This is a genomic window from Gillisella vitis (assembly GCF_021559775.1).
In the GTDB taxonomy this organism is placed as follows: Bacteria; Pseudomonadota; Alphaproteobacteria; order Rhizobiales; family Rhizobiaceae; genus Allorhizobium; species Allorhizobium ampelinum.
Genome location: NZ_CP056047.1, coordinates 2,405,179 through 2,462,849, shown reverse-complemented (window position 1 = coordinate 2,462,849; position 57,671 = coordinate 2,405,179). Strand labels below are relative to the sequence as shown.

50 protein-coding genes (2 of these 50 only partly in view) are annotated in these 57,671 nt (G+C 57.8%); 30 read left to right on the top strand and 20 right to left on the bottom strand.

What is annotated here, in order from left to right; genetic code table 11:
• From AVCG78_RS11625 to AVCG78_RS11600, 6 genes are all read left to right on the top strand, one after another.
• A protein-coding gene (locus AVCG78_RS11625; protein WP_070166572.1) for a branched-chain amino acid ABC transporter substrate-binding protein crosses the window boundary here: on the top strand, positions 1 to 215 show its final stretch. The gene continues 901 nt to the left of window position 1, outside the view; the window shows 215 of its 1,116 coding nt (coding positions 902-1,116); its start codon lies off the left edge, out of view; its stop codon occupies positions 213 to 215.
• A gap of 228 nt (positions 216 to 443) precedes the next feature.
• The gene (gene minC, locus AVCG78_RS11620; protein WP_015916931.1) at positions 444 to 1,244 is read left to right on the top strand and encodes a septum site-determining protein MinC; all 801 of its coding nucleotides are present in this window, start codon (positions 444 to 446) and stop codon (positions 1,242 to 1,244) included.
• Between the two features lie 132 nt (positions 1,245 to 1,376).
• On the top strand, positions 1,377 to 2,192 hold the full coding sequence (minD, locus tag AVCG78_RS11615) for a septum site-determining protein MinD (RefSeq protein WP_015916930.1): 816 nt from the start codon (positions 1,377 to 1,379) through the stop codon (positions 2,190 to 2,192).
• The gene (gene minE, locus AVCG78_RS11610) at positions 2,189 to 2,449 is read left to right on the top strand and encodes a cell division topological specificity factor MinE (RefSeq protein WP_015916929.1); all 261 of its coding nucleotides are present in this window, start codon (positions 2,189 to 2,191) and stop codon (positions 2,447 to 2,449) included. The genes minD and minE overlap by 4 nt, the downstream gene beginning before the upstream one ends.
• 196 nt (positions 2,450 to 2,645) lie before the next feature.
• Positions 2,646 to 4,052, top strand: a complete 1,407-nt coding sequence (locus tag AVCG78_RS11605) for a hypothetical protein (protein WP_071584753.1) — start codon at positions 2,646 to 2,648, stop codon at positions 4,050 to 4,052.
• A gap of 613 nt (positions 4,053 to 4,665) precedes the next feature.
• Positions 4,666 to 5,151 (top strand): hypothetical protein, encoded by a 486-nt coding sequence (locus AVCG78_RS11600; protein WP_071207379.1) that lies wholly within the window; start codon positions 4,666 to 4,668, stop codon positions 5,149 to 5,151.
• 413 nt (positions 5,152 to 5,564) lie between these two features.
• Here AVCG78_RS11600 and AVCG78_RS11595 read toward each other — a convergent pair whose 3' ends face one another.
• The 3 genes from AVCG78_RS11595 to AVCG78_RS11585 all read right to left on the bottom strand — a co-directional run bounded on the left by AVCG78_RS11595 (position 5,565) and on the right by AVCG78_RS11585 (position 10,730).
• Positions 5,565 to 6,098, bottom strand: coding sequence for an AAA family ATPase (locus AVCG78_RS11595; RefSeq protein ID WP_071207377.1), 534 nt, complete (start codon positions 6,096 to 6,098; stop codon positions 5,565 to 5,567).
• Between the two features lie 45 nt (positions 6,099 to 6,143).
• Positions 6,144 to 7,082: a response regulator gene (locus tag AVCG78_RS11590; protein ID WP_156582841.1), complete on the bottom strand. Its 939-nt coding sequence runs from the start codon at positions 7,080 to 7,082 to the stop codon at positions 6,144 to 6,146.
• A 270-nt stretch (positions 7,083 to 7,352) separates the two neighbouring features.
• Positions 7,353 to 10,730 (bottom strand): hybrid sensor histidine kinase/response regulator, encoded by a 3,378-nt coding sequence (locus tag AVCG78_RS11585; protein WP_071584756.1) that lies wholly within the window; start codon positions 10,728 to 10,730, stop codon positions 7,353 to 7,355.
• 296 nt (positions 10,731 to 11,026) lie between these two features.
• Here AVCG78_RS11585 and AVCG78_RS11580 point away from each other — a divergent pair, with 296 nt between their 5' ends.
• Positions 11,027 to 11,857 (top strand): ornithine lipid ester-linked acyl 2-hydroxylase OlsC, encoded by an 831-nt coding sequence (locus AVCG78_RS11580; protein ID WP_081355347.1) that lies wholly within the window; start codon positions 11,027 to 11,029, stop codon positions 11,855 to 11,857.
• A 93-nt stretch (positions 11,858 to 11,950) separates the two neighbouring features.
• Here AVCG78_RS11580 and AVCG78_RS11575 read toward each other — a convergent pair whose 3' ends face one another.
• Positions 11,951 to 14,509 carry an HWE histidine kinase domain-containing protein gene (locus AVCG78_RS11575; protein ID WP_071204956.1) on the bottom strand — a complete coding sequence of 853 codons (2,559 nt, stop codon included), beginning with the start codon at positions 14,507 to 14,509 and terminating at the stop codon, positions 11,951 to 11,953.
• Positions 14,487 to 15,068 (bottom strand): biliverdin-producing heme oxygenase, encoded by a 582-nt coding sequence (locus tag AVCG78_RS11570; RefSeq protein ID WP_071204954.1) that lies wholly within the window; start codon positions 15,066 to 15,068, stop codon positions 14,487 to 14,489. Before AVCG78_RS11570 ends, AVCG78_RS11575 begins: the two co-directional genes overlap by 23 nt.
• Before the next feature lie 280 nt (positions 15,069 to 15,348).
• Between AVCG78_RS11570 and urtA the strand changes: the two genes are divergently transcribed.
• From urtA to AVCG78_RS11495, 15 genes are all read left to right on the top strand, one after another.
• Positions 15,349 to 16,638, top strand: a complete 1,290-nt coding sequence (urtA, locus tag AVCG78_RS11565; RefSeq protein ID WP_071204952.1) for an urea ABC transporter substrate-binding protein — start codon at positions 15,349 to 15,351, stop codon at positions 16,636 to 16,638.
• 86 nt (positions 16,639 to 16,724) lie between these two features.
• Positions 16,725 to 18,353: an urea ABC transporter permease subunit UrtB gene (gene urtB, locus AVCG78_RS11560; RefSeq protein ID WP_071204950.1), complete on the top strand. Its 1,629-nt coding sequence runs from the start codon at positions 16,725 to 16,727 to the stop codon at positions 18,351 to 18,353.
• The gene (urtC, locus tag AVCG78_RS11555) at positions 18,350 to 19,510 is read left to right on the top strand and encodes an urea ABC transporter permease subunit UrtC (RefSeq protein ID WP_071204948.1); all 1,161 of its coding nucleotides are present in this window, start codon (positions 18,350 to 18,352) and stop codon (positions 19,508 to 19,510) included. The genes urtB and urtC overlap by 4 nt, the downstream gene beginning before the upstream one ends.
• Before the next feature lie 3 nt (positions 19,511 to 19,513).
• A complete protein-coding gene (gene urtD, locus AVCG78_RS11550) occupies positions 19,514 to 20,269 on the top strand; it encodes an urea ABC transporter ATP-binding protein UrtD (protein ID WP_015916915.1) in 756 nt (251 codons plus the stop codon).
• A gap of 10 nt (positions 20,270 to 20,279) precedes the next feature.
• Positions 20,280 to 20,975 (top strand): urea ABC transporter ATP-binding subunit UrtE, encoded by a 696-nt coding sequence (urtE, locus tag AVCG78_RS11545; protein WP_071204946.1) that lies wholly within the window; start codon positions 20,280 to 20,282, stop codon positions 20,973 to 20,975.
• A 201-nt stretch (positions 20,976 to 21,176) separates the two neighbouring features.
• Positions 21,177 to 22,520 (top strand): alpha/beta hydrolase family esterase, encoded by a 1,344-nt coding sequence (locus AVCG78_RS11540; RefSeq protein ID WP_071204944.1) that lies wholly within the window; start codon positions 21,177 to 21,179, stop codon positions 22,518 to 22,520.
• Positions 22,521 to 22,670: 150 nt separating this feature from the next.
• On the top strand, positions 22,671 to 23,669 hold the full coding sequence (locus AVCG78_RS11535; protein ID WP_174089702.1) for an alpha/beta hydrolase family esterase: 999 nt from the start codon (positions 22,671 to 22,673) through the stop codon (positions 23,667 to 23,669).
• A gap of 4 nt (positions 23,670 to 23,673) precedes the next feature.
• Positions 23,674 to 24,510: an urease accessory protein UreD gene (locus AVCG78_RS11530; RefSeq protein WP_071584757.1), complete on the top strand. Its 837-nt coding sequence runs from the start codon at positions 23,674 to 23,676 to the stop codon at positions 24,508 to 24,510.
• A 23-nt stretch (positions 24,511 to 24,533) separates the two neighbouring features.
• Positions 24,534 to 24,836 (top strand): urease subunit gamma, encoded by a 303-nt coding sequence (locus AVCG78_RS11525; protein WP_015916910.1) that lies wholly within the window; start codon positions 24,534 to 24,536, stop codon positions 24,834 to 24,836.
• Between the two features lie 4 nt (positions 24,837 to 24,840).
• Complete coding sequence (locus AVCG78_RS11520) at positions 24,841 to 25,095, top strand: DUF1272 domain-containing protein (protein ID WP_071204939.1); 255 nt, start codon at positions 24,841 to 24,843, stop codon at positions 25,093 to 25,095.
• A gap of 94 nt (positions 25,096 to 25,189) precedes the next feature.
• Positions 25,190 to 25,495 carry an urease subunit beta gene (locus AVCG78_RS11515; RefSeq protein WP_015916908.1) on the top strand — a complete coding sequence of 102 codons (306 nt, stop codon included), beginning with the start codon at positions 25,190 to 25,192 and terminating at the stop codon, positions 25,493 to 25,495.
• Entirely contained in the window at positions 25,492 to 25,902 is a 411-nt protein-coding gene (locus AVCG78_RS11510) for a lysozyme inhibitor LprI family protein (RefSeq protein ID WP_071204935.1), read from the top strand. Before AVCG78_RS11515 ends, AVCG78_RS11510 begins: the two co-directional genes overlap by 4 nt.
• A gap of 15 nt (positions 25,903 to 25,917) precedes the next feature.
• Positions 25,918 to 26,562 carry a Urease operon accessory protein gene (locus tag AVCG78_RS11505; RefSeq protein WP_071204933.1) on the top strand — a complete coding sequence of 215 codons (645 nt, stop codon included), beginning with the start codon at positions 25,918 to 25,920 and terminating at the stop codon, positions 26,560 to 26,562.
• Between the two features lie 2 nt (positions 26,563 to 26,564).
• The gene (gene ureC, locus AVCG78_RS11500) at positions 26,565 to 28,277 is read left to right on the top strand and encodes an urease subunit alpha (protein ID WP_071204931.1); all 1,713 of its coding nucleotides are present in this window, start codon (positions 26,565 to 26,567) and stop codon (positions 28,275 to 28,277) included.
• A 150-nt stretch (positions 28,278 to 28,427) separates the two neighbouring features.
• Positions 28,428 to 28,970, top strand: a complete 543-nt coding sequence (locus AVCG78_RS11495; protein ID WP_071204929.1) for a hypothetical protein — start codon at positions 28,428 to 28,430, stop codon at positions 28,968 to 28,970.
• Between the two features lie 113 nt (positions 28,971 to 29,083).
• Here AVCG78_RS11495 and AVCG78_RS11490 read toward each other — a convergent pair whose 3' ends face one another.
• Positions 29,084 to 30,367, bottom strand: coding sequence for a glycosyltransferase family 4 protein (locus AVCG78_RS11490; protein WP_071204927.1), 1,284 nt, complete (start codon positions 30,365 to 30,367; stop codon positions 29,084 to 29,086).
• 595 nt (positions 30,368 to 30,962) lie between these two features.
• Between AVCG78_RS11490 and AVCG78_RS11485 the strand changes: the two genes are divergently transcribed.
• The 6 genes from AVCG78_RS11485 (at position 30,963) to aidB (ending at position 35,503) form a co-directional block, all read left to right on the top strand.
• On the top strand, positions 30,963 to 31,502 hold the full coding sequence (locus AVCG78_RS11485; RefSeq protein WP_015916902.1) for a peroxiredoxin: 540 nt from the start codon (positions 30,963 to 30,965) through the stop codon (positions 31,500 to 31,502).
• 419 nt (positions 31,503 to 31,921) lie between these two features.
• Positions 31,922 to 32,659: a GGDEF domain-containing protein gene (locus tag AVCG78_RS11480; protein WP_049777229.1), complete on the top strand. Its 738-nt coding sequence runs from the start codon at positions 31,922 to 31,924 to the stop codon at positions 32,657 to 32,659.
• Between the two features lie 197 nt (positions 32,660 to 32,856).
• The gene (gene ureE / locus AVCG78_RS11475) at positions 32,857 to 33,318 is read left to right on the top strand and encodes an urease accessory protein UreE (RefSeq protein WP_071204924.1); all 462 of its coding nucleotides are present in this window, start codon (positions 32,857 to 32,859) and stop codon (positions 33,316 to 33,318) included.
• A 6-nt stretch (positions 33,319 to 33,324) separates the two neighbouring features.
• The gene (locus AVCG78_RS11470; RefSeq protein WP_071204923.1) at positions 33,325 to 34,017 is read left to right on the top strand and encodes an urease accessory protein UreF; all 693 of its coding nucleotides are present in this window, start codon (positions 33,325 to 33,327) and stop codon (positions 34,015 to 34,017) included.
• 54 nt (positions 34,018 to 34,071) lie between these two features.
• Complete coding sequence (gene ureG, locus AVCG78_RS11465; protein ID WP_070149734.1) at positions 34,072 to 34,683, top strand: urease accessory protein UreG; 612 nt, start codon at positions 34,072 to 34,074, stop codon at positions 34,681 to 34,683.
• A gap of 1 nt (position 34,684) precedes the next feature.
• The gene (gene aidB, locus AVCG78_RS11460) at positions 34,685 to 35,503 is read left to right on the top strand and encodes an AidB family quorum-quenching N-acyl homoserine lactonase (RefSeq protein ID WP_071204969.1); all 819 of its coding nucleotides are present in this window, start codon (positions 34,685 to 34,687) and stop codon (positions 35,501 to 35,503) included.
• A gap of 171 nt (positions 35,504 to 35,674) precedes the next feature.
• Here the strand turns inward: aidB and AVCG78_RS11455 are convergent, their stop codons facing one another.
• From AVCG78_RS11455 to AVCG78_RS11410, 10 genes are all read right to left on the bottom strand, one after another.
• On the bottom strand, positions 35,675 to 36,364 hold the full coding sequence (locus AVCG78_RS11455; RefSeq protein WP_041696996.1) for a Crp/Fnr family transcriptional regulator: 690 nt from the start codon (positions 36,362 to 36,364) through the stop codon (positions 35,675 to 35,677).
• A gap of 368 nt (positions 36,365 to 36,732) precedes the next feature.
• On the bottom strand, positions 36,733 to 40,038 hold the full coding sequence (locus AVCG78_RS11450) for an efflux RND transporter permease subunit (protein WP_156582843.1): 3,306 nt from the start codon (positions 40,036 to 40,038) through the stop codon (positions 36,733 to 36,735).
• A 12-nt stretch (positions 40,039 to 40,050) separates the two neighbouring features.
• Positions 40,051 to 41,406 carry an efflux RND transporter periplasmic adaptor subunit gene (locus AVCG78_RS11445; protein ID WP_234665059.1) on the bottom strand — a complete coding sequence of 452 codons (1,356 nt, stop codon included), beginning with the start codon at positions 41,404 to 41,406 and terminating at the stop codon, positions 40,051 to 40,053.
• 428 nt (positions 41,407 to 41,834) lie between these two features.
• Positions 41,835 to 42,827 carry an ABC transporter substrate-binding protein gene (locus AVCG78_RS11440; protein ID WP_071204920.1) on the bottom strand — a complete coding sequence of 331 codons (993 nt, stop codon included), beginning with the start codon at positions 42,825 to 42,827 and terminating at the stop codon, positions 41,835 to 41,837.
• A 32-nt stretch (positions 42,828 to 42,859) separates the two neighbouring features.
• Positions 42,860 to 43,726 carry an ABC transporter permease gene (locus AVCG78_RS11435; protein ID WP_071204919.1) on the bottom strand — a complete coding sequence of 289 codons (867 nt, stop codon included), beginning with the start codon at positions 43,724 to 43,726 and terminating at the stop codon, positions 42,860 to 42,862.
• Entirely contained in the window at positions 43,723 to 44,589 is an 867-nt protein-coding gene (locus AVCG78_RS11430) for an ABC transporter permease (RefSeq protein ID WP_071584761.1), read from the bottom strand. The genes AVCG78_RS11435 and AVCG78_RS11430 overlap by 4 nt, the downstream gene beginning before the upstream one ends.
• A complete protein-coding gene (locus AVCG78_RS11425; RefSeq protein WP_071204917.1) occupies positions 44,579 to 45,370 on the bottom strand; it encodes an ABC transporter ATP-binding protein in 792 nt (263 codons plus the stop codon). Before AVCG78_RS11425 ends, AVCG78_RS11430 begins: the two co-directional genes overlap by 11 nt.
• Entirely contained in the window at positions 45,367 to 45,933 is a 567-nt protein-coding gene (locus AVCG78_RS11420) for a hypothetical protein (protein ID WP_139191447.1), read from the bottom strand. The genes AVCG78_RS11425 and AVCG78_RS11420 overlap by 4 nt, the downstream gene beginning before the upstream one ends.
• A 1-nt stretch (position 45,934) precedes the next feature.
• Positions 45,935 to 47,389 (bottom strand): dihydropyrimidinase, encoded by a 1,455-nt coding sequence (hydA, locus tag AVCG78_RS11415; protein ID WP_071584762.1) that lies wholly within the window; start codon positions 47,387 to 47,389, stop codon positions 45,935 to 45,937.
• A gap of 236 nt (positions 47,390 to 47,625) precedes the next feature.
• Positions 47,626 to 48,879, bottom strand: coding sequence for a Zn-dependent hydrolase (locus AVCG78_RS11410; protein WP_071204965.1), 1,254 nt, complete (start codon positions 48,877 to 48,879; stop codon positions 47,626 to 47,628).
• Positions 48,880 to 49,178: 299 nt separating this feature from the next.
• Between AVCG78_RS11410 and AVCG78_RS11405 the strand changes: the two genes are divergently transcribed.
• Positions 49,179 to 49,820, top strand: a complete 642-nt coding sequence (locus AVCG78_RS11405) for a TetR family transcriptional regulator C-terminal domain-containing protein (protein WP_156582845.1) — start codon at positions 49,179 to 49,181, stop codon at positions 49,818 to 49,820.
• Positions 49,821 to 49,833: 13 nt separating this feature from the next.
• Here the strand turns inward: AVCG78_RS11405 and AVCG78_RS11400 are convergent, their stop codons facing one another.
• The 4 genes from AVCG78_RS11400 to AVCG78_RS11385 form a co-directional block, all read right to left on the bottom strand.
• Complete coding sequence (locus AVCG78_RS11400) at positions 49,834 to 50,799, bottom strand: DMT family transporter (protein WP_071204913.1); 966 nt, start codon at positions 50,797 to 50,799, stop codon at positions 49,834 to 49,836.
• Between the two features lie 126 nt (positions 50,800 to 50,925).
• Complete coding sequence (locus AVCG78_RS11395) at positions 50,926 to 53,658, bottom strand: putative bifunctional diguanylate cyclase/phosphodiesterase (RefSeq protein WP_156535425.1); 2,733 nt, start codon at positions 53,656 to 53,658, stop codon at positions 50,926 to 50,928.
• 957 nt (positions 53,659 to 54,615) lie between these two features.
• Positions 54,616 to 55,929, bottom strand: a complete 1,314-nt coding sequence (gene preA, locus AVCG78_RS11390) for an NAD-dependent dihydropyrimidine dehydrogenase subunit PreA (RefSeq protein WP_071204912.1) — start codon at positions 55,927 to 55,929, stop codon at positions 54,616 to 54,618.
• A gap of 17 nt (positions 55,930 to 55,946) precedes the next feature.
• Entirely contained in the window at positions 55,947 to 57,308 is a 1,362-nt protein-coding gene (locus AVCG78_RS11385) for an NAD(P)-dependent oxidoreductase (RefSeq protein WP_071204911.1), read from the bottom strand.
• Positions 57,309 to 57,597: 289 nt separating this feature from the next.
• Here AVCG78_RS11385 and AVCG78_RS11380 point away from each other — a divergent pair, with 289 nt between their 5' ends.
• On the top strand, positions 57,598 to 57,671 hold the start of the coding sequence (locus AVCG78_RS11380; RefSeq protein WP_015916881.1) for a DUF2325 domain-containing protein. Its footprint extends 331 nt past the window's final position; 74 of the gene's 405 nt are visible here — the first part of the coding sequence; the start codon lies at positions 57,598 to 57,600; its stop codon lies beyond the right edge, outside the window.

Genomic DNA, 57,671 nt, shown 5'->3' with positions numbered 1-57,671 from the left:
CCTACGCCGCCCTGCAGATCATTGCAGAGGCTGCCAAGGCTGCGGGTTCCACCGATGCGGAAAAGGTTGCTGAAACCATGAAGGCCAAGGGTCCGTTCACGACCGTTATCGGCTCGATCGGCTTTGACGCCAAGGGCGACATCACCCGTCCCGACTACGTGATGTACACTTGGAAGAAAGGCCCTGACGGCAAGTATTCCTACTTCGAAAACTGATTTCTGCTGGCATTGCCAGTGGAGACGAGAGCCCGGCCTTGCGCCGGGCTTTTTGCATTGCACGCTTCAGTGGTGTTTGCGCGCAACCGCAAAATTAATTTTCTAACGATTTGAATATTATAACCAATTAGCATCATCAATATCGTTTGTCTTAACGGATTGAAGAGCCGCGTTAACCTTTTGTTAACCAAATCAGCCGTAAACCAAGTCAACGATTTGTTCATAAAGATGACCGAAGTGCTAACAGAACCCCGCTCAATCCGCATCAAAGGCCGTTCGTTTCTGGCGGTGGTACTGTCGCCGGACCTGCCAGTCGATAACTGGCTGGAAAGGCTGGACGATCTGGCCTCGCGCTCGGCTGGGTTCTTCCTTGGCCGTCCGGTGGTTCTCGATGTGGCGGAACTGGCAATCAGCCGGGATGAGCTGAAGGCCCTGATCGCCGAACTGTCCAGCCGCAATGTCAGCATCATGGGTCTGGAGGGCGCGCGTCCTTCGATGGTGGAACGTGGTATGCCGCCGATCCTGAAGGGTGGCCGTCCGGTGTCCGATGTGGACGTGCCGAAGGTCGAGCCTGAATCACCACCAGCGGAAGAGAAAAAAAAGACTGGCAAAGCCACCAAAGCCTCCGGCAAGAGTGACGAGATTGGGGAGACTGACTCTCCCCAGGCGATGATAACTGCGCCGCAGGCCCGCTCCGTAGTGCAATCCTTGCTGCTGCGTGAGCCGGTGCGCTCTGGCCAGTCGGTGATTTTCACCGAAGGCGATGTCACAGTGATCGGTTCGGTTGCCTCAGGCGCCGAAATCATTGCCGGTGGGTCTATCCATATCTACGGAGCCTTGCGTGGCCGGGCGATGGCGGGATCGGTTGGCAATGCATCGGCGCGGATTTTCTGTCGCAAGATGGAGGCCGAGCTGCTGGCCATCGACGGGATCTACAAGATGGCGGAGGACATGCCGCCGGAATTGCTGGGCAAGCCCGTCCAGCTTTGGTTGGAAGACGATGTCATCAAGGCTGAAAAAATGGCCTGATGCTGGTTTGAACCGCGGGCAAGTCAGCTTGACGCCGACTCCGCTGGTTAAAGTTGACGTTTAATACGCTGGAAATTTGGTCCAGCGCGACCCGAAGCTTGTGCCGCGTGCGGCGAAAGACAGGAGAATGAAATGGGGAAGGTCATCGTTGTGACATCAGGCAAGGGCGGCGTCGGCAAGACGACCTCCACGGCTGCCCTTGGTGCGGCACTTGCCCAGCGCGGCGACAAGGTTGTCGTCATCGATTTTGATGTCGGTCTGCGCAATCTCGATCTGGTCATGGGTGCCGAGCGCCGGGTGGTCTACGATCTCGTCAATGTCATCCAGGGCGATGCCAAGCTGCCGCAGGCGCTGATCCGCGACAAGCGGGTCGATACACTCTACCTGCTACCGGCCTCGCAGACCCGCGACAAGGACAATCTGACGCCGGAAGGCGTGGAATGGGTGATTACCGAGCTGAAAAAGCACTTCGACTGGGTGATCTGCGATAGCCCGGCCGGGATTGAACGCGGTGCGACGCTGGCCATGCGCCACGCCGATGTCGCTGTTGTCGTCACCAATCCGGAAGTGTCTTCGGTACGCGATTCGGACCGGATCATTGGCCTGTTGGATTCAAAGACCCTGAAGGCCGAGCGTGGCGAGCGGATGGAAAAGCACCTGCTGCTGACCCGCTACGATGCCGTTCGCGCCCAGCGCGGCGATATGCTAAAGGTCGAGGACGTCTTGGAAATCCTCTCCATCCCGCTGCTCGGCATTATCCCGGAAAGCATGGACGTGCTGAAAGCCTCCAATATCGGTGCGCCGGTGACGCTGGCCGATGCCAAGAGCCTTCCTGCCCAGGCCTATTTCGAAGCCGCCCGCCGGCTGGCTGGTGAGGAAATTCCGGTCTCCATGCCCGAGGAAAAGCGCGGCCTGTTCGGCAAGATTTTCGCACGGAGGGCCGCATGAGCATCTTCAACCTGTTCCGCAGACCAACCTCGGCGCCGATGGCGCGGGAACGGCTGCAAGTCCTGCTCGCCCACGAACGCGCCGCCCAAGGCTCCGACCTCGTCGCCATCCTGCGCGAGGAAATCCTGGCCGTGATTTCCAAGCACGTCCAGGTTGATGCCGACAAGGTCCGCATCAAGGTGGACCGTGACGAGCATGTGTCGATTTTGGAGATCGACGTGGAAATTCCACGGGATGCGCAAGCGCTGGCGGCTTGATATTCAGACTATAGCTCGACCGACATTTTGGCGCAAAGGCATCGCTTTTGCGCCTTTTTGTATCCAGTTGTGAGTGCAGTACTTGTAAACGTGCTCCTTAAGTTGCTTTCTACTTTGATGTGCGTATTGTCGCTGGTACCATGAGCACATTGTTTTATTAGCAACGCGATACTGCGATCCACAACTCGGGGGGGAAATGGATTTAAATGAGTCGGTAGAGGCATTCTTCGCGTCAATCAAGGATTGGGGAGATGCCATTGAGCATCCCAGTTTTTGCTACGTGGCATTGGAAACGGCAACAGGATTTGAACTGCTACAAGCCAGACTTATTTTCGGCGCGACAACGCCGTTTGCTCCGCTCGGCTCGTTCTCTTTTAAACGGGTAATGGCAGGTCATTTCCGGTTGAGTGAAATTGATATCAGTCCTGAGGATTTCCTGGCGGGAGCACTAAGCGGTGTAGTCCGCACCCCCCAAGGCAATATCCAGTTTAGCAGTTCCTCAGGTCGATATGGCGGGTATTATCAGCCATTCCACACTGACGGAATGCCGAACCGGCGCATCGGAGTCCTGACGATCTTGGGAGGTAAAGCTGAACTCCAACAACTACAGCCAGAACTGGATTGGGAATTAAAGGGCGCGACCGTTCCATATGATGGTCTTCAAGAGCTGATGAACCATTATCGCGTGGGAACTTTGCGGTCAGACGTTATAGCAATTGAGGCCGTTGCTCTCGAAATTATAGCAGTAGACCTTTCGACTTTGGTAACAGGCACCGAGTGTGAAATCGCAGTGAGAATGTCGCCCGCCTGTGATCCTGCCAAGGCGGGTATAACCTACAGAGTTATGGGGGGAAATGTTGTAAAACGAGACGTTGTTTCTGGTGAGTCCATGAAATGGGAAGTTGGAACAGATGGTATGCGTCGGGGGAGTACAAAAATTCAGGTTCCGAGAGCTGCCGTCGTCCAAGCTTACGCATCATATTCCGGTATAGTCTATCATCAAGGGTGGATTGCGGATCCGAGTATGGCGCAAAACCCACGCCGTGCTTCATACGAAGCGTTCGATCGGGAATTAGCTAGTATTGCTGACTTTTTGGCGAAGCAGCCCGGAAAAGGTAATGCTCGTGATCTGGAATCAGGTGTGGCATGGCTACTGTGGATGTTGGGATTCAGCGTTACCAATCTAGGCCAAACCCCAAAATTGCAAGAGGCTCCGGACCTAATCGCGACGACGCCTCAAGGTCATTTTGCGGTCATCGAATGCACCACTGGCCCGCTGAAGACGGATAATAAACTTCCACTTTTGATTGAACGGTCCGAAATTGTCCGCAGCAGACTCGAGGCGTCAAACAATCAGCACTTAAAGGTCTTGCCGGTAATTGTAACATCCAAGAAACGATCAGAGATACGAGGAGATATCGAGCAGGCAGAGCGTCTTGGGGTGCTTATAATCACTGCTGAGACGCTAGCGGCCGCTCTCCCACGTACGCTTGAGCGTGGGGATGCGGACGTAATATTTTTGGAGGGTGAGCGAGAGGTGGCAACTGCGTTGGCAAAATACGAGGCGCAAAGAATCACGCCTCTGGATTTTCAAGGCGCGTAGCGGGCGGTCATCGCCGATTGCGGCTTTGAGGGCCGCGGCGACATCGGCCAGGTTGCGGTCGAAGAAAACCTAGCCAGAAAGGGACGCTGCTTGTTTCCAGTCTTCCGGGCCATGTTGATGGCGCGTTGGGCAAAGGCGGCCATGTTGATCCATGGGAGGAAATCACCACTTGCGCCACAATTGGGCGGCCGGGCTTATTGTCGGTAGGAAGCGCCAGAGCAGGGTGGATTTTCCGCTACAATAGCAGGAGGAACAATTCCCCCCCCTTCAAAATCACCCCAATTCCCTCTTTTCCTCCCCACTCGTTATGCGCTAAGACAAGGATGAGATCGGTTGTAACGAGCCGGTCTTGGGGCATCGTAACCCCTTAAGGAGCGGTCGGTGTCGATCGTCAAAAAGACACCCCTCAGCCATAGGTTTGTGGCTGAGGCGGTGAACTGTGTCTATACGGTTCGCTCTCTACCATTCTCTATGGTCGGGGAGGCCTCGGCGTATGTCCAGAGCTTCGGCTTAAAGGTCGGGGCGGTCGTTTTTTTACCGGCTTACGAACTCCCCGATCACCAGAGACAGTTCTCTGGTGATCGCTCGTTTTCCAGCGTGGGAGGAGTGGACAATGGCGGATTATAATGTCTGGGCTGATCTTTTTGATACGTGGCAATCGACATCTGACTGGGTGAAAGCTCTTGTTATCGTTGTGCCACCGGTTTTCGTGGCGACCGTGCTGGCGCTGCTGCTGCGCTACAGGCAGAAGATCCGGGAAGATGGTCCGGTCCATTCCGGGGTTTACCATGTTTCGCCACCGCAGCACCTCGAACTGAGACCTGAGGATATGCCGGAGCCGGGCGACACGATGGACCATATGCTGCTCGACGCCGCCACCAATCTTCAACACCGGCTGGAGGATGCCCGCCGGGCGCTCCATCCCCAAGAGCGTTCCGCGGCCGATCTGGGCAAAGCCGAGATCCGGCAACAGATCACCCAGATCATCCTTGAGGAATATCACCGTGGGTCCGATCCGGGGGTTGCCCTTCGGCGCGGGCGAGAGTTCCTCGCCAGCCAGCGAAACGCCCACAGCACCAATCCGGATGCGAAAGAATAATACGAAGACTCATTGAACATGACTCTTCGTAGTTTGTTGACAGGCCCCGATCTCGGCATTTCGTCACCCTCGGGCCTGTCCCGAGGGTCTGCTGTTGTTGAATAAGGCGCTGACATTATTGGATTAAATTAACGTGGTTAGATGCCCGGCACAAGGCCGAGCATGACGTCGAGGAAAAATGCGGGGTTTCTCAGCAGTCGGAGTCATTGAAAATGACTCTTCGTATTCCCTTTGAAAATATCTCAAGCCTCTGATGCATTTGAGATATTTTCAATTTTTCAAGTCGAGGATGCGTCAGCATGTCAGAGACTTGGTATAAGTCCAGTTGGGAGAAAAGGATCTTGGTTGTCAGCGAAAACCGGTTCTAATCTTTCAGCCCGGTACTCTTGCGTTTGTCAGGTTCAGCGGCCCCATCAACCCGCAAGCATTGCCAAGATAAATTCCACGCGCTCCACAACGCTCACCTTTGGCAACACAATCACCTCATATCCCAGCGCCGGATAGACTTCGAGCAGGCGCTGATATTCTTCCTCTGCCGCGGCCAGATCATGCTGACGCTCCGCATCTTGCTGGTAAATTTCCGGCCATGGCGGGGTGAGAAAAACGCGGGCGTGGTAGCGGTGCTGCTGCTTGAGCGCGTTTAATTGTCTCTCATCGCCGGTCGCAGCTTTCAGCGCGGCGGCGGCGTCGATCAGGCTGCGGTCGAAGAACACCCAGCCGGGGAGGGATGCCGCTCGTTCCCGGTCTTCCAGCGCCATGGCAATGGCACGGTGGGCGAAGGCTGCCAGGTCGATCCAGGGCAAGGCCTTTCCATCTCCGGCCTGTTCCTCTGCCACAATGCGGCGGCCGGGTTCTTCTATGGTGGCAAAGCCTTTTGCAGCCAAGGCTGAGAGCAAAGTGGATTTGCCGCCGCCAGAGCAACCGGAGAGGATGACGAAACGGTTCATGGGGAGGCTCTTGGTTTGGGATTTGGACCTTGGAGCAAGCGCCCTTCACTCCACCCGCAACACCGCCGCCGCCTTTACCGCCGCTGACGCCCGGTTCTCCACGCCAAGCTTCACATAAATCTGCTCCAGATGCTTGTTAACCGTGCGGGCGGCGAGGCCGAGGATTTCGCCGATGTCGCGGTTGGGTTTGCCGCGGGCGATCCAGAGAAGGACTTCGGATTCGCGCTGGGTGAGGCCAAAGGCCTGGCGCAGCCGTTCGTCTTCTCGGTGCCGGTTGGCAGCGCTGAGGCGGAACAGATATTCGTCGGCGGCCATGGCGCCGAGATAGGCGATTTGCAGGGCAGGGTGGTTTTCAAGCGGAAAGGTCAGGGAGGCGTCGCGGGAGGCGGGGCTTGCGGCAGGTGTTGAGGCTGCGCGGGCCTGCATCCAGTCGCCGATGGCCGTGATCACCGTGTCCAGTCCGTCTTCACGTCCGGTGGCGGTGGTGATCAGGCGGCTGGCCTGCGGCGTGGACCACAGCAGGCTGCCATCGGCGCGCAGGGCCAGCAGGTGGCGACCTGCGGCGTCCAGCGCGACACGGGCGCTTTGCGCTGACCGGGCATTGGCGAGATGTACACGGATACGGGCGCGCAGCTCATCGATATTGATCGGCTTGGTCAGGTAATCGACGCCGCCGACTTCCAACGCATGCACCACATGTTCGGTTTCGCTAAGGCCTGTCATGAAGATGACAGGCACCTGCGCCACTGCCGGATTGGCCTTGATCTGTCGGCAGGTCTCGAACCCGTCCATGCCGGGCATCACAGCATCCAGCAGGATCAGGTCCGGGCTGATCCGCTCGACAATGCCGAGCGCCCCTTGGCCGGACGTGGCAATCAGCACGGAAAAGCCTGACTGTTCCAGCGCATCGGTTAGAAAACCCAGCGCTTCCGGGCTGTCATCGACAAGGAGGATGATGTCGCGGGGGGAGGTCGGTTCAGCCATGGTCTGTGATGTCCAAGGGGCGGAGAAAAAGAAAGCGGACGGGAGGGTGGCGGCACTCCTCTTCTCCCCCTCGGGGAGAAGATCCCGGCAGGGAGATGAGGGGGGCGAAGCCAGACCACGGAGTGAGGCGTTGCATAAAACAAGCCTTTACACCAAGTCGCCCCCCTCTGACCTGCTGGCCATCTCCCCCTCGGGTGGGGAGATCGGCTGGTGGATGTCTCGGCGCAAGACCGGCAATGGATTGGCGGTTGGGCGATGGCCTCTGCACGCTCATGCCGCGCCCTCCTGATAGCGATCAAGACAGGCAATCAGCCCGGCCATGTCGAAAGCCTGGACGAAGGGGCGCAACTCCTCGGTGAAGGGCAGCATATCGGGTGTCTTGGCCAGTTCCTGCAATTTGTTTTCCAAGCCCCTGATATAGCCGATTTCGGCCAGTTTGCGCAGGTCCTCGCGGTGGGCAAGGCCGGGATCGCGTGGCGTGCCTGCGGGCAAGGCAGGGGCGGGCGGGGCCATGTCTTCGGCATAGAGCCAGCGCAGTTTCAGGTGGCGGGCCAGCTTGTCGCGCAGCATTTTCACGTCCACGGGCTTCGCGATAGCATCATTATGGCCGCCGGAGCCGGGTTCGCGCACCGCGCCATCGCCGATATTGGCCGACAGCATCAGGATCGGCGCGCTCTGGCCCGCATCGCGCAGCCGCTCGACCAATTGCCAGCCATTCATGCCGGGCATGGAAATATCGACCAGGAACAGGTCGGGTTTGACACCTTCAATCAGCGCCAGACAATCCGGCCCGCCAGTGGCGGTCAGCACGATGAAGTCCAGGGGCGCAAGCGCCTCGCGCATCAGTTCGCGGTGGTCCTCATTGTCATCGACGACGACGATGGTGCGGCGCGGGCCGTCATAGGAAAGGATCTTGCGTTCCGCCTTGGGCGCGGTGCTGGGCCGGTCAACGGAAGACAGCATCAGCCGCACCCGGAAGGTCGTGCCTTTGTCCGTTTCGCTCTCCACCGCAATTTCGCCGCCCAGCGTATTGGTCAGCAGCTTGGTGATGGTCAGCCCCAGCCCCAGCCCCGGCATCGGACGGATCGTGTCGGCCTCGCCGCGCTGGAAGGGTTCGTAGATCCGGCTCAGATCTTTCTCGGCAATGCCGCGCCCGGTATCGGTGACGGTGAAGCTGGCAACCTGGCTGCGATAGGCGATGTCGAATGTGACCGTTCCGGCATCGGTGAATTTGATGGCATTGGACAGCAGGTTGACGAGAATCTGGCGCAGCCGCTTCTCGTCGGCGCGCACATATTGCGGCAGGTTCTTGGCGCGGGTGTGCGTGAAAGTCAGGCCCTTGGCCTCTGCCTGCGGGCGCAGCATATCTATAATCTGGTCGAGGAAATCATGGATATTCAGCTCGGCGGAAAACACTTGCAGCCGTCCGGCCTCGATCTTGGAAATGTCCAGCAGCCCGTCGATCAGCCCGGAGAGATGGTCGGCGGAGCGGCGGATCACCCGGATGGCGGATTGGCGCGGAGCCGGAATGGTGTCGTCCTGCTCCAGCAATTGCGCATAGCCCATCACAGCGTTGAGCGGGGTGCGCAATTCATGGCTGAGGCCAACCACATAGCGGCTCTTGGCGCGGTTGGCGGCTTCTGCCGTTTCCTTGGCGGTCTGAAGCGCGGCGTCGGTTTTGCGGTGGGCAGCGATTTCCTTCAACAGCAGGCTGTTCTGGCGGTAGGATTCCTCTTCCGCCACCAATCGGCTGTCATGGGCCAGCACGTAGAACCAGGTGGCGATGCAGGCAATCACTGAAAACACGAAGAACACGATCAGCACCGTCGCATTGACCACCAGTTCGGTTTCGGGTGAGGCGGCGGAGACCTGATGGGCAATCAGCGCTAAGATCGCGCCCACCAGCGAAATCGCCCCGATGCTGGTCATCGCATAGCGGCCAAGCCGGGTCGTCAGCTTTTCAATCACCGTGCTGGGCAGGACTGTGCGGGCGACGGTGCCGACCTGGGTGTTCAGCCGCGCCTTCGGCTTGCACATGTCATGGCAGCGGCTATCCAGCGAACAGCACAGCGAACAAATCGGCGCGGCATAGGCCGGGCACCAGGCCATATCTTCAGGCTCGAACGGATGTTCGCAGATCGAACAGGTGATATGGCCAAGGTTTTTCCAGGCATGGCGCGGCTTGCGGGCCAGATAGAATTTGCCCTTGGTCCCCCAGGCGATCAGCGGCGAAATCAGGAAGGCGACCAGCGTCACGAAGGTGGAGAGCGAGGCCATTAACGGCCCGAACAGGCCGAAATGCGCCGCCAGCGCCAGGCTGGCCGAAATCAGCAGCGTGCCGCAGCCGACTGGGTTGATGTCATAGAGATGGGCACGTTTGAACTCGATACCCTCAGGCGCAAGGCCCAACCGCTTGTTGATGAACAGATCGGCGGAAATGGTGCAGAGCCAGGCCATGGCGATGATTGAGAAAATCCCGAGCGTCGCTTCCAGCAGCCGGTAGATGCCAAGCTCCATCAACAGCAGCGCGATGCCGACATTGAACACCAGCCAGACCACCCGGCCTGGATGGCTATGGGTGAGGCGGGAGAAGAAATTCGACCAGGCGAGCGACCCTGCATAGGCGTTCATCACGTTGATCTTCAACTGCGACACCACCACGAAGGCGACCATCAGCAGCATGGCCAGCGTCTGATTGGGCAGGATATAGCCGAAGGCGGCCAGATACATATGGGCGGGATCGGCGGCCTCGCTTAAGGTGACGCCGGTCGATAGCGTCAGCACCGCGAGGAAGGAACCGGCCAGCAGCTTTGGCACGCCCAGCACCACCCATCCGGCACCAGCCAGAAACACCATGAAGCGATGATGCAGCTTGCGCCCGCCCTCCGGTGGCAGGAAGCGCAGGAAATCCACCTGCTCACCAATCTGTGGCATCAACGCCAGGATGACGGCGGAGGCGGCACCGAAATCAGCGAGGCGAAACGGTGCGATACTTTGCGTTCCGGCATTGGACTGGTGAATGCCCGCAAAAGCGCGCCAGAGGTCGAATTTTTCCCAGTCCTGAAAGGCGATGAACACGAAGGGCGCGATATTCAGCACGATCCAGATCGGCTGGGTCAGAAGCTGGAATTTCGAGATCAGCTGGATGCCGTAGGTGACCAGCGGAATGACGACAACAGCCGAAATAATATAGCCGATTGAGGGCGGAATGCCGAAGGCCAGCGCCAAGGCCCCGGTCATGATCGAGGCTTCGATGGCAAACAGCATGAAGGTGAAGCTGGCATAGATCAGCGAGGTCAGTGTGGATCCGATATAACCGAAGCCAGCGCCACGGGTCAGAAGATCGATATCGACGCCTTCGCGGATCGCATAACGGCTGATCGGCAGGCCAACCAGCAGCATCAGAACGGCAGCGACCAGAATGGCGAAAAACGCATTGGTGGTGCCATAGGATAGCGTGATCGTGCCGCCAATCGCCTCTAGCGCCAGAAAGGAAATCGCGCCGATGGCAGTCTGGGAAATCCGGCTGGAGGAGAACCGGCGGGCACTTTTGGCGGTAAAGCGCAGCGCATAATCTTCCAGCGTCTGGTCGGCCACCCAGCGGTTATATTGGCGTCGGACTGGAATGATGCGTTGGCGTGCGGCCATGCCGGTATTCTGGCGCTTTCTGATGGGAAACAGGATGGATGGATACTGTCACGGCAAGCCGGGGGTTTTGCAAGGGCGCTTGGCGATGTTCGCGCCGCTTCCTGCTGTTTTTCCATTGCGCAGGAAACTGGAATTGTGACAGTGCTTCGAGAAGATGCGGGTGACAGGGGTGTGGCGGCTGGACGAAATCCGGTTTGCCTCTATTTTTCCATTTTTCGGGCGTTTGGGTTTTTCAACGCCTGCGCCGGTGTGATCGGCATCGCGGTACGGAATTGTTGCATCAGAAAGTGATACCGATGGATATGCCAGCCTCTCAGCCTTCGAACGGTGTGGACAATGAACAGACCTTCGGCACATCAGGCATTCAGCCTATGGACCGGCCAAGCCGCATTACCAGGTTTTTTATGGGTATCGTCGCCTGGGCGGAAAAGCTGAATTTCAAATATGCCAAGCTTGGCAATCCGCCGGTCTATGACAATGCCACCTTTCCCTGGGTGGCAGAGGTGGAAAAGGCCTATCCGGCCATTCGCGCCGAGCTGGACCAGATCCTGCTGCGCCAGAGCGAGCTGCCGAGCTTTCAGGATATTTCCACCGATGTGAAGACGATTTCCACGGATAATCGCTGGAAGACCTTCTTTCTTCTCGGTTTTGGCGTGAAGTCCGAGGCCAATATCAAGGCCTGCCCGCAAACCTGGAAGGCCATGCAGGCCATTCCCGGCCTGACCACGGTGATGTTTTCGATTTTCGAACCCGGCAAGCATCTGCCCGCCCATCGCGGTCCCTATAACGGCGTGCTGCGCCTGCATTTGGGGATGATCGTGCCGGAACCGCGCGACCAGATCGCCATCCGCGTCAAGGACCAGATCTGCCACTGGGAAGAGGGCAAGGTGCTGATCTTCGACGATGCCTACGAGCACGAAGCCTGGAACCACACCGACAAGACCCGCGTCGTGCTGTTCGTCGATTTCGCCAAACCGCTGAAATTCCCGGCCCGACTGGTCAATTGGGCGCTGATGAACATGGCGATCTTCACGCCTTTCATCCGCGAGGGGCTGGACAACCACAATGAGTGGGAAAAGAAATTCTACGCCGAAGCGGAAAAGCTGCGCAACAGCACGGCTGGCTGACAGGCATCGTTTCGATACGCACGATAGTCCGGGATATCCGCGAAAGCCTGTCAGGTTCTGATTGAACCAGACAGGCTTTCGCTTCTCTCTATTTTAGCTGGTGGTGGCGTCCGGTTGGCGCAACAGGCTCAGCACCGCATCGGCCAGCGCCTCTCCATCATAAGGCTTGTTGATGATCGTGACGTCGCCGAAGGCTTCCGGAATGATCGACCGCTCGGCATAGCCGGTGGCAAACAGAAAGGGAATGCCCCGCTGGTGCAGCTCCTGGGCCACCGGCACGGAGGTATGATTGCCGAGGTTGATGTCGAGCACGGCCAAGGCAGGGGCTGTGACCTTGATTTGCGCCAGAGCTTCCGGCACGGAGCCTGCTGTCATGACAGTGGTAAAGCCGGCATCGCCCAGCATCATTTCGGCATCCATCGCAATCAGCATCTGGTCTTCAACCAGCAGGATCGGCAGGGTTTTGTCGATATTGGCCATGGATCTGGTCTCTGTCTCCGGGGGCGGGGCGTGTGTGGTTTCCGGCTCGTGTCCGGAACCGGACAGGAAACGGGCAGGAAGCAAAAGATACGCATTCAGGCCGTGTGGGTTATAATTCACGGTGCTCTTACCACCGAGATCATAGGGAATGCTACGGTCTATCAAGGCGGAGCCAAAGCCCCGGCGTGTCGGCGCGGTCACCGTTGGCCCGCCGCTTTCCGTCCACAGAATTTCACAATCTCCCTCTCCCGTCCAGCGCCAAGTCAAGTCGAGCTTGCCTCCAGTGCGCGAGAGTGCTCCGTATTTCGCCGCATTGGTGGCAAGCTCGTGGATAACCAGGGCCGTGACGGCATAGGCGCGGCTGTCGAGCACGACCATCGGGCCACCAAGCGAGATTGTGGTGCCCTCAGTGCGGTAAGGACCAAGCTCGGCCTGTAGCAGTTCGCTCAACTGGCCGCTGCCGCTGCCACGAATCACCTGGTCATGGGCATGGGACAGGGCGTGGACGCGGCCCTTCAGCGAGGTGACATAGTCTCTCAACTGGTGTTCCGGCCGCGTCGGAACGCCGATCAGCGACTTGATCACCGCCAGAATATTCTTGACCCGGTGGTTCAATTCCTCATTCAGCACGCGTTGACGGATGTCGGCCTTGTTGCGCTCTTCCTGCATCAACTCGTTATGCCGGAGCACCACTTTGACGGTGACGGCGCGAATGGCTTCCGCGACCTCCCTGTCGTTTTCGCTCCAATGGTCCGATTGCTTTGTGACCGCTTCCTTCCAGATGGCGAAGCTCTTGCGTGGTGTCAGCCGGTCGCCCAGCGGCCCGATCTCATAGGATTTATCGGGATTGCCAGCCCAATTGAGGGTTTGCAGCCGTTCCTTGCGGAAAAACAACAGGTAATCTCGGGGAATTTCCGAGAGCGGCACGACCATGGCGCCGGACACCGTCTCATAATAGCTTTCGGCTCTGGGCAGAAATTGGGACAAGGCGTGACTGGCCCAGGTCTGTCCATCGGCAACGCTGTTGACGAAGCGTATCAGCGGTTCGATTTCGGCAGGCGGCGGACAGGTGCCAATGGCCGTCCAGGTCCCGTTCATCCAAAGGCCCGCACCATCGCAGGGCACGAGGCTGCTGAATTCCGGCAGGCATTCGCCAAACAGCGCCTCAAGATTTTCGTGGTGGGAGGCAAGGTGCAGAAAGCGGTCCAGCGATTGGCGTGTGCCAGTGGCCAGGTCAAGCTTGTGTTTCTGCTTCAGGGCAAGCAGTGTCAGGGAGAAAAACTCGCCAAACAATTCAGCGGCGACCCGTTGCGCCATGGACAGGGTCTTTGCGCGGTAATGATGACAGGCGATCAGGCCCCAAAGTTCGCCATTCAACAGGATCGAGATCGACATCGACGCGCCGACCCCCATATTGCGCAGATATTCCAGGTGAATGGGCGAAACGCTGCGCAAATGTGCAAAGGACAGGTCAAGCGGCTCACCGGAGGCATCCAGTTCCGGCTCGATTGCCACCTTGTGGCCGCTTGCATCGGAAATCACCCGGATTGAATTTTGCATATAGAGCTTGCGGGCCTGCTGGGGAATGTCGGATGCCGGGAAATATTGGCCAAGGAAGCTTTCCAGCTCCATCGACTTGGCCTCGCTCACCACCTTGCCGGAGCCGTCATTGTCGAAGCGGTAGATCATCACCCGGTCATAGCCGAGCACCGCTCGCACCAGCTTTGCGGAGGTGCGGATCAGTTTGTCGATATGGTCGACATCCTTGATCCGCCCGATCATTTCCCGCGCCAGCTGCAAGGGATCGCGTTCGCCCTTGGCTGGTTCCAGTTCAATGATCACAGTGGCGCGCTGGCGGTGGACACTCACGTTGAAAACCTGGCCGCAGCTGAGGCGCAGATTGGGAAGCAGGGCGGGGCGTGAGGCTTCAGGTGCCGTCGCCAGAGCATTGCGCAGGTCGTGGGTGGCGTCGTCACCTAAAAGCACATGCACCTGTTCACCATTCACCGCGCCTTTGACGCCGAGCATCTCTCCGGCATTGGCAGAATGGCGCAGAACAACGGCCATTTCCGCATCGCAGGCCAGCAGGCAACCATGCGGCTGGATACTGCCGGGAATATGGATCGGTTCGCGGTCGCAATTGGTGAGATCAACGGTCTGCGTAGCAGGCATGCATGGGGCTTTCGAAGGCAGCGTAGGCATAAGCAAAGGTTGCATTGGCAAAGGCCACGAGCTTCCCTTCATCGAGATCCCGCAGTTCCTCCATAAGATGTAAAAACGTGGGCCAGCTCGAAAAGTTCCCGGCCTGGGCAAAAAGATGCGCCCCGCCATGGGTGGGACCGTAACCAAGCAGGGCGGCCCGTTTTGCCAGAAGCTTTGCGCCAAGCGCGGAGCCTTCCAGCACATAGAATAGGCCCAGCCAGTCTTCGGTCTTTTGTGGCTGGGGAACCGATGCCTGGCAACGGTCGTCCTCCAGCTCAAGCGTCTGCAGGTCGGCACGCAGCCCGTTGCCGATCATGACCGGCTTCCAGGTGCCCGGCCAACTGACAAAGGGTGCCCGCTGGGCCTGTTGGGCAATCATCTCTTCCAATGGCAGCCGAAAACGGGCCATTCCGAGCAAATAAGCGCGGTAGGCGGCAGGAGAGGAAAAATCGCCGATCACTGCATCAAGTTCGGCATGAGCATCGGCGGTCGCTTCCTTCAGAAGCCGTCGCCGGGGTGAAAAAGGCATGGATGACTTTCGAAACAGATTGCCGCCGCTCTATTCTACATCAGCTATATGAGCGGTCTATGAGGATGCTCTCCATGAGATCCTTGTCAGGTATTAGGGTTCGTGTTTGATGAAAATCAAGTATAATAAACCTATGTCCGCAGTTTTAGGCGGACAATCCCCTATTTTGTAGGGAGATCGTGGCTTTGCCCCGTGACCTACGTCAATTGACGTATACGATTTTGCAGCGCAGCAGCCGATAGTCCCCTCACTCCAGAATTCAAAAAGAGGGGAACCTGAAATGAACTTCAAGTCCAAACTGGCGAGCGCACTTGTCGGCGCCATGCTGTCCACCACCGCCTTCCACGGTGCGTTTGCCGCTGAAGATACGATCAAGGTCGGCATTCTGCATTCTCTCTCCGGCACGATGGCGATTTCAGAAACGACGCTGAAGGACGCCATGTTGATGCTCATCGACGAGCAGAACAAGAAGGGTGGCGTTCTCGGCAAGAAGCTGGAGCCTGTCGTGGTCGATCCGGCCTCCAACTGGCCGCTGTTTGCCGAAAAGGCCCGCGAACTGATTTCCAAGGACAAGGTTTCGGCGGTATTCGGGTGCTGGACCTCGGTGTCGCGCAAGTCGGTTCTGCCGGTCTTCAAGGAGCTGGATTCGGTGCTGTTCTACCCCGTGCAGTTCGAGGGTGAGGAAAGCGAACGCAACGTCTTCTACACTGGTGCCGCTCCCAACCAGCAGGCCATTCCCGCCGTTGATTACCTGATGGAGAATGAAGGCGTGCAGCGCTGGGTGCTCGAAGGCACCGACTATGTCTATCCGCGCACGACCAACAAGATTCTCGAAGCCTATCTTCTGTCCAAGGGCGTGAAGAAGGAAGACATCCTGGTCAACTACACGCCGTTCGGCTTCTCCGACTGGCAGACCGAAGTCGCCGCCATCAAGAAATTCGGCTCGGCTGGCAAGAAGGCCGCTGTTATCTCCACCGTCAATGGCGATGCCAACGTGCCTTTCTACAAGGAACTCGGCAACCAGGGCGTCAAGGCTGAAGACATTCCAGTCATGGCCTTCTCGGTCGGTGAAGAAGAACTGGCTGGTATCGACACCAAGCCGCTGGTTGGCCATCTCGCCGCCTGGAACTACTTCCAGTCCGTCGATACCCCTGTGAATGCCGAGTTCATCAAGACCTGGCATGCCTTCACCAAGAACGACAAGCGCGTCACCAACGACCCGATGGAAGCCGCCTATATCGGCTTCAACATGTGGGTAAAGGCTGTCGAAAAGGCAGGCTCTGCTGAACCCGACAAGGTCATCGACGCGCTGGTTGGCGTTTCCGTGCCGAACCTCACCGGCGGCTATGCCACGATGATGCCAAGCCATTACATCACCAAGCCGGTGCTGATTGGCGAAGTCCAGGAAAATGGCCAGTTCGACATCGTTTCCCAGACACCGGAAGTCGTCGGCGATGAATGGTCGGATTTCCTCCCCGACAGCAAGGACCTGATCGCCGATTGGCGCCTGCCGATGAACTGCGGCAATTTCAACGTCAAGTCCGGCAAGTGCGGCGGCAAGGGCTCTTAATCTTCCCAGCCTGAAACTTGCTGCGGGTGCATAAAGCATCCGCAGCTTTTTCTCCCTTGTCGGGAGCAATCGTAAGAGGGGCCGGTATGATACGATCCTGTTTGAACCATCTGTCGCATGTGCTGGCTGCCGGGCTGTTGCTGATGGTGGCCTTGACCCTTTCGGCACGGGCCGAGGAAGACCCCGCTAGCCTGATCAAGGCGCTGGGCACGGCCAATTTCACCGATGCCGAAAAGATCGTCGGCGATCTCGGACGCACTGGCGATCTCAAAGTGGTTCCGACCCTGGAAGCCCTAAGCGGTGGCGATCTCTATCTGCGCAAGGCCGATGGCAATGTGTTCATCGCCAAGCCCGCCGGCAGCCAGCTGACGCTGATCGATCCGCTGACCGGTGCCGAGGTCGGCAAGGAAGCCAAGGGCGGGCTGGTGAAGATCAAGATCAATAACGGGTTGCGCCGCGCCATCCGCGCCGCACAAGGCGGGCTGACCCTGCTCAGTCCTGACCGCACGGTGCGGCTTGCCGCTGCCGATGCGCTGTTGAAGGCGCCCTCAGAAGACAATCTCGAATTGCTCGACACCGCCCTTGCCAAGGAGCAGGATGGCGCGGTGAAAACGCTGCTGGCCCAGGCCCGTGCTGTCTCGGTCATCACCTCCAATCATACGCTGGAGGAAAAACGCGCCGCCATTGCACTCATTCGCGCTGTGGGCGGCCAGGATGCGATTTCCATTCTCGGTAATGCTGCTGCGACCGTCGATCCGGCCCTGAAGGGTGATATCGATGCGGCCATCGCCAAGATCCAGAGCGATGTGGCGCTGTGGAATACCGCGCAGAACATCACCTATGGCATCTCGCTCGGCTCGGTGTTGCTGCTGGCGGCCATTGGCCTTGCCATCACCTTCGGGGTCATGGGCATTATCAATATGGCGCATGGCGAAATGGTCATGCTCGGTGCCTATTCAACTTTCATTGTCCAGCAGGCGATAAGGGCGAACGCGCCTGAGCTGTTTGACTGGTCGCTGGCCATTGCCCTGCCGGTCGCCTTCGCCGTCACCGGCATCTTCGGGTTGGTGATCGAACGCTGCGTCATCCGCTTTCTCTATGGCCGTCCACTGGAAACCCTGCTGGCCACCTGGGGCATTTCGCTGATGTTGCAGCAATTGGTGCGCACGCTGTTTGGCCCCACCAATCAGGAGGTTGCCAATCCATCCTGGATGTCCGGCTCGTTTGGGCTTGGCGGCTTGACCATCACCTGGAACCGGCTGTGGATATTGGTGTTTTCGCTGTCGGTCTTCTTCGCGCTGCTGATGCTGTTGAAGCGCTCCGCCTTTGGTTTGCAGATGCGCGCCGTCACCCAAAACCGCCGGATGGCGTCTTCGATGGGCATTCGCACGCCCTGGGTGGACGCCTTCACGTTTGCGCTTGGCTCCGGCATTGCTGGCATGGCGGGCGTGGCGCTGTCCCAGATCGACAATGTTTCGCCCAATCTCGGCCAGACCTACATTATCGACAGTTTCATGGTCGTGGTGTTCGGCGGAGTCGGCAATCTCTGGGGCACACTGGTCGGGGCGTTTTCGCTCGGGATCGTCAACAAGTTCCTTGAGCCCTATGCCGGTGCAGTATTGGGCAAGATCCTGGTTCTGGTTCTCATCATCCTGTTCATCCAGAAGCGGCCCCGTGGTCTCTTCGCACTCAAGGGAAGGGCGGTGGAAGCATGATCACGGCATTTCTTCTGCGCTCGCTGGACGCCAAGATCCTCGTCGCCATCGCCATTCTCATCGCGCTCGCCATTCTGGTGCCGATCCTCAGCCTTGCCACCGCGCCCGACAGCGCGCTGCATATGCCGACCTATCTGGTGGCGCTGTTTGGCAAATACCTGACCTATGCAATGCTGGCGCTGGCGCTCGATCTGGTCTGGGGCTTTTGCGGCATTCTTTCGCTCGGCCACGGGGCGTTCTTCGCGCTCGGCGGCTATGCGATGGGCATGTATCTGATGCGCCAGATCGGCCCACGCGGCACCTATGGCGATCCTGTATTGCCCGACTTCATGGTGTTCCTGAACTGGAAGGAACTGCCCTGGTTCTGGCACGGCTTCGACATGTTCTGGTTTGCAGCGCTGATGGTGCTGGTGGCACCCGGTCTGCTGGCTTTCGTATTCGGCTGGTTTGCGTTTCGCTCGCGGGTCAACGGCGTCTATCTGTCGATCATCACCCAGGCGATGACCTATGCGCTGCTGCTGGCCTTCTTCCGCAACGATATGGGTTTTGGCGGCAATAACGGCCTCACTGATTTCAAAGACATCCTCGGTTTCAACATCCAGGCGGATGGCACCCGTGCCGCGCTGTTTTCGCTCTCGGCGCTGTTTCTGGCGGGCTCGCTGCTGCTGGTCTCGGCCATCGTTCGCTCCAAATACGGCAAGGTGCTGGTTGGCATCCGCGATGCCGAAAGCCGCACCCGCTTTCTCGGCTACCGGGTGGAAAACATGAAGCTGTTTGCCTTCGTGGTCTCGGCAATGATGGCGGGCGTGGCGGGCGCGCTCTATGTGCCGCAGGTCGGCATCATCAATCCCGGCGAATTTTCGCCGGCCAATTCCATCGAGGTGGTGATCTGGACCGCCGTCGGCGGGCGCGCCACGCTGATCGGCCCGATCATTGGCGCGGTGCTGGTCAATGGCGGCAAGACGATCTTTACCGGCCTGTTTCCCAATGCCTGGCTGTTTGCGCTGGGCGGGCTGTTCGTGGCCGTCACACTGTTCCTGCCCAAGGGCATTGTCGGCACTGTCACCCAAAGCCTTCTCCGGCGCAGGCAGGACAAGGCTGCGGCGGAAGCCGAAGCGTCCAGAACCTCTCATGGCAACCCTCAGGCGGCGGAGTAAGTCATGTCCGAAAAGACCACCAACAGCCTCCTCTATCTCAACGGGGTCAGCGTCTCCTTCGACGGATTCCGGGCCTTGAACTCCCTGTCCTTCGTGGTCGAGCCGGGCGAGCTGCGCGCCATTATCGGCCCGAATGGCGCGGGCAAGACGACGATGATGGACATCATCACCGGCAAGACACGGCCTGACAGCGGCGAGGTGTTTTTCGACGGCGGCAAGGTGGATCTCACCAAGCGCGACGAGGCCGAAATCGCCCAGCTCGGCATTGGCCGCAAATTCCAGAAGCCGACGGTGTTTGAAAGCCATACGGTCTGGGACAATCTGGAACTGGCGCTGAACAAGCCGCGCGGGGTGTTTTCAACGCTGTTTTACCGGCTGACGCCCAAGGACCGCGAGCGGATCGACACCATTCTCGAAACCGTCCGGCTCACCGCCCGCAAAAACGACCTCGCCGCCAACCTGTCCCACGGCCAGAAGCAATGGCTGGAAATCGGCATGCTGTTGGCGCAGGAGCCGAAACTGCTGCTGGTCGATGAGCCGGTGGCGGGCATGACCGATGCCGAAACCGCCGAAACCGCCATTCTGCTGCGTGAAATTTCCAAGACCCGCTCGGTCGTGGTGGTGGAACACGACATGGGTTTCATCCGCGATCTCGGCGTCAAGGTGACATGTCTGGCCGAAGGCTCGGTGCTGGCCGAAGGTTCGATCGACTTTGTTTCGAACGATCCGCGGGTGATCGAAAACTATCTGGGGCGGTGAGGGTAAGAAGATGCTGACAGTTGAAAATCTCAATCTTCACTATGGTGCCGCCCAGGCCTTGCGTGGCGTGAATATCACCGCGCCGATGGGCAAGATCACCTGCGTGCTGGGTCGCAACGGGGTGGGTAAAAGCTCGCTTTTACGCGCCGTGACCGGCCAGCATCCGGTGTCCGGCGGCACGATTGCCTTTGAAGGCACGGTGTTGAACGGCATGGCGCCATTCAACCGGGCGCGGCACGGGGTCGGCTATGTGCCGCAGGGGCGCGAGATCTTTCCGCTGCTGTCGGTCAAGGAAAATCTGGAAACCGGGTTTGCGCCGCTGAAGCGCAAGGATCGGACGATCCCGGACGATATTTTCGCGCTGTTTCCGATTTTGCAGACCATGTTGTCGCGGCGCGGCGGTGATCTGTCCGGTGGCCAGCAGCAGCAGTTGGCGATTGGCCGGGCCATGGTAACCCGCCCGAAAATTCTGGTGCTGGACGAGCCGACCGAGGGCATCCAGCCATCGATCATCAAGGATATCGGCCGGGCAATCCGCTATCTCAGGGATTCAACCGGCATGGCGATCCTGCTGGTCGAGCAATATCTCGACTTCTGTCGGGAGCTGGCCGACCATGTCTACATCATGGATCGCGGCGAAATCGTCCATGAAGGCGGTGCAGAAACGCTGGATACGCTCGAGGCTCGCCGCCACCTTACGGTATAATGTCGCATTCAGGCATGGGATGCGGTGTCCGGGTTTGGAGTGTAATCTCTTGTTTTTACTGTGAAATTACCGGGTATATTCATAGTATATTCACGCTTTGTGTTTGACGCATGTCAGCCTTGATCATTTGCGATCAGGTTTCTGTTGAAGCCTGCGCAACATGTGGTATTTTCCGGCAAGTGCTAATAACAAGGCGACCTCATGACATTCGATGAACTGACTGGCCTGCGGCGGCCGGGTTTTTTCGCGCGCACATCTGCCCAGACTTTGTTGTGCCTGTTCACACTCGGCGTTTCCATGATGGTGCCGGGTGGCCTTGCTTACGCGGCGGGCGGCTGCGGCGTGACCGTCCGGGCCGGGTTACAGGACCTGACATTCACGTCCGGTGGAATTGAGCGGACGGCGGTCGCCTACATTCCCCAAGGCTATACCGGCAAGGCCAAGGTGCCTGTGGTGTTCGATCTGCACGGGTCCAACAGCTTTCCCCGCGATCAGCTGGGTCGTAGCCAATGGTCCGACGTGGCGCGGGAAAACGGCTTCATCGTCATTGCCCCACAGGGCGGTTTGAATGGCAAGGCGGAAGGCACCCATGCCTGGAACGTGCCGGGCGTGGTCCCCGTACCCGGCGTGACTGTACCGGATGCGACAGTTTCGCCAAATGCCACAATTTCGAATGGGACTGTAACCAACGCGAGCCTGACAAGCCCGACCGCGCCAAATGCGGCTGTTTCGACTGTAACCGAAGCCAAAGGGCCGGATGATGCCGCTTATCTCAGCGACACCGTGGCGCTGGTCAAGGCCAAGTTCTGTGTCGATCCCGATCGTATCTATGCGTCCGGCTATTCGGGTGGCGGGCGGATGCTGTCGCAATATATCTGCAACGGCAATACCGATTTCTCCGCTGCCGGTTTCGTTATGAGCCTGCGGGCTGGCACGCCGCGTCAGGGCGTTGGCCCCGATCAGGGAAAATGGCTGCCCGATCCGCAGAGCTGCCGTCCGGGCCGTCCGGTGTCGATCATCGCCTTCTGGGGGCTGAAGGACAATACCAATCCTTACGCGGGCGGCGGTAGGCCCTATTGGCAATATGGCGGCGAAGCGGCACTCAATCGCTGGGCCGAGCTGGATGGCTGCCAGGGCGAACGCAAGATCGTCAAGGGGACGAAAATTTCCTCGGCGGAATTCGAGCGCTGCAAGGGCGGTGCCCGCATCCTGTCCTATACGATTGCCGACCAGACGCATGACTGGCCCGCGCAGACTATCGGCTTCTCACTGGCTGCTGCCAATTCCAAGGCAAAGGCCTTTGATGGCAAGAGCGTCGATGGCAAGAGCCAGGAAGACATGTATGCGGCCAAGCGGATGTGGGCTTTCTTCGACAGTGGCGATGGCCGTCTGATCGCCGACAATATCGCCAAAAATGCCTGTGCCGATGGCGCAAAACCGGCTGCTGGCGCAACGGCCTCTGTAAACCCTGCCTGCTCGGTGACAATGAAGGCCAAGGTCAAGCCGCAGGCGGTGGAAAGCCCGATGTCGGCGGACGCGCTGTAGTGCTCTGATCCAGACAGATGCCTTAGTTTCTGTCTGTCAGGTTCGATCTGACCCTGACGGACACTCGTCTGCGCATCCAGCATGTGCCAGATTTTTTCATTTTGCATCGTATCGGTCTTTTGCTACCGTTGCCCCGCTGCGGAGGACTATATGCAAAATATTGAAAATCAATGCGAAAAGCCCGTTCTGCGAAGAGTTGGTACTCTGTCCGTTGTGGCGATTGCGACACTCGTTTCCCTTCTGACGCTTTCGACCGGCTCCGCATCGGCAGCTGGCTGCGGTCAGCCCAGGGATGTGGGCCGTTATGATATGACACTGACCTCTGGCGGACATGAGAGGGTGTTTTCCTATTTCATTCCCTCCAGCTATAGCGGCCAGGACAAGGTGCCGGTCGTGTTCGATTTCCACGGTTCCGACAGCAATGCCAATGAGCAACTGGACCGGAGCGAATGGGAGCGGGTGGCTGAGCGCGAAGGCTTTATCGCTGTCGCGCCGCAAGGGTCGATGCCCACCAAGCGGGCGGGCTATTTCGCCTGGAACGTGCCGGGCGTCGCCAAAGGCGAGGCCGATGAGGAAGCCTATATCCGCGATGTGATCAAGGCTGTCGAAGACAATTTATGTGTTGATCCGGCGCGCTTCTACGCCACCGGCTATTCCGGCGGCGGACGGATGGTGTCGCAATATCTTTGCGATGGAAACACCGATTTTGCCGCTGCCGGTCTGGTCGTCGGCCTGCGGGCGGGAACGCCGAAGCGTGAAGGCGATGGTTTCGTGCCGGATGCTGCGACCTGCAAACCGGCCAAACCGATGTCGCTGATCGCCTTTGCCGGGCTGGACGACAAGATCAACCCGATTGCCGGGCCGGGCCTGCCCTATTGGGGCTACGGCGCCGATGCCGCACTGCATCGCTGGGCGGAGTTGGATGGGTGCAAATCTCCCACCGTGAAAACCGAGGGCCGGGTCGAGACCACCGAGTATGCTCAATGCTCGGACGGTGCGCGCATTGCCTCCTACCGTTTGGCGGGGGCGGGCCATACATGGCCGGGCAGCACCGCATCGCTGAAGATCCAGAAGGTGATCGGCAAGGTCTCCTTCGACCTGAATGCCACGGATATGATGTGGGATTTCTTCTCGAAATCGAAGCGTTGAAGGCATGACCATACAGCCCGCCATACTGATCAAGCCGCAACGCGCCAAAGGAAGCGGGCGGCTGGACACCAAGCTGTTTCAAGGCCGCAGCCGGTTGGAAACCTTCTTCCAGGAGGGCTGCGCCAAGATCCGTATCCCCGAAAGTTTCGATGGCCGGATGGAGGCGGTGCTGATCAATTCCTCCGGCGGGCTGACCGGCGGTGATCAACTCGACTGGGCGTTTACCGCCGGTGATGGCACTCATCTGACCCTGACCACCCAGGCCTGCGAGAAAATCTATAAGGCTGCCGCCGATACGGCGTCGATCAGCAGCCGCATCACGGTCGGCGAGGGGGCGGCGGTCCATTGGCTGCCGCAGGAATCCATCCTGTTTGATCAGGCTTCACTGACCCGCAGGCTGGAGGTCGATCTGCATGAGACAGCGGAATTTCTCAGTGTCGAGGCCGTTCTGCTGGGTCGCAAGGCGATGGGTGAAGCGATGCGTCACGGCCTAGTGCGCGACCGCTGGCGCATCCGCCGCTCAGGGCGGCTCATTCATGCCGAAGACCTGGCGTTAACAGGTGATATTGCCGATCTCACCGCTGAAAAAGCGGTGCTGGGCGGCAGGGTCGCTTTTGCCACATTGCTGTATACGGGACGGCAGGCGGAGGCACATATGGCGGCGCTGCAACGGTTGACGGACCGCCCGTCGGGGCTTGGTGACGTCGGCATAAGCCTGTGGAATGACAAGCTGGTTGCCCGTTTTATCAGCAGCGATGGATTTTCCCTTAGAAAATTATTGGTTCCGGTGATTTCGGCCTTGCGCGACGGCGCGTCTGTGCCGAAAGTCTGGACCTTGTAACCGGCATCATTTTCGGAGCACCCATGAATCTCAGCCCAAGAGAAAAAGACAAGCTTCTGATTTCCATGGCGGCCATGGTCGCCCGGCGCAGGCTGGAGCGCGGCGTCAAGCTGAACTATCCTGAGGCGATTGCGCTGATTTCCGATTTCGTCGTCGAGGGTGCCCGCGATGGCCGTGCCGTGTCCGAGTTAATGGAGGCGGGTGCGCATGTGATCACCCGCGATCAGGTGATGGATGGCATTGCCGAAATGATCCATGACGTGCAGGTCGAAGCGACGTTTCCCGATGGCACCAAGCTGGTGACCGTCCACGAACCGATCCGCTGACGCCATGCTGGAGATTCGCCCCAACTGTGAATGCTGCGACTGCGATCTGCGACCTGAAAGCCGCGAGGCGATGATGTGCAGCTTCGAATGCACCTATTGCGCTGCCTGTGCTGAGGGCGTGCTGGCCGGGATCTGCCCCAATTGCGGCGGCGAACTGGTGCGCAGACCCATCCGCCCGGCGGGCAAGCTCGCCAACAATCCGCCATCCACCACGCGGGTTCTGAAGGCGGAAGGCTGCAAGCCCGGCCGAGCGGCTTGATCGGTGATCCATCCGGTCGTTGCGGATGTATTATTTCATGCATGGACAATGTGGTTTTCCGGCCTGCCGGGAACCGATGACGGGAGAGACAGTGATGAAACCGGGTGAAATCATTGCCGCGAGTGGCGAGATCGAGCTGAATGCTGGTCAGCCGACCGTGACGATTGAAGTGTCCAATACCGGCGACCGTCCGGTACAGGTGGGCAGTCATTATCATTTCTTTGAGACCAATGCGGGACTGTCCTTCGACCGGGATAAGGTGCGTGGCATGCGGCTGGACATTCCGGCGGGGACTGCGGTGCGCTTTGAGCCGGGCCAGACGCGGGAAGTGACGCTGATCCCGCTGGCCGGTAAGCGCGAGGTCTATGGCTTTCGCCAGAAGGTCATGGGGCCTCTATGACGCCTGTTTCGCGGCTGATCATGCTGGCAGGGTTTGGGGTAATGTCGTCTGGCCATGGTGTTCTGGCGCAAGCGGTTGATTGCAAGGACCCGAAAACCCAGAGCGATATGACCGCCTGTGCGATCAAGGATTTCGACGCGGCGGACAAGGCCATGAATGCCCAATGGAAGATCACCCGCAAGATCTTTGTTGAGCAGGATGCAACGTTAGACGATGATCTCAAGGGGGCTGAAAAGGCCTTGCTGAAAGCCCAGCGTGCCTGGATCGATTATCGCGACGGTCAATGTGAGGCCCAGGGATTTTATGTCCGGGGTGGCACGATGGAGCCCATGGAGGTTGCCGCCTGCAAGGCGGAGATAACGAAGACGCGAACCAAGGAATTGAAATCCTTGGCTGAAACTCGATAAGCGGATCGGACAGGCATGGATCGCAAGATCATGATCATTGGCAATGGCGAGGTTCCTCAGGAGGTTGCGGACGCCATCGATGCTGCCGATATGGTCATCCGCTTCAATGGTGCGCGCAATTTCGGCATGGCCGGTCACCGCACGGATGTGATGGCGGTGTGCAATACTGGCCGTCCCGCCAAAGCCATGCTGGCCGATTGTGCCTGGCGCAACAGCCCCGCGGTCGATACCAGCGGCGCGATCTGGTCGGTGCGCGATCCCGCGAAATTCGAGGCGATGAAGCCGGATATTCTGGTCAATTTTCCCGAACTTGACGATCTGTTTGAGGATCAGACAGACAATTTTGCCGAATTTGCCCGCAGCAACGGCAAGGATCACATGGTTCTACCAGCCCTGGCCCATGAGGCTGCTGTGGCGGCATTGGACCCCTACGATCCCGGTCTCTATGTCACGCCGAGCAGCGGCCTGGTGGTGATGAGCCATGTTCTTCGCGATCCGGCTTTTGCCGGAGATCGGATTTTCGTTGCAGGCTTTTCGCACCAGGGTTGGGATGGCCATCCTTTCGCTGCGGAACGGCAAGTGATCGACGCACATATCGAGGCCGGGCGGCTGACGCGCCTTGGGCCTTCACCCTTACCTGTCCTGTCCCAAGGAGCCTGACCATGCCTTTCAAAATGTCCCGCGCCGCCTATGCCAGCATGTTCGGCCCCACGACCGGGGATAAAGTGCGGCTGGCTGATACCGAGCTGTTCATCGAGGTGGAAAAGGACTTCACCCATTACGGCGACGAAGTGAAATTCGGTGGTGGCAAAGTGATCCGCGATGGCATGGGGCAAAGCCAGGCGACGCGCGTGGACGGCGCGGTCGATACCGTTATCACCAATGCGCTGATCGTCGATCACTGGGGCATCGTCAAGGCGGATATCGGCTTGAAGGACGGGCGTATCGTTGCCATCGGCAAGGCGGGCAATCCCGATACCCAGCCAGGCGTCAATATCATTGTCGGCCCCGGCACGGAGGCGATTGCCGGGGAAGGCAAGATCGTCACGGCGGGCGGCATGGACAGCCATATCCATTTCATTTGCCCGCAGCAGATCGAGGAAGCGCTGATGAGCGGCTTGACCTGCATGTTGGGCGGCGGCACCGGCCCTGCGCATGGCACGCTCGCCACCACCTGCACGCCTGGTCCCTGGCATATTGCCCGGATGATCGAGGCGGCGGATGCTTTCCCGATGAACCTGGCTTTTGCGGGCAAGGGCAACGCCTCGCTGCCCGGCGCGCTGGAGGAAATGGTGCTGGGCGGCGCCTGCGCCCTGAAACTGCATGAGGATTGGGGTACGACCCCCGGTGCCGTCGATTGCTGCCTGTCGGTGGCCGACGACTACGATGTGCAGGTGATGATCCATACCGATACGCTGAACGAAAGCGGTTTCGTCGAGGATTCCATCGGCGCGATCAAGGGCCGTACCATCCATGCCTTCCATACCGAGGGGGCAGGCGGCGGCCATGCGCCTGACATCATCAAGATCTGCGGCCAGCCGAATGTGATCCCGTCTTCCACCAATCCGACGCGTCCCTATACGATCAATACGCTGGCTGAGCATTTGGACATGCTGATGGTCTGCCATCACTTGAGCCCGTCGATCCCGGAAGACATTGCCTTTGCGGAGAGCCGGATCCGCAAGGAAACCATTGCGGCGGAAGACATTCTGCATGATATCGGCGCGTTTTCGATCATTTCCTCGGACAGCCAGGCCATGGGCCGGGTCGGCGAAGTGGCGATCCGTACCTGGCAGACGGCCGACAAGATGAAGCGCCAGCGCGGACGGCTGCCATCGGAAACCGGCGAGAATGACAATATGCGCGTCAAGCGCTACATTGCCAAATACACCATCAACCCGGCCATTGCCCATGGTCTCTCCCACGAAATCGGCTCGATTGAAGTCGGCAAGCGCGCCGATCTGGTGATCTGGAACCCGGCCTTTTTTGGCGTCAAGCCGGATATGGTCCTGCTTGGCGGCTCGATTGCCGCCGCCCCGATGGGTGATCCCAACGCCTCAATCCCGACGCCGCAGCCGGTGCATTACCGGCATATGTTCGGCGCCTATGGCAAGGCTCGCACCAACTCCTCCGTCACCTTCGTGTCTCAGGCCTCGTTGGATGTGGGACTGGCGGCGCGGCTCGGCGTTTCCAAGCAATTGCTGGCGGTAAAAAACACCCGCGGCGGCATTTCCAAGGCGTCGATGATCCACAACAGCCTGACACCGCATATCGAGGTCGACCCTGAAACCTATGAGGTGCGCGCTGACGGTGAGTTGCTAACCTGCGAACCGGCCACTGTTTTGCCGATGGCTCAGCGGTATTTCTTGTTTTGATGGGGGTTATACGCTGAGTCATTGAAAATGACTCATCGTATTCCTTTTGCAAATATCTCAAGCCGTGCAAGCATTTGAGATATTTGCAATCTCTTTAAGGCGGGGACGCGTGAGCATGTCAGAGCCTTGGCATTATTATGACTGGTAGTTATGTCTGAATCTGACAATCAAGCCTTCTTGCAGGACAGTCTGCAAGTTCTTGTCGGTCTGCCTTTAAGCATTGCCCGCAATGCGGCAGATACGAAAGTTTTCCATTTTGGCTCCATTCGCCCCCATCATTCGACACGGGGAAGACTAGGAACGGCGGGATCTCATGCGCTCTATATCCAATGCTCCTGGCGGATTGTCACGGAGAATGGGATCGTGACAGGGTCCTCAGATCGTTTCATGGAGCCTGAGGAGGGTGCTCCTGTAAACGTCGAGGATCCTCAATTTGGTACGTTGCAATTCGTGCGGATTGCGGCCTTGCTGCAAGGTTACGACGAAGCCACTAAGTCCTTTGTAAATGCTGGGGATTATCTCATTGTCCAGTCCGTAACATGCGACAGATATTGTGGAGCAGATCTTCAATTGTCAGGTGGTTATCGCCTGCAAATTTTCCCGGATGGTTCGCAGGCAGAGGACTGGCGTTTTATGGAGAATGAAGGACGGCACATCGTTATCGAAGGCGGAAAAGTGAATGTTGTGGGCTGATAGCCCACCTCTACCTTCCCTTAAATCTATTGGCCTTGAAGAGGCGGCGACGCTTTAACGTCCACTCTCGTCGCCTTCTTTCAAAGGTAGACAGCATCGCCACTGAAACGGGTTCAGCCTGAAAACGGCTTTTGCATCAGCTCTGAGGAATTGTGGCCCGTCCGGTACTCATTCAAAGCTTCCACATAAAAATCGTCCCAGAATTCATTGGCATCCTTCGCCGAAAACATCGTCTTTGCAGTGCGATAGGCGGCTTGGCGCATTGCTTTGTAGGCATTCTGGTCGGCCATGGCGGCGACGACTTCGGTCAGGCTTTCTTCGGCCAGTCGCTCGATCTCGCGGGCATGGATCTCGGCAAATTCCGGCGTGCTGCGGTCGTCGGCAATGTGTTTCCACTCACCGATATCATTGGTGTCCAGATCCAGCAGGATGCCGTTTTGCCGGTGCTTGATGAATTCCGGCAGGGCGCCCTGTTTCGTGGCGATCACCGGCACGTAATTGGCCTCGGATTCAATGGCGCTGAAGCCGAATGTGTCGCAGAATGTGGTCAGCAGCGAGAAATGCGCATTGCGCAGGATTTTCAGCACTTCGCTATTTGGAATGTTCTGGACATGGCGAACATTCGGCAGGCTCAACAATTTGCGGTAACGATCGAAGTAGCCGGGCACCAACGGGTCAGTCCAGGACATCGGTCCGACTTCCACGGTGGAGACGATATCGACTTCCAGCGGAATGCCGTGCTCCATGGCGAGTTCGGCCATGCGCACGCCAACGCAACCGCCCTTGCGGGCAAAGTGATTTCCGACGAAGACGACGCGGATCGGCCCCTGGTTTTCGTCGTTGAACGTATCCGGTCGCTCTTCGATTTCCATATTTGGATAGCGCATGAACAGCTTCCTGTTCAGCGCCTCATAGGCAGGGTTATTTCTATGAGTCTTTTGAAAGATCCGGCGCGCATGTTCGGAAATCGCGCCGATCCCGAGACAGCGGTCGGAAATCAGACGCCGGGTCATGAAGGCATAAAGTGCTGAGGTCTCAATGCCGAAGCCGCGCGGCATGTGGGATTCAAAAGAGATCATGAAGGGCGTCGCGCTCATCGGTATCCGGTTGAACGCATGGATGAGGTCGAACCGGCGCGGCGGAAATGGCGACAGGACCGTGATGCCTTCCAGCTTCGGCGATACGTAGTTCATCGGCACGAAATTACGATTTTCGATCATGTGCCGGCTGTGGCGCGGTGAATTGAAGCGCCAGGGGTAACGGGTCGGTGCCAGCACCGACAAACGGGTATTTCTGACGGAGGGGTCCCGGTCAATGGCTCTGCCCACCGGACCATTGGTGTCTTCTACGACCGGCAATACATGCCGGGTCATAGGCTGCTTTTTCGCATTCAACATTGTTTCCGTCTCCAACCCTACCCAATACCAAAAAAGATCTTCTGTCGGCGATTGGCATTCGAAAGCCTGTTTCGATGCCGAATTTTGTGCAAATTCTTAACAAATCGTTAAGGTCGAATATTTCCGGATTAAAATACGCAACAAAGTTTTTTGCAATGCTTCAAGATCTGTTTTGTCTGTTTTTTTATGTGATAATCGCCCTCTGCATCGACCATTAAAGGTATAGATCTTAAATTAGGGCAATAATGTGCTATTATGAAGCTTTGTTAAAGTTGTGATCGATTGCATACGTTGCTGTCGAGGCAGCAGTGGCCAATGCATCGCGGTTGGTCTTCTATGCAGCGCGCGCAATAGGCCGGTTTGCCCGGTTTGAGCTTTTGCCGCGTTAAAAGCGAAACTGGCCATCATTATGCAATGCCGAATGGGTCCGCCATGCACTATGCGCATGCCAGGCATGCTGCGGCGTCCAGCACGCTGTTTTATGCTGCGCCGCACATGGTTATGCGGTAATCAGAAAGACTGATCCAGGTGGCCCGGTAACAGGCCGCTTTTCATCATTTTTACGCTTCATCATGTCTATCAAAGGAGATCAGCGATGCTTATTGGCAGAAAAGTGCCCAGCGTCACGTTTCGTACCCGCGTTCGCGATGAAGAGGTCGGTGGCCCAAACCCCTTCCGTTGGCAAGATATGACCTCGGATGATTACTTCAAGGGCAAGAAAGTCGTGCTCTTTTCGCTTCCGGGTGCTTTCACTCCCACCTGCTCGACCTTCCAACTGCCGGATTTCGAAAAGCTTTATAGCGAGTTCCAGTCTGCCGGCATTGACGACATCTACTGCATTTCGGTCAATGATGCTTTCGTGATGAATGCCTGGGGCAAGCAGCAGGGCCTGGCCAATGTCAAGCTTATTCCCGATGGCTCCGGCGAGTTCACCCGCAAGATGGGCATGCTGGTGTCCAAGGACAATCTCGGCTTCGGCATGCGCTCCTGGCGCTATGCGGCTATCATCAACGATGGCGTGGTGGAGCAGTGGTTCGAAGAAGAAGGCTATTCCGACAATTGCGATAGCGACCCTTATGGTGTGTCTTCGCCACAGAATATCCTGGAAAAGCTGAAGGAAAAGCAGGCGGCCTAAGACGACGACTGATTTTCGACAAACCTTCGTAGGCGCGATTAAACACGTCTGCGAGATCAGAAAAACCCGGCTGCGTGCCGGGTTTTTTCGTTTCGGTGATGCGCGGGCCGCTGGTATTTCCGCTACAGCGCCGTCCACCCAACATGGTGCACTAAAGTTCGCTGTATCGCTTTATGCACTCGCGCCCCTGCCTTTGCCCGGATGATCTGTTTTGGCTGTTCGTGTATTGAAATGATGCGATGGCCCATACAATCAATCGTTAAAATTCTAGGTATTGATTTAGGAAACGACACACAAAACAGGCCTATCCCAGAGAAAAGCAGAGAAGGGGGCGGCAATTGATTCGAATATTGAACTGGCTTTCGCTGCGCCGAGGATTTGAAGATCTCTCGCAAAGGGGAAACATTTTCAGCTTTGTCATGCATCTGATGTTTTCGTCCGTTTCCCTGGCACTTGGCTTTCAGATCGTTGCCCTGCCGTTCTGTTGGGTGCTGGGTCTGGTGCCGATGCCGATCATCGATGCGGTCAAGCTCAGCGTGGCGATGAGCTGGTTGTTGGGCAGTTTCGTGGCCACATTCACCGGCGTCTTTGTGGCGCGTGAAATCCGTAGTCTCGCCATCGCCAAGGCAAAATACGAGCATCTGAGCAGGATTGACGGTCTGTCCGGCCTGCTGAACCGGCGTGCCTTTTCGGAAGCGCTGGACCAGACGGAGGGGAACGCTTCGCTGGCCATCGCCGATCTCGATTGGTTCAAGTCGATCAACGATGCTTACGGCCACAGCGCCGGCGATTTCGTCATTCGTGCCGTGGCAGACATTCTGTGCCATTTCGCCAATGATCCGCATGTCACGGCCAGGCTTGGCGGCGAGGAATTCGGTTTGATCATCCAAGGCGACACGATCCAGCAGCGGTTTGAGCGGATCGACATGATCCGCCGCAGTATTTCCGACCTTCGGCTGCATTTCGACGGTCGATTGATTTCGACATCCATCTCGATCGGCGTTGCGGAAATTTCGCCGGAAAGGCGGCCGGAAGTGGTCTATGCGGCGGCCGACCGCGCGCTTTACCGTGCCAAGGCCAATGGCCGCAACTGTATCGTGCATGAAATGACCCATGGCCCGCAGCCGTTGAAGCAGGCTATCCAGGCCGTATCCTAAACTGCCCGATCATTGCTTTGATATTTGCGATAACAACGGCACAGGCCTATTTGCCTGTTGCGCCCGGCCTTTGTTTTGCGCAAACTCGGCGCCTGCCAAGGCTGTCGCTTTATCCAAGGCTGTCGGCCAAATCCGGTTTAGTGAATTGATATAAGCGTTGCGGAGCCATTGGCGATCCGCAGGGTCATGGAGTGCCGATGCTGCGTGTGATCTCTTATCTTCCGGCCTCAGATGCCCTTGATCCGGCGGTGTCGACGGTTGTTCTGCCCCATGACATGCGTCATTTGCGTCGTAAGCTGCTGCATCTGTCCGATGGCGAGATGGTGATGCTGGACCTGAAGGAAGCGGTGCTGTTTGCCGATGGCGACCGTCTGGTGCTTGATAACGGTGACCAGATCGCGGTGAAGGCCGCCGATGAACGGCTCTACGCGATTGAGCCGCGCGACGGGCAGCATTTGCTGGAACTGGCTTGGCACCTCGGCAACCGTCATCTCCCTGCCCAGATCGAGCTGGACCGCATCCTGATCGGCCGTGATCCGGTGATCCGCGCCATGCTGGAGGGCTTGGGCGCGACGGTCAGTGAGGTGGTGGAGCCGTTTCAGCCGGTGCGTGGCGCTTATCACAGCCATGGGTCACATGCCCATCACGCCCATTCCTGATCGACCATGACCATTGCTCTCGATACGCTCGGCCTGATCCGGCTGATGACTTGGCTCTCGCCGGCCTTTCCTGTGGGCGGTTTTGCCTATTCGGGCGGGCTGGAAAAGGCGGTCGAGGATGGGTTGATCGATGGTGACGGCAACGTCATCGGGCGGCAAGAGGCGTTGCTGGCCTGGCTGACATCGCTGTTAGACCATGGCGCAATTTGGAACGATGCGGTGCTTCTGGCTGAGGCCTGGCGGGTCTGGAATATGCCGCAGGTTTTGTCCGAGGTTTCGGATCTGGCGTTGGCGCTGGCCGGCTCTCGGGAGCGCTATCAGGAAACCACGGCGCTCGGCGCGGCGTTTCGCGATGCGGCCCGCGCCTGGGCGGACCCGTTTTCGGTCCTATTGTCCGGTCCGGTTGCCTATCCGGTGGTGGTTGGGGCGGTGGGCGCCTGCCAGGGGATAGGTTGCGAGGCAGTGCTTGCCGCCTATTTGCATGCGGCCCTGTCGCAGCAGGTCTCGGCGGGTATTCGCCTCAGCCTGATCGGCCAGACCGGTGGCCTCGCCGTTCTGTCGCGGCTTGAGGCGCCTGTGGCAAGCCTGGCTGCCCGGGCCGTCCAGTCGGGGTTGGACGATCTTGGCAGCGCGACGATTGCCGCAGACATCGTTTCGGCGCGCCATGAAGGTCAAGCTGTGCGACTGTTCCGGTCGTGATATCGCCAGCTTTAGAAGCTTGGATAAGAACAAGAGAATAACAAGGGGAAAAGCATGAAATCGGCAAATGGTCCGTTACGGGTCGGAATTGGTGGCCCGGTCGGCTCAGGCAAGACGGCATTGACGGAAAAGCTGTGCAAGGCGATGCGCGACCGCTATTCGGTGGCCGTCGTCACCAATGATATCTACACCCGTGAGGATGCCGACGCTTTGATCCGCATGCAAGCGCTGTCTTCTGACCGGGTGGTGGGCGTTGAGACCGGCGGCTGTCCGCATACGGCGATCCGGGAGGATGCGTCGATCAATCTCCAGGCGATTGCCGGACTGAATGAGCGCATTCCCGATCTCGACGTGATTTTCATCGAATCCGGTGGCGACAACCTGGCCGCGACCTTTTCGCCCGATCTTGCCGATGTGACGATCTATGTAATCTCGGTTTGTCAGGGCGAGGAAATTCCCCGCAAGGGCGGACCGGGCATTACCCGCTCGGATCTACTGGTCATCAACAAGAAAGACCTGGCGCCCTATGTCGAGGTCGATCTTGATGTGATGGATCGCGATGCGGCGCGTATGCGCGAGGCTCGTCCGCATGTGTTTTCCGACCTGAAGCGTGGCGAGGGCGTGGCCGACATCGTTCGCTTCCTTGAAAGCCATGGGGGCCTTTGACATGACGGATATACGTCGTTTCGGGTGCTATGATGTGACGATCATGGTCGATGGTATTTTTAGAGCGCCGATTGAACATTTGGATCACGCCAGCAGTGACGTGGTGCGAAATGCGGCGGTCGCGGCGTGGCCGGCACCCACCATTGATATGGACGTCAATTTCTTCGTGCTGTCGGGCGCTGACGGCATTACCCTGGTCGATGCGGGAACAGGCCCTTATTGGGGTCCTGAACTGGGGCTTGGAAGGGCTGCGCTGGAGAGGGCTGGAATAAGCCGCGCTGATGTGCGCCGGGTTCTCCTCACCCATTTGCATGGCGACCATGCGCTGGGCCTTTTTGACGACGCCGGACAATATTTTGCCGACGCGGAAATCGTCGTCCCGGAAGCGGATCTGGGCTTTTTTACGAAAACAGAACTGAAGGAGACCATCCCCATCTATCGGCGCGGTGGATTCGACATTGCTGCCCGCCTGCTGGAAATCTACGGCGATCGGGTGCGACCCGTCCTGGAAGGGCCGGTACTTCCTGGAATAGAGATGGTTTCCATGCCCGGCCACACGCCTGGTCACTCCGGCTATCTGATTGGCGAGGGGGCGGAAAAGCTCGTGCTTTGGGGCGATCTTGTGCATGCGCCCAAACTTCAACTTGATGATCCCGATTTCTGCTTCATCTACGACGCGGATGCCAGACAGGGCGCCAACAGCCGCCGGACCATCTTCACCCATGCAAGCGAAAAAGGCTGGACTGCCTCAGGCGGCCATGTTTCCGGTTTCATGCGGGTGGAAAAGGCAGATACAGGCTGGGATTTCGTCGCGGCCTGATCTTTGAGGAAGGCGGGAAAAGCGAAAGCGACAAAAGCGGATATATGCCCCGTTTTCCACTTGTCCCTTTCACCATTTTCGATCTTCAAAACCTGACATTATATCGGAAAGGCGACAGGAACAGATCATTTGGAAAATCTCTCGCGACATCTTTCAGCGATACTATGCCTGTCAAATCTGTCGGAGTGTGTTGACATCGTTGATCTGAACCATCCGGCCGCGCACAGTGACGCCGCTGTGTCGCAGGGTGGAAAAAGCGCGTGACAGGGCTTCGGGCGCAAGGCCCAGCTTGCCGGCCAGCAGGCTTTTCTGGAAGGGCAGGCGGATCGATACGGCACCGCCGCTATTGGGGCAATTGTCGATCAGATATTGTGCCACGCGTTGCGGAGCGGTTTGCAGTCGGTCATTGGCGATGCAATCCATGGTGCTCCGCAGATAATTGGACAGGCAGCGGATCACTGAACGGGCGATGTCGTTTTCCTGCTCTGCAAGCTGGCGTACTTTGGCGAGATCAAATCGCGCCACGGTCACATGCTCCGCCGCCTGGGCGTTATAGTGATAGGTATCGCCCATGGCCAACAGGCTTTCGGCAAAGGTATCACCACCGCCGCTGATGCGGATGTCGGCTTCGCGTCCGTCCTTGTTCAGGCGATAGAGGCGGACATAGCCGGTCAGCACGCAATAGAAATAATCGGCAGGGTCGCCCTCGCGAAACAGAATATCGCGCGCCTCGAAGCTCAACACTGTCGCCAGTTCCAGCATCCGGTTTAAAGAGCCCGGGCCGAGCGTGGCCATCAGGGGTGATTTTACCAGAATATTGCGATCGCGACTGTTCAAATTCAAAACCTTGTTCACGGCCAGACCGTCCTTTTCCTTCAGCCCTTGCGCAGCAGCGCCCGCCTGATAGCGGTATGGTTCATAAGGGGAATGGGTGGTCGCAACGGCTCGGTCTTGCGTGGGACGTCATAACTGTTCCCACTGGTGCAAGACGGCGCCCTCTTTCCCACCATCGGCCCCCGCCACTGGTCGATGGGGGTAATCTAATGGGAAAATCGGGCCAATGGTTTGATTTCGATCAATAGCCAATTACAATCACAGGTTTGCGTGATTGCAGCTCCGTTCAACGGATTAAGCAGGGGCTTCGGATGGAAAACTGAACCCTGCACAAGGCGATACGCCATGGCTACCATATCGCCTTGTGGGATCTGTCATTTTCAATGGTTTTCGTATCAATCTCGTCCGAACGGTCCCGCTGAGAGGCGTCTTGGCGGATGGGCAGCACCGGCTTCCAGGCCATCCATGCGGGCTTCGAGCGTGGAGATCTGGGCCGCGGTCTGGTCGTGTAAATTGGTGAGTGTGGCGGTGTCGAGCGGCTCTCGTTCCTGTTCCCTGGTGCCGACCAGCCGACCGAAGATGACACCCAGCAGGCGTGACAGATCGTCCATCACAAGGAAGAAGGAGGGGACGACGACAAGGCTCATCACTGTCGAGACGATGATGCCGCCGATCACGGCGATGGCCATGGGGGAGCGGAACGAGCCGCCTTCGCCGACGCCCAGCGCCGAGGGCAGCATGCCCGCCGACATGGCAATCGAGGTCATGATGATCGGTCTGGCGCGCTTGCGGCCCGCCTCGACCATGGCTTCGACACGTTCCATGCCGTGGCGGCGCATTTCGATGGCAAAATCGATCAGCAGGATGGCGTTTTTGGTGACGATCCCCATCAGCATCAGGATGCCGATCAGCACGGGCATGGACAGTGCATTATGGGTGATGATCAACGCCACGGCCACGCCGCCGACGGCCAGCGGCAGCGACAGAAGGATGGTAAAGGGCTGGATGATGTCCTTGAACAGCAGGATCAGCACGATCAGCACCAGCAGCAGGCCCAGGATCATCGCGTTGACGAAGCTCGCCAGCATTTCCTTCTGGACCTTGGTGTCGCCGGTTTCCTTCAGATAGACGCTGGCGGGAATCTTGGCGGAGGCAACCGCCTGCTTGAACGCCGCCGTCGCCGTATCGAGCGCCACGCCCTGCGGCAGGTCGGCGCCGATTGAGACCACACGGTCGCGGTGATTGCGTTTGATCGAGCTGATGCCTTGGGTGTAATCGATATCGACCACGGTGGAGAGCGGCACCATGGAACCGGACGCAGACTTGATTTTCAGCGCCCTGATAGCACCAAGGTCGCGACGCTGGCCAAGCGCCGCTTGAACCCGGATCGGGATCAACCGGCCATCCAGTGAGATTTTCGGCAATTGCGCGTCGATATCGCCGATGGTTGCGACGCGAAGGGTTTCGGAAACCTGCTGGGCGGTAATGCCCAATCTGGCCATTTCATCGGTTTTCGGACGGATCTGCAATTCCGGGCGCGGCAGTGAGCCATCGGCGCTGACATTGGCCAGCACCGGTACGGTGCGCAATTTCGCCTCCAGAATGCTGACTGCTTCTGTCAGATCCTCTTCGTTCTTGGAGAGGAAGTAGAATGCCATGTCGCGGGCACCGCGATCGTTCATTTTCTGGACGCGCATATCGGGAATGTCATGCAGCTTGGCAAAGACCTGTTTTTCAATCTGCCATTGCGGGATCGTGCGGCCGTCGACGGTCATTTTCGGCAGGTAAGGGCCGATCAGCGGCAGGCCGCCGATCAGTTTGTTGACCACGGTTTTGACCAGCGAATGCTCGATGCGGAAGAGTTGCAGGGTTACGGACGCCCGCCGCAGTTCCAGATCGCCACTGGGCGAGGTGCCGCCCTGGACAAAGACCGATTGCACGCCGGCAAGCGGCTTCAGGGTCTCGGTGATCTGCCTGGCCCGGCTTTCGGTTTCATCAAGCGTGGCATTGGGCGGCAGTTCTATTGAAAGCGTGATGCGCCCGGCATCTTCTGGCGGCAGGAAGCTGGTCGGAACCTGCATCAGCAGGCCGACAGATACCACCAGAAACACCAGCGCTGCCGCCAGTGTCAGATAGCGGCGATACCATGTGCTGGTGGTCGTCAGGACAAGCCGCGTATAGAGCCGCATGAAGCGGCCTTCCTGCCCTTCGTCCTCGTCATGGCCGTCTTCCGGCCGCATCAGGTAGGCGGCCATCATCGGGGTGATCAGCCGTGCGACCAGCAGCGAAAACAGCACGGAAAAGGCGACCGTCAGGCCGAACTGGATGAAATACTGACCGGGAATGCCGCCCATGAAGGACACGGGCACGAAGACGGCCACAATGGTGAAGGTGGTGGCGATGACGGCAAGGCCGATTTCGTCGGCAGCCTCGATAGCGGCCCGATAGGGCGTCTTGCCCATCTTGATATGGCGGGCGATATTTTCGATTTCGACGATGGCGTCGTCCACCAGAATGCCGGTCGCCAGTGTCAGGGCGAGGAAGCTGACGAGATTGAGCGAAAAGCCCATCATCTCGAGGATCCAGAAGGTCGGTATGGCGGAAAGCGGCAGGGCAATGGCCGAAATAAGCGTTGCCCGCCAGTTTTTCAGGAACAGGAACACCACGATGACCGCCAGGATTGCCCCTTCCAGCAGGGTATCGATAGCGGCGGTGTAATTGCCATAGGTGAAATAGACGAAATCGCTGATCAGGTTGATGCCGACATCAGGATTTTTGGCCCGCACCTCATCGAGGCTTTTGGCCACCAGTTCGGCGACGGCCACGTCGGAGGCCCCCTTGGAGCGGAACACCGAGAAGGACACCACCGGCTGGTTGTCGAACAGGGCGAAACTTTTCGGCTCCGTATAGCTGTCGATGATCCGGCCAAGATCGGCAAGCTTGACGAAGCGGTCCGAGGAAATGGCAATAGTGGTGGTGGCGAGCGCCTGGACATTACGGGTATCGCCCAGCACGCGGATCGCCTGTTCGGCGCCAGCCACCTGGCCCCGTCCCGAGCCGATATCGACATTGGTGCCGCGCAATTGCTTGTTGACGTCGGCGGCGGTAATACCCAGCGCGTTCAGCCGATCCGGGTCCAGTTCGATCCTGATCTCGCGGTCGGCACCGCCGATCCTGTCGATGCGGCCAATGCCTTTCTGGCCCTGCAGCGCGCGTTTGATTGTGTCATCGACGAACCAGGACAATTCTTCGAGCGTCATGCTCGGGGCGGAGACGGCAAAGGTCTGGATTGCCTGACCTTCGACATCGACCTTGTTGACGATTGGCTCATCGACGCCAGCGGGCAGATCGTTGCGGATCCGATCCACCGCATCCTTGACATCCTGAACGGCCTGCTGGGTGGGAATTTCGATGCGGAACACCACCGAGGTGACCGACACGCCGTCATTGACCTTGGAGGAAATCTCGTCGACGCCGTTGATCGAGGCGACCGCATCCTCGATTTCCTTGGTCACCTGCATTTCCAGTTCCGACGGCGACGCCCCGCTCTGGGTGACGCTGATCGACACGACGGCCACATCGATATTCGGAAAGCGGGTAATGGGCAGGCTGTTGAAGGACTGGATGCCCAGCACCATCAGCAGGAAGAAGCCCAGCAGTGGTGCTATCGGATTGCGGATTGACCAGGCGGAGAAATTCATCGTCTTGCCTCGTCAGTTGGATATTGCGCCGGTCTGGCTCACGGTTTCAAGCACCGGCCTGACCTTGTCGCCATCGCGCACGAAAGCGCCTGCTTTCAGCACCACCAGATCGCCCGGCTTGACGCCTGATGTCACCAGGATAAAGCCGTTTTCGATAATGCCGGTCTCGATTTTCACTTGGCGGACCACGCCATTCTCCACGATGCGGGTAAAGCTCCCGGCCTTGCCGCTGTCGATTGCGGACAAGGGCAGGGCAATGCCTGAGGCGGATGTAATGGTAATCAAGGCGCTGGCATACATGCCTTGGCGGGCCGCATCGCTATCATCAAGCAAAATATGGACCTCGCCCAGCCTGGTCGTTGGGCTGATGGCGGGTGAGATCAGCCGCACATGGCCGCTGATCGGCGTTGCCTGTCCAGCAATGGCGATTTCGGCCGGTTGGCCTATTCGCATTTTTTGCATATCGCTTTCGGATACTTCGGCCACCAGCTCGATCTTGCTGTCGCGGATAATGGTGAACAGCGGCTGGCCGGTGCCGGCAGCAATGGCGCCGATGCGGGCATTGCGGGCGGTGATCAACCCGCCGAACGGCGCTTTGATATCGGTGCGGGCCAGTTTCAGGTTGAGATCGGCGACCTGGCTGATCACCACTTTCAATTCGGCCTCGGCAATGGCGATGGACTGGCGGGCGCTGTCCACCTTGTTGCGGGCATTGATGGCGGAGGTCTCATATTGCTGGACCTGGGCGGTGGAAATCGTGCCGCCGGAGACCAGCGACTGGCCGCGCGCCAATTGGCGTTCCGCTTCTGCTGCACTGGCCTGCGCATCGATCAACTGGATCTTGTACTGGGCAAGAGAGGCCTCGGCCTTGGCCTGGTTGGCGGCATACTGCGCCTTTTGCAGGATCAGGCTGTCGCCATCCAGCGTTGCCAGAACTTGACCCGCCTTCACCTTGTCGCCGACATCGGCCAGAAGATTGCGAATGGCTATTCCATCCACTTCAGGCTGGACGTAAATTTCCTCGACGGCCTTGACGCTTCCGGTGCCGATCACCTTGTCGGTCAGGCTCTGGGTGCTGGCTTTGGCAACGACGATGGCCGGGAGCTGGGCATCGGTGCTGGCTGCGGGCTCAGGAGATTGCGCGTTCGCAGACGGTATAAAACAGCCCTGGCTGACCGACAGAAACAGCGTCAGAACGAGGATGATTGGCCTGACGCGCAAAGTTCCAACCCGACTGTCCGTCACCCCTGGTATCCTCCCAATGCCTGATTTATCACGCCGGATCGCGGCCTTGCGGACGAAGGCGGAGCGGGCGCGAGCCTTTTTCCCGGGGCGCGCTGTGACCAGGGACGATACGATTTCAAACATGTCTATTCAAATCCCTGGGGATCTATGGAAAACCCATAATACGCTAATATTGTCGAAATGGTTTTAAATACAATGTCAGGTTTGCCGATCAACGGAAAACCCGGGTTTTTAATAGGCTTACGTTACGACAGGGGCGGTTGCAGCGCAATCCCGCCGCAGACAGAGCCGGTGCAGCGAAGAGGTTGCATTGCAATAATAGTTAAAGGAAAGCGCGCGGCTTAGACCTGATCGCGGATCGGCTTGTGTGGTAAACCCGGTTTTGCCCGCACGCGGTAGTCGGGCCTGTGCCAATATGAAAATCCCATGAAATAAAAGGGTTAGGGCAAGCTCAGCGGGGCCGATCAGTCAGCCTCTGGGAACCCCGCCGCCAGGGAACGGGATGAGAACCCTGGCGGCGAATACACGATAAAATTGAAAGTTGGATCTGCCTATTTCAGCGCGGCATCGGTAATTTCATGGGTGTAGGCGCCCACAGGTTCTTTGCTAATCACCGGATCAGAACCGCCGCCCAGCAGGGTGGCCACGGTGCGTTTGTAATCGGCCTCGTCCAGCGCGCCCTTGGAGCCTTCGGTCAGCTTGGCAATTTCGCCCATCATCCGCTTCTGGTGTTTTTCGGTTTGGGCACCGGAGGCGTCGTTGTCGAGCACAATGCCTGCTGCGGCATCCGGGTTCTTTTCAGCCCATTTCCAGCCCTTCATTGAGGCGCGGACGAACTTGACCATCTTTTCCTTAAATGCCGGGTCTTTCAGCTTTGGCTCCAGCACGTAGAGGCCGTCTTCCAGCGTGGCAACGCCTTCCTTTTCATAGGGGAAGGTGATCAACTGATCCGGCTTGATGCCAGCATCGATGACCTGCCAATATTCATTATAGGTCATGGTGGAAATGCAGGCGGCCTGCTTTTGCAACAGCGGATCCACGTTGAAGCCCTGTTTCAGCACTTTTACGCCATCCGCGCTGCCATCGGTTTTGATGCCCAGATGCGCCATCCACGACAGGAACGGGTATTCATTGCCGAAGAACCACACGCCCAGCGTCTTGCCCTTGAAATCGGCAGGCGTCTTGACGCCGCTTTCCTTCAGACAGGTCAGCATCATGCCCGAATGCTTGAACGGCTGGGCGATATTGACCAGCGGCACGCCTTTTTCGCGGGTGGCCAAGGCGGATGGTAACCAATCGACAATCACATCGGCACCGCCACCAGCCAGCACTTGCGCGGGCGCAATGTCCGGGCCGCCGGGCTTGATATCGACATCAAGGCCTTCTTCTTTGTAATAGCCCTTGTCTTTGGCGACGTAATAGCCAGCGAACTGTGCCTGCGTGACCCATTTCAATTGCAGGGTCAGCTTATCGGCAGCATGGGCCTGAATAGCCAGCATGGAAATGCCAGCAGCCATGAGGAGTGTGGTGATTTTGCTTTTCATGATCGTTCCCTCTCTTGTTATCTCATGTTTTATCAGCGCTGCCCACCACGGACAGACGGATGCCAGAAGGTGACGGCTTTTTCAGTCAGCGCCACCAAGCCATAGAAAACCGAACCCGCCAGCGCCGCCACCGCAATTTCCGCCCAGACCATATCGACATTGCTGCGGCCCACCTCGGTGGAAATGCGAAAGCCCATGCCGACGATGGGGGTGCCGAAAAACTCGGCGACAATCGCCCCAATCAGCGCCAGCGTGGAATTGATTTTCAAGGCGTTGAAGATAAACGGCCATGCGGCGGGAAGCCGCAGCTTGATCAGCGTTTGCCACCAGCTGGCGGCATAGGTGCGCATCAAATCGCGCTCCATGGTGCTTGCCGCAGATAGGCCCTGCACGGTGTTTACCAGCATGGGGAAGAAGGTCATGATCACCACGACGGCGACTTTTGATGGCCAATCAAACCCGAACCACATCACCATGATCGGGGCCACGCCGACCACGGGCAGGGCCGAGACGAAATTGCCAATCGGCAACAGGCCTTGTTTCAGAAAAGGTGAGCGATCAATCAACACGGCCACGATAAAGCCAAGGCCACAGCCTGCGACATAGCCCGTCAGCACCGATTTCAAAAACGTCTGCTGAAAATCAGCCCAGAGGATGGGCAGGGAATGGATCAGCCGCGTCCAGATCATGCTGGGGGCGGGCAGCAGAATGGAGGGGATATCAAAGCCACGCACCACGCATTCCCAGATGACCAGAAGCGTGATGCCAAACAGAAGCGGCACCGCAATATTGGCGGCGCGCTGGGCGGGCAGGGCAGCGAAATGCTGGCGCACCAGCCATTCATTCACGCCCCAAGTGGTGAGCCAGAAGATCAGCGCAAACAGCAGATACCCACTCATGCCCGCTCTCCCATGCGTTTCAACACCGCCGTGTGGGCAAGCCCGACGATGGCCACCAACAGCGCCGCCAACCCCGCCGCCATAAACAGCGCTGCCCAGATTTGTACCGTCTGACCATAGTAAGAGCCGGACAACAGCCGTGCGCCAAGGCCCGCGACGGCTCCGGTTGGTAATTCACCCACAATGGCCCCCACCAGCGAAATCGCAATGGCCACTTTCAGCGAGGTAAATAGATAGGGCATGGCGGCGGGCATGCGCAGTTTCCAAAATGTCTGGGTGTTGCTGGCATAATAGGTGCGCATCAGATCAATCAGAATGGCGTCGGGACTGCGCAGGCCTTTGACCATGCCCACCACCACCGGGAAAAAGGAGAGATAGGTGGAAATCAGCGCCTTGGGCATTAGGCCTGAAATGCCAATGGCGTTTAGCACCACAATAATCATCGGGGCCACGGCAATGATGGGAATGGTCTGGCTGGCAATCACCCACGGCATCAGCGATTTATCAACGGCACGGTTATGCACAATCGCTATGGCCAGCAGAATGCCAAGGGCTGTGCCCATGCCAAAGCCCATGAGCGTGGCGGAAAGGGTGATCCATGCATGATAAACAAGGCTGCGCTTGGAGGTAATGGGTTTGTCGATGGTGGTATCCCACAACTCGACAATGATCTGGTGCGGGGCGGGAAGGACCGGGCGTTCCTGATTGAAGGTTTGCTCAATCACTTGCGCGGTGGTGATGGTTTCCCCCGCTCGCGCTGCCTGATCGCGCACAAAGGGCGCGTTGAGAATAACCACAAAGACATGCCAGATGATTAGGATGGCAAGGATGACGGTGAGGATGGGGAGAAGTCTATTCCTCATAACTATGCCCCGCCCGCAAACCTTCGCGCACCCGATGGGCAATGGCCAGAAACTCCGGGCTTTCGCGAATATCCAGCGGTCGCTCCCGTGGCAGGGTCGATTCAATCACATCGGTCACACGACCGGGCCGGGGGCTCATCACCACGATTTTGGTTGAGAGATAAACCGCCTCTGGAATCGAGTGTGTGACAAAACAGATGGTCTTGTTGGTGCGATCCCACAGTTTTAACAATTGCTCGTTCAAATGGTCGCGGACAATTTCATCCAGCGCGCCAAAGGGTTCATCCATCAACAACAGGTCGGCATCAAACGCCAGCGCACGGGCAATTGAGGCGCGCTGCTGCATGCCGCCGGAGAGCTGCCAGGGGAATTTCTTGCCAAAGCCTGCGAGATTGACCAGTTCCAGTGTTTGCTCAATCCGCTTTTTCTTCTCATCCGGGCTATAGGCCATGATCTCCAGTGGCAGGGCGATGTTCTGCTCAATCGTGCGCCATGGATAAAGCGCTGCTGCCTGAAAAACATAGCCGTAGGAACGTTCCTTGCGCGCATTCTCCGGCGTCATGCCATTGACGGTGATGGTGCCGGATGTGTGCTTTTCCAGATCGGCAATGACCCGCAAAAACGTGGTTTTGCCGCAGCCGGATGGGCCAATGAAGGAAACAAAATCGCCCTTTTTCACCTCCAGATCCACGTTGGACAGCGCATGCACCGGCCCATCATTGGTCTGGAAGGTCAGACAGAGATCTTTGGCGGAGACGACGGAGTAGGGATTTCCTGTCATAGTGTCACGTTAGATTTCTGTTGATGTAATTCTTGATTCCGAAAGCCAATCCGCCAGAAGATTAACCCCGCTACGCCACCACCCGGTATGGCTAAAATACTCAACGTCAGAGCTGGAAAAATATAATCCATGATAGAGTTCCCCGATCTTTTTCCGCCAAGCGGCCAATAATCCAGTGGCCAATTGCCCATGGGTTCGGCGGTGCCACCAGACGGGTTCACAAAGAAAACGAGAGTAAGACCAATCATTGCAAGGCCCGGAACAAGACATCCATAAAGTACAAAGTTCTTTTGTGATATTGACCAAAATCTACCTACTTTGGAAAAGAAGTAGGCCGTGAACGGCAATGCTCCAAGAAGGGCGATAGGAAATTGGAAAATGAGCGCAAACAGCGTTACTCCTATAGTAACTAGACTGCTATCCCTCAGGTTTTTCCATGAGAGAGCTGTTTCTCCTGAGAAGAGTGGAATTGCTGCGATTAGCATAATCGTAATGATGTCAAAAACGATCAATCCTGCGAAAATTGCGCAGCAATAAGCACCTATTATTCGACGTTTTCTCAACTTAAACCCCGCTGGCCGGAATGCCCGTACGCTCCACTTTACGCGGCGACACCAATTCCTTCCACGTAGAAAGCGCCTTGCTCACCGCCGGATAAGGCTCTCGCTTCACAAACTTGCCGTGGCCTTCCTGCGTTTTCACCGTGCTTTCCTCAATCGCCACCACGCCACGGGTGAGCGTAAAGCGCGGAAGGCCGGTGACGGTTTTGCCTTCAAACACATTGTAATCAATGGCCGATTGCTGGTTGCTGGCCGAGATGGTTTTGGAGCGTTTCGGGTCCCACACCACAATATCGGCATCGGCTCCCACAAGGATCGCGCCCTTCTTCGGATAGATATTGAGGATTTTGGCGATGTTGGTGGAGGTGACGGCCACGAACTCGTTCATGGTCAAGCGGCCCGTGGCCACGCCATAGGTCCACAGCATCGGCAAGCGATCTTCCAACCCGCCGGTGCCATTGGGGATTTTGGTGAAATTGCCGACGCCAAACCGTTTTTGCTCTGTGGTAAAGGCGCAATGGTCGGTGGCAACGCAAGACAGCGAGCCGGATTGCAGGCCAGCCCAGAGGCTATCCTGATGCTGCTTGTTGCGGAACGGCGGCGACATCACCCGGCGGGCGGCGTGGTCCCAATCCTTGTCGAAATATTCGCTCTCATCCAGCGTCAGATGCTGAATCAGCGGCTCACCATAGACCCGCATGCCCTTTTGCCGGGCGCGGCGGATGGCCTCATGCGCTTGTTCGCAAGAGGTATGCACCACATAGAGCGGCACGCCCGCCATATCGGCCAGCATGATGGCGCGGTTGGTGGCTTCGCCCTCCACTTCAGCAGGGCGGGAATAGGCGTGGGCCTCCGGCCCATCATTGCCCTCAGCCAGAAGCTTGGCCGACATGGCCGCGACCACATCGCCATTTTCGGCATGCACCAGCGGCAGCGCACCCAGCTCGGCGCAGCGCGAGAATGAGGCGAACATCTCGTCATCATTCACCATCAAGGCCCCCTTATAGGCCATGAAGTGTTTGAAGGTGTTGATGCCCTTGTCTTGCACAATGGTCTGCATCTCGTTGAAAATGCGCTCATCCCATGAGGTGATGGCCATGTGGAAGGAGTAATCGCAATTGGCGCGGGTGGATTTATTGTCCCAGCGGGTCAGCGCTTCCAGCAGCGATTGGCCGGGATCGGGCAGACAGAAATCCACCACCATGGTGGTGCCGCCAGCCAGACCCGCACGGGTGCCGCTTTCAAAATCATCGGCGGAATAGGTGCCCATGAACGGCATTTCCAGATGCACATGCGGATCAATACCACCCGGCATGATGTAACAGCCGGAGGCATCCAGCACGGTATCGGCGGAAAGATCGGGGCCGATTTCGGTGATGACTCCGCCCTCGATTTTCACATCGGCTTTGTAGGTGAGATCGGCTGTGACGACGGTGCCGTTCTTGATGACTGTGCTCATGTGTGTTCACCCGTGTTGGTTTTGGTTGTCATTCAAGCGGTTATATTTGCGGCTCCCCCCCTCTGGCTTGCCAGCCATCTCCCCCTCAAGGGGGGAGATCGATCTGCGGTTTGCCTCGCATCCCTATTTAGGCCGTAGGATTGGGCGTGTCGTCTACCTGATCTCCCCCCTTGAGGGGGAGATGCCCGGCAGGGCAGAGGGGGGTAGGCGGCAGATCAAAACGATCCTGCTGCCCATCACCCCACAACCTCCGCCGTCTCCAACACCGCGTGCAACAACACATCACACCCGGCACCAGCCCAATCCTTGGAAATCTCTTCCGCCTCATTATGCGAAAGCCCACCCACGCAAGGGCACATAATCATCGTCGATGGCGCAACCCGCGCTGCCCAGCAGGCATCATGGCCAGCGCCGGAAATGATGTTCATGTGGCTGTAACCCAACCGCTCGGCGGCATCGCGCACGCGGCCCACCAGTGTGGGATCGAAGGTCACGGGATCGAAATGGCCAACGGCTTCCACCGAGCAGCCAACGCCCAGCGCTTCGCAAATCGTTGCGGCTTCGGCTTCAATCTTCGCCCGCATCCGGTCGAGTTTGTCTTGGCTCGGTGTGCGGATATCCACCGTGAACACCACTTTGCCCGGCAGCACATTGCGCGAGTTGGGCGAGAAAAACACTTGGCCGACGCCGCCAACTGCACCCGGCTGTTCGCTCATCGCCACATCCTGCACCATCTCGATAATCCGGCTCATGGCCAGACCAGCGTTGACGCGTAAGGCCATGGGAGTGGAGCCAGTATGCGCTTCACGGCCTGTGAGCGTAAATTCCAGCCACCACAGGCCCTGACAGTGGGTGACAACGCCGATCTGCTTGCTCTCGGCTTCCAGAATAGGCCCTTGCTCAATGTGATATTCGAAATAGGCGTGCATCTTGCGCGCCCCCACCTCTTCCTCGCCCAGCCAGCCAATGCGCTTCAGCTCATCGCCGTAAGACTTGCCGTCTGGATCTTTGCGGGAATAGGCGTAATTCAGTGTATGCATGCCCGCAAACACGCCGGATGCCAGCATCGCCGGGGCAAAGCGCGCGCCTTCTTCATTGGCCCAGTTGGTGACAACAATCGGATGTTTGGTTTTAACGCCAAGGTCGTTCATGGAACGCACCACTTCCAGCGCGGCCAGCACGCCCAACACGCCATCATATTTGCCGCCGGTGGGTTGGGTGTCGAGGTGGGAGCCAACATAAACGGGCAGGGCATCCGGGTCGGTGCCGGGGCGGGTGGCGAACATCGTGCCCATCTGGTCCACGCCCATGGTCATGCCTGCTGCCTCGCACCAGCTCTGGAACAGCGCGCGGCCTTCAGCGTCTTCGTCGGTCAAAGTCTGGCGGTTGTTGCCGCCAGCAATGCCGGGGCCAATCTTGGCCATGTCCATCAGGCTGTCCCACAGCCGGTCAGCATTTACGCGCAGGTTCGCACCGGGGTGAGCCGTCATTTTACCATTCCTAATTTGTGCAGGGATTTCGATGCCCATCGAAAACCGCTGTTCCCATCATTGTTAGCTCTTGTTATTTTTGAGCCTTTGTTTCGGTCCCAACCATTGCCTTTCTCAGGGCAGTGATTGATATTTGACCGATTGGTAAACATTACAACTTCCGGCGTCGCACTCAAGCCGAAAAACGCGAAAAATTCGGTCAAAGCTTTCGCACGGTTTTTGAGGCGCGTCTGGTGGCTTCCGGGGCAGGGTTGGAAGCAGCAAGGCGCAGGCAGGCATGGGGAAGACAGGGAGAGGGCATGGCAATCGCCAGGGCATCGAAGACGCAGAGGCGGACGCGAATTCAGGAGGAAAAGGAGGAGGTCATCCTGCAAGCGGCGCTGGACGTATTTTCCATGCGCGGCTTTCGCGGCTCGACCATCGACCAGATCGCCGAGGTGGCGGGCATGTCGAAACCCAATCTGCTCTATTATTTCCGCACTAAGGAGGCGATGCACCGGGTGCTGATGGACCGGCTGCTGGCCAATTGGCTTGAGCCGCTGCGCGCCTTTGATGCCGAGGGCGATCCGCAGGAGGAAATCCGCAGCTATATCCGCCGCAAGCTGGAAATGGCCCGTGATTTTCCGCGCGAAAGCCGGTTGTTTGCCAATGAAGTCCTCCAGGGCGCGCCCATTATCGAGGATGTGCTAAAAGGACCGCTGAAAGACCTGGTCGATGAAAAGGCCGAGGTGATCCGCAGTTGGATCATGGCGGGCAAGCTTATCGCCTGCGATCCCTATCACCTGATTTTTTCAATCTGGTCGACAACCCAGCATTACGCGGATTTCGACGTGCAGGTGCGCGCCGTACTGGGCGCGGGGACGGCGGAAGACGACCGGTTCGAGAATGCCACAAGGTTTCTGGAAGGGCTTTTCCTGCGAGGTCTTCAGCCGGAAATTTGAAGGTAGGACGGTATCAGTCTGGCAGCATGGCCATGGCGAGAAGTCCGGCGGCGGTGATTAGCGCCCCGGCAAATACGGCCATCGGCGCCCAGCCATGGCCCATGGCGCCTTCCAGCAGAATGATGAAGCTCGGCGTCAGGTAGCTATAGGCCAGCACTTTGGGGGCGGGCAGGCGCTGCGAGGCATATTGCAGCAGCAGGAAGGTAATCAGCGTCGTCACCACAGCCAGATAGAGCACCAGACCCCAGCCAAGCCAGGAGATCGAGGCATAATCGAGGGCGATCAGCCGGGGCAGGCCCGGCACCAGAATGAAGGCCAGCGTCCCCACCGCCGACCACAGCATGAAGATCAGCGCCGGTTCGTTCTCGTTGAATTTGCGCAGCAGCGGCACGTAAATCGCATGCGCGGTGACGCCGACGAGGTAGATCAGCTCACCCTTGCCGATGTCGAAATGGATCAGCGCCTGCACATCGCCGCGAAAGATCACCCAGATCGCGCCGATGGCGGCAATCACCAGGCTGACCATCACCCGGCCACGGGTTTTCTGGCGCATCAATAGCCAGGCGAAGCCTGCGCTCATCAGCGGCATCATCGTGAAGATCGCCCCGGTCGCCACAGGGGCGGTAAATTGCAGGGCGATGAACATGCTGATCATATAGGTGGCCATCAGCGCACCGATAATCACGAAACGCACCGGGCGACGTGGCGCTTTGAGCGGATAGCGCTTAATGCGGAAGCACAGGAAAGCTGTGATGGCGATGGTGACGATATAGCGTAGCGCCTGGACCGCAATCGGATCGATCATGTGGGTCGCCATGCCGCCAAAGGAAAAGGAGGTGGCGAGCAACACGGCAAATAGCAGAACGGCCAGATGGGCCCTCAGTTTCTCGTGGCCACGGGCATGGCTGTTGTGCCTGTCTTTTGCAGTGTCTCGTGCAGTGTCTTTTTCAGGCACAGGGGAAATCGTCGATGCTGTCACGGAATGGTCTTTGTGCAATTATAGGTGGATGGCGGCCACGCATGTCACGCCAAGGCTTTCTATACGATGCAGGGCAAAGCGAGGCGACCCCTTTTTCGTTCAAAAGTAAGGCATTTCAAAAAAGCATCAGAGCGCGATGGCATCCTGTTTGCGGTCGAGAGATCGGCGCTTCAAAAGCGCGAACAGGTCGTCGCCGTTCATGGGGCGGGCGAGGCCATAGCCCTGCAAGGTATGACAGCCGAGATCGCGCAGAATGTCGGCATGCTGCATGGTTTCCACACCTTCGGCAATGATTTCAATGCCAAGCGAGCGACCAATTTCGACGATGGAGCCGATCAGCCGTCGCTGTTGCTTGCTCTCGATGATCGGCAGGGTCAATTGCCTGTCGATTTTCAGCCGTCGAGGTGAGAGTTTCAAAAGGCTGAGGATCGAGGAATAGCCGGTGCCGAAATCATCGATCTCGATATCGATGCCGAGGATCTTGATCTGGCTGATGGCGGTTGCCGCGGCTTCCGCCTTGTCGTCGAAGGAGATCGATTCCAGCAATTCGAAGGCAAGGCCGCCGGCGGGAAGCGGCGTATCGCGTAGATGGGCGACAAGCCCATCATCAAACAATCTTTGGGCAGAGATATTGACGGAGACATGCGGCGTATCCAGTCCGTGCTCCTGCCAGCGCCGGGCCTCGGCAAGCGATTGTTCGAGAATGCTGTTGTCGATGGCGGCCACGACATTCAGGCTTTCGGCCACCGACAGAAAGGCAATCGGCGGCAACAGGCCAAGCTGTGGATGTTGCCAGCGCGCGAGCGCCTCGACGCCAGTAATCTGCATGGTGTGCGCGTCAAATTGCGGCTGGAAATAGGGAATGAAATCGTGATCGGCCAGCGAGCGCAGAATGGCGTCGGCGGTGCGCTTGGTGGAAAGGGTCGCTTCCTTCAACGTGTCGGAAAAGAATTCCAGCCGGTTCTTTCCGCGCCGTTTTGCCTCGTAAAGCGCGATATCGGCATTGATCAATGCCTGTTCCAGATGCGGGTGGTTATTGCAGGACTGGGCGATGCCGATGCTGGCGCTAACACGGCATTCCTGGCCCTCCCAATGGATCGGCTGGTTGATGGCGTCGATCAGGGTTTCGCCAAGGATGCGGGCTGCGGCCTGGCTGCTCTCATCGTGCTTGACCACCACGAATTCGTCGCCGCCGATGCGCGCGGCAAAATCGCCCGGCGACATATGGGCGTTGATCTGGCTGGCAGCATGGCGCAGCATGGCATCACCCGCCGCGTGGCCCAGCGTGTCGTTGATCTCCTTGAACCTGTCGAGATCGATATGCAGCAGAGCGACAGATTTGCCGTTACCCCTGAGGTCTTCGATCTCTGCCAGATGCCGGTCGAGGAAGCGTCGGTTTGCAAGTCCGGTGAGGGGATCGTGCAGGGACGTATGTTCCATGATCTGCCGGGCGTTTTCCAGTTCCTGGTTCTGGGCCTCGAGCGCGGTTTTGGCATCGTGCAAGGCTTCATGCAGTTTGACATCCGCGGTGATGTTCCAGTTCACGCCAACGATCTTCTTGCGAAAATCGGCATCGCGATAGATCGAGCCGAAGGAGCGGATATGGCGTATCTGGCCGCTGCGATCCAGAATACGGAACTCGGTCGAGTAATTGGAGCCGGTGCGGATGGCCGAGGCCAGAGCGTGAGTGGCACTTTCCCGATCCTCCGGATGGAGACAGTTGCTCCAATCCTCGCGGATTTCAATCGGACGGGACGGATCACAATCGTAGAGCTGGCGCATGCGATTGTCCCAGGTCAGGGCGAGGCTGCCGATATCCATTTCCCACACACCGATTTGCGAGGCGTCGAGCGCGATTTGCAATCGTTGTGACAGAGTGCGCAGTTCCCGTTCCTGCTCGTTGAGCTCGGCAATATTGGCCTGCCGTTCCATCAGCAGATGCGCGACCCACAGGAAAGGCGTGATGATTGCCAGCGCCAGGATGAACATTACCAGCTGGCGGAACCAGATTTCGTTGGCAGGTTGTTGCCAGCCACCCTTGGGCGCTGCCGCCAATATCCAGGTCTGTGCGCCGATACTGACCTCCATGCGCACCGCGCTGGCGCCGATCAGTGCGGGATCGCCGAAAAACGCCGTGCTGACTGCGTTCTGCGTATCGGAACCGGCGTAAAGCGCGACATTCAGATCGAGGTCGTAGAGGCCACTTTCGCGAAACAGCCGCTCCACATCGACGGTGCCACGCAGCAGGCCATGGCTGAAGGGCTTATCCTGAGGGGACGTCTGGTCCGGCAAGTCTGGTGACGTGCTGGCCGGTTCGTTCAGGCTCGATGATGCGATGGGGTAAAAGATAACGAGACTATTGCCTGTTGTCGGCAGGTTCATCGGCTCTGTGATGACATAGATATTGCTGTTCTCGGCCTGGACGGCGGCTTTTTGCTCTTGCGGGTTGGCGGTAAAATCATGCCCAACCTGGTTGAGAATGAACGGATAGGTCAGTCTTGTCCGCATGTCGTAGGAAAGACTGATTGAGCGCAACCGGACAGGCCTGGAGAAAAATCGCCGGCCAATGGCGGAAAACCGGGCCTGGCTCATGTCCGGCTCGGTTTCAAGCACGGCAAGCAGGCCCTGAAGCATCTTGATGTCAGCCTTGATATTGCCTTCCAGCCGGGCGCGGACGGGGCTGAGCTTGTCGGAAATCGCGGCCTTCCTGTCTTCCAGATAGGCTTTGCGATTTTGACTTTCGATTGCAAAAATAGTGACGAAAACCGCAGCGCAAACAATCAAAGCGGGCCAGTAGAAGCTGGCAAGCTTCCTGACACTTCCCACAATGTTACCGGCCCAGGCAGAAATGATCATCATCAAACTCTTCAACGTGCAGATATATCGATGTTTCGGTCCTGCTCTTTAGAGTCTGCCAGGCTCCTATGTCACCTGACGGACTTTCGATCTTGTTGTTTTCGCCTCGGATTTTTCCGGGAATCGATCCAAATTCCCGGTCCGATCCTGTCGCCCTTGGTAGAGCGTAAGATGCAGTATTCATTTCGAAGGTTGAACCTAATCGCTTCACCCATTTTGGGGGATCTTGATAGAGCTTTCTTCTTATTCAAATATACTTATGCAGGCTTGGTCATTTCATTGCAAAGTAATTCTCTAAAATTTCCTTGTTGGTGTAAAAAAATGCATTGCAGAAATTTATCTAATTTCCAACTGATCTCATTGCTATTTCTTGGATAAAAGAAAATTGCCGAAGAATTTAAATTTATGATTTTATTGAATTTCCTCTCAAATATTCTGGAGTTTTTGAGAGAAATTCTCCAATGATCCATAGATAAAAATAGGGTTGCATGCGGTATAGTCGACGCATTGTGTTGTCATGTTATCTGGATGAAGCGCGCTCCACGATAGGGGTGCAAGGCGCTGTACGGATATTGTCGTCAAGCATGCGATGAAATAACGACTGCATCAGTTCATGAAAGAATTGAGAATTCCTGAATTTTCTCGCCACGTTTCGCAGGTTTGTTTTTATTTGTATATTTATAATATTTAAATAAATCTAATGCAATTCACGGCGATGCCTGTCATTTTTGTTCGCAACGCGTGGAATGCCCTCACGGTGAGAATGGGTAATCATCTTCGACCCTTGGTCTTAAAATTTGCCAAGGGAAAAGTGGTCACCGGTTTTCCCGAAATGACAAACAAAAAAACTGAGAATCTGTCTGGTTCAATCTGAACCCGAAAGACTCTCAGTTGCTGCCAATTTAAGGCTTGGAGATACTCACAAACGGAAATCCAACATCACTGCAATGACGGTTGGACTTATTCCGCTGCCTGCACCGCCATCGGATTATTGGGATGGGTCGTCCAGTTGGCATAGTTCGGATCGACTGGCTTGCCAGTGCGCTGGTCCAGCATGCCGGGTTCAAGCCCAACCATGGTGATGCAGTTTTCGACCGGACAGACGTTGACGCAGAGATTGCAGCCGACGCATTCGTCTTCCATCACCTCGAACTTGCGCGCACCATCGACAATGCTGGTGATTGCCTGATGAGACGTATCCTCGCATGCGATATGACAGCGGCCACATTTGATGCAGGCATCCTGATCGATCTGCGCCTTGGCGATATAGTTGAGGTTGAGATATTGCCAGTCGGTGACATTCGGTACGGCGCGACCACAGATGTCATCCAGCGATGCGTGACCCTTGGCATCCATCCAGTCGGACAGGCCTGATATCATTTCCTCAACGATCTTGAACCCATAGGTCATGGCGGCGGTGCAGACCTGTACATTGCCAGCGCCGAGCGCCAAAAACTCTGCCGCATCGCGCCAGGTGGTGATGCCGCCAATGCCTGAGATCGGCAGGCCGTAGGTTTCCGGGTCGCGGGCGATTTCCGCCACCATGTTCAGCGCAATCGGCTTGACCGCCGGGCCGCAATAGCCGCCATGGCTGCCCTTGCCGCCAACACTGGGATTGGGGGCAAAGCTGTCGAGATCGACCGAAACGATGGAATTGATGGTGTTGATCAGCGAGACGGCATCGGTGCCACCGGCCTTGGCAGCGCGGGCCGGGTTGCGGATGTCGGTAATGTTCGGCGTCAGCTTGGTGATGACGGGCATGCGGCTGTACTGTTTGCACCAGCGCACCACCATTTCGATATATTCCGGCACCTGACCGACGGCGGCCCCCATGCCGCGTTCCGACATGCCGTGCGGACAGCCGAAATTCAGCTCGATGCCGTCAGCCCCGGTTTCCTCGACCAGTGGCAGGATCGCCTTCCACTCTTCCTCCTCGCAGGGCACCATGATTGAGGCGATCAGGGCGCGGTCCGGCCAGTTCATCTTGACCATCTTCATTTCCTGAAGATTGACCTGCAAGGGCCGGTCGGTGATCAGCTCGATATTGTTGAGACCCAGCAGGCGGCGGTCCGCCCCCCAGATGGCCCCGTAGCGCGGGCCGTTGACATTGACGACCGGCGGCCCTTCCGAGCCGAGCGTTTTCCACACTACGCCGCCCCAGCCCGCCTTGAAGGCGCGCTCGACATTATAGGCCTTGTCGGTGGGTGGCGCAGAGGCCAGCCAGAAGGGGTTGGGTGATTTGATGCCGACGAAATTATTTCTGATATCAGCCATGGTTCAATCCCTCCGGCTCAGGCGACGGCGCTGACGCCGGAGGCGTCCGCAGCAAGCGTCAGGTTGATGCTTTCAGCCGCGTCGCGGCCCATGGCAACGGCAGAGACCGTCAGGTCCTGGCCGCCGAAGGCGCAGTCACCGCCCGCCCAGACACCGGTAAGCGATGTGCGCCCTTCTGCATCCACGGCGATCTTGCCGCCTTGCATGGCAAGGCTGTCCTGGCCTTCCGGGTCGAGCTTCTGGCCGATGGCGACGAGGATCTGGTCGGCCTTGATCTCGGTGATGTGGCCGGTGCCCTTCATCAGACCGTTTTCCAGATGGGTATATTCAAAGCTGATCGAGGCGACATGGCCGCCGTGATGGTCAACTTCTTTCGGCTGGAGCCAATGGCGGATCTGCACGCCCTTGGAGGCGGCAAGATCCTGCTCATAATCCGAGGCATTCATATGCTCCTTGCCACGGCGGTAGCAGATGGTGACGTTTTCCGCACCCAGCAGCTTGGCCTGCACGCCCGCATCGATGGCGGTCATTCCGCCGCCGATGACAACGACATCGCGTCCGACAGGTACATCGCTCTTGGCGTCTGCCTGGCGCAGATGAGCAATGAACTCCACCGCATCCATCACCCCATTGGTATCGGCGCCGGGGATGGTCAGCATGTTGACATTGCCAAGGCCGGTGCCGAGAAACACCGCATCGAACTTGGCCTTGAGGTCGGCGAGGGTAAAGTCGCGGCCCAGCATCTGGCCATGCAGCACATCGATATTGCCGATCGAGAGAATGTAATCCACTTCCGCCTGGGCATAGTCATCGGGGGTCTTGTAGGCGGCGATGCCATATTCGTTCAGCCCGCCTGCCTTGGGGTGGGTATCATAGATGGTGACGGAATGGCCGTGCATGGCAAGCCGATGCGCGCAGGCCAGACCGGCTGGACCGGCACCGACCACGGCAATGGTCTTTCCGGTTGAGGCGGCGGCTGTGTAGAACTGGTGGCCATGTTCAATGGCCAGATCTGTCGCGTAGCGCTGCAAGCGACCGATTTCCACCGGGCGCTCCTCGGCTGTGTTGCGCACGCAGGCCTCTTCGCAGAGCTGTTCGGTGGGACAGACGCGGGCGCACATGCCGCCAAGGATGTTCTGATCGAAAATCGTCTTGGCCGAGCCGGTCGGATTGCCGGTCGAGATCTGCCGGATGAACAGCGGAATGTCGATTGAGGTCGGACAGGCCGTCATGCAGGGCGCGTCATAACAGAAATAGCAGCGGTCAGAGGCGACAAGCGCTTCATGGTCGCCCAGGCGCGGATGCAGGTCGGAGAAGTTTTTCACATAATCGGCAGCGTCAAGCCGCCCGGCCTTCAGGCCCGGTTCCAGTTTTCGCATCGCAGTTCCCTCTTTTTTGTTCGAAGCGATTGGGAAAATCGTAACGCAGGATAAAAAATTTATCAAACGGTAAAAATTGGAATATGCCGCAATGCGGAAAATCGTTCAAATAACTGATATTTAAAGATTTTATCAAGTTTTTGATGCCGAACCTCGGCCGCCATGTCCTGTGATAAAACATGATGAAAATCCTCCACTATATACTTTACTCTTTTACTCATGTTTTGTAGGGTGGTTGCAACAGACACGAGGATGGCAAGACGCCGCCGCCACACACAGGAGACGGTCCATGGCAAAACACAATGCGCCGAAAAAGAAGAAGCAGACAGATAAGCGGGCTGTAACGGCTGCCCCGGTTGATGA

Bases quoted from the DNA above. Each gene is read 5' to 3' on its own strand.
- AVCG78_RS11605 (WP_071584753.1), top strand. From the start codon at position 2,646: ATGGATTTAAATGAGTCGGTAGAGGCATTCTTCGCGTCAATCAAGGAT.
- AVCG78_RS11575 (WP_071204956.1), bottom strand. From the start codon at position 14,509: ATGCCTGCTACGCAGACCGTTGATCTCACCAATTGCGACCGCGAACCG.
- AVCG78_RS11525 (WP_015916910.1), top strand. From the start codon at position 24,534: ATGAATCTCAGCCCAAGAGAAAAAGACAAGCTTCTGATTTCCATGGCG.
- AVCG78_RS11595 (WP_071207377.1), bottom strand. From the start codon at position 6,098: ATGAACCGTTTCGTCATCCTCTCCGGTTGCTCTGGCGGCGGCAAATCC.
- AVCG78_RS11505 (WP_071204933.1), top strand. From the start codon at position 25,918: ATGGATCGCAAGATCATGATCATTGGCAATGGCGAGGTTCCTCAGGAG.
- AVCG78_RS11425 (WP_071204917.1), bottom strand. From the start codon at position 45,370: ATGACAGGAAATCCCTACTCCGTCGTCTCCGCCAAAGATCTCTGTCTG.
- preA (WP_071204912.1), bottom strand. From the start codon at position 55,929: ATGGCTGATATCAGAAATAATTTCGTCGGCATCAAATCACCCAACCCC.
- ureC (WP_071204931.1), top strand. From the start codon at position 26,565: ATGCCTTTCAAAATGTCCCGCGCCGCCTATGCCAGCATGTTCGGCCCC.
- minC (WP_015916931.1), top strand. From the start codon at position 444: ATGACCGAAGTGCTAACAGAACCCCGCTCAATCCGCATCAAAGGCCGT.
- aidB (WP_071204969.1), top strand. From the start codon at position 34,685: ATGACGGATATACGTCGTTTCGGGTGCTATGATGTGACGATCATGGTC.
- AVCG78_RS11570 (WP_071204954.1), bottom strand. From the start codon at position 15,068: ATGCCTTTTTCACCCCGGCGACGGCTTCTGAAGGAAGCGACCGCCGAT.
- AVCG78_RS11580 (WP_081355347.1), top strand. From the start codon at position 11,027: ATGGATATGCCAGCCTCTCAGCCTTCGAACGGTGTGGACAATGAACAG.
- AVCG78_RS11490 (WP_071204927.1), bottom strand. From the start codon at position 30,367: ATGTTGAATGCGAAAAAGCAGCCTATGACCCGGCATGTATTGCCGGTC.
- urtB (WP_071204950.1), top strand. From the start codon at position 16,725: ATGATACGATCCTGTTTGAACCATCTGTCGCATGTGCTGGCTGCCGGG.
- AVCG78_RS11590 (WP_156582841.1), bottom strand. From the start codon at position 7,082: ATGGCTGAACCGACCTCCCCCCGCGACATCATCCTCCTTGTCGATGAC.
- minD (WP_015916930.1), top strand. From the start codon at position 1,377: ATGGGGAAGGTCATCGTTGTGACATCAGGCAAGGGCGGCGTCGGCAAG.
- ureE (WP_071204924.1), top strand. From the start codon at position 32,857: ATGCTGCGTGTGATCTCTTATCTTCCGGCCTCAGATGCCCTTGATCCG.
- AVCG78_RS11410 (WP_071204965.1), bottom strand. From the start codon at position 48,879: ATGACGGCTCACCCCGGTGCGAACCTGCGCGTAAATGCTGACCGGCTG.
- urtA (WP_071204952.1), top strand. From the start codon at position 15,349: ATGAACTTCAAGTCCAAACTGGCGAGCGCACTTGTCGGCGCCATGCTG.
- AVCG78_RS11535 (WP_174089702.1), top strand. From the start codon at position 22,671: ATGCAAAATATTGAAAATCAATGCGAAAAGCCCGTTCTGCGAAGAGTT.
- urtC (WP_071204948.1), top strand. From the start codon at position 18,350: ATGATCACGGCATTTCTTCTGCGCTCGCTGGACGCCAAGATCCTCGTC.
- AVCG78_RS11495 (WP_071204929.1), top strand. From the start codon at position 28,428: ATGTCTGAATCTGACAATCAAGCCTTCTTGCAGGACAGTCTGCAAGTT.
- AVCG78_RS11585 (WP_071584756.1), bottom strand. From the start codon at position 10,730: ATGGCCGCACGCCAACGCATCATTCCAGTCCGACGCCAATATAACCGC.
- urtD (WP_015916915.1), top strand. From the start codon at position 19,514: ATGTCCGAAAAGACCACCAACAGCCTCCTCTATCTCAACGGGGTCAGC.
- AVCG78_RS11450 (WP_156582843.1), bottom strand. From the start codon at position 40,038: ATGAATTTCTCCGCCTGGTCAATCCGCAATCCGATAGCACCACTGCTG.
- hydA (WP_071584762.1), bottom strand. From the start codon at position 47,389: ATGAGCACAGTCATCAAGAACGGCACCGTCGTCACAGCCGATCTCACC.
- AVCG78_RS11510 (WP_071204935.1), top strand. From the start codon at position 25,492: ATGACGCCTGTTTCGCGGCTGATCATGCTGGCAGGGTTTGGGGTAATG.
- AVCG78_RS11405 (WP_156582845.1), top strand. From the start codon at position 49,179: ATGGCAATCGCCAGGGCATCGAAGACGCAGAGGCGGACGCGAATTCAG.
- ureG (WP_070149734.1), top strand. From the start codon at position 34,072: ATGAAATCGGCAAATGGTCCGTTACGGGTCGGAATTGGTGGCCCGGTC.
- AVCG78_RS11520 (WP_071204939.1), top strand. From the start codon at position 24,841: ATGCTGGAGATTCGCCCCAACTGTGAATGCTGCGACTGCGATCTGCGA.
- AVCG78_RS11445 (WP_234665059.1), bottom strand. From the start codon at position 41,406: ATGTTTGAAATCGTATCGTCCCTGGTCACAGCGCGCCCCGGGAAAAAG.
- AVCG78_RS11385 (WP_071204911.1), bottom strand. From the start codon at position 57,308: ATGCGAAAACTGGAACCGGGCCTGAAGGCCGGGCGGCTTGACGCTGCC.
- AVCG78_RS11440 (WP_071204920.1), bottom strand. From the start codon at position 42,827: ATGAAAAGCAAAATCACCACACTCCTCATGGCTGCTGGCATTTCCATG.
- AVCG78_RS11515 (WP_015916908.1), top strand. From the start codon at position 25,190: ATGAAACCGGGTGAAATCATTGCCGCGAGTGGCGAGATCGAGCTGAAT.
- minE (WP_015916929.1), top strand. From the start codon at position 2,189: ATGAGCATCTTCAACCTGTTCCGCAGACCAACCTCGGCGCCGATGGCG.
- AVCG78_RS11395 (WP_156535425.1), bottom strand. From the start codon at position 53,658: ATGATGATCATTTCTGCCTGGGCCGGTAACATTGTGGGAAGTGTCAGG.
- AVCG78_RS11485 (WP_015916902.1), top strand. From the start codon at position 30,963: ATGCTTATTGGCAGAAAAGTGCCCAGCGTCACGTTTCGTACCCGCGTT.
- urtE (WP_071204946.1), top strand. From the start codon at position 20,280: ATGCTGACAGTTGAAAATCTCAATCTTCACTATGGTGCCGCCCAGGCC.
- AVCG78_RS11470 (WP_071204923.1), top strand. From the start codon at position 33,325: ATGACCATTGCTCTCGATACGCTCGGCCTGATCCGGCTGATGACTTGG.
- AVCG78_RS11530 (WP_071584757.1), top strand. From the start codon at position 23,674: ATGACCATACAGCCCGCCATACTGATCAAGCCGCAACGCGCCAAAGGA.
- AVCG78_RS11435 (WP_071204919.1), bottom strand. From the start codon at position 43,726: ATGAGTGGGTATCTGCTGTTTGCGCTGATCTTCTGGCTCACCACTTGG.
- AVCG78_RS11430 (WP_071584761.1), bottom strand. From the start codon at position 44,589: ATGAGGAATAGACTTCTCCCCATCCTCACCGTCATCCTTGCCATCCTA.
- AVCG78_RS11540 (WP_071204944.1), top strand. From the start codon at position 21,177: ATGACATTCGATGAACTGACTGGCCTGCGGCGGCCGGGTTTTTTCGCG.
- AVCG78_RS11600 (WP_071207379.1), top strand. From the start codon at position 4,666: ATGGCGGATTATAATGTCTGGGCTGATCTTTTTGATACGTGGCAATCG.
- AVCG78_RS11480 (WP_049777229.1), top strand. From the start codon at position 31,922: ATGCATCTGATGTTTTCGTCCGTTTCCCTGGCACTTGGCTTTCAGATC.